52 protein-coding genes and 9 pseudogenes (2 of these 61 only partly in view) are annotated in these 56,251 nt (G+C 62.0%); 39 read left to right on the top strand and 22 right to left on the bottom strand.

The genetic code is table 11. From position 1 onward, the window contains the following. Positions 1–612 (top strand): annotated as a pseudogene (locus BB934_RS40255) (SOS response-associated peptidase); it begins 42 nt to the left of the window's first position. A 466-nt stretch (positions 613–1,078) separates the two neighbouring features. Then, entirely contained in the window at positions 1,079–1,396 is a 318-nt protein-coding gene (locus BB934_RS40250; RefSeq protein ID WP_157934626.1) for a hypothetical protein, read from the top strand. 72 nt (positions 1,397–1,468) lie between these two features. Here BB934_RS40250 and BB934_RS40245 read toward each other — a convergent pair whose 3' ends face one another. Then, positions 1,469–1,684, bottom strand: a complete 216-nt coding sequence (locus BB934_RS40245) for a hypothetical protein (RefSeq protein WP_173909564.1) — start codon at positions 1,682–1,684, stop codon at positions 1,469–1,471. Between the two features lie 1,075 nt (positions 1,685–2,759). Between BB934_RS40245 and BB934_RS40240 the strand changes: the two genes are divergently transcribed. Next, entirely contained in the window at positions 2,760–3,044 is a 285-nt protein-coding gene (locus tag BB934_RS40240; protein WP_099515230.1) for a hypothetical protein, read from the top strand. Between the two features lie 231 nt (positions 3,045–3,275). After that, positions 3,276–3,956 (top strand): annotated as a pseudogene (locus BB934_RS40235) (transposase); the annotation flags it as partial. A 469-nt stretch (positions 3,957–4,425) separates the two neighbouring features. Here BB934_RS40235 and BB934_RS40230 read toward each other — a convergent pair. Next, positions 4,426–4,563, bottom strand: a pseudogene (locus tag BB934_RS40230) (ATP-binding protein); the annotation flags it as partial. Here BB934_RS40230 and BB934_RS40225 point away from each other — a divergent pair. Beyond that, positions 4,533–5,069 carry a hypothetical protein gene (locus tag BB934_RS40225; protein WP_162299260.1) on the top strand — a complete coding sequence of 179 codons (537 nt, stop codon included), beginning with the start codon at positions 4,533–4,535 and terminating at the stop codon, positions 5,067–5,069. The pseudogene BB934_RS40230 and the gene BB934_RS40225 overlap by 31 nt on opposite strands. Beyond that, positions 5,063–7,168, top strand: a complete 2,106-nt coding sequence (locus BB934_RS40220) for a recombinase family protein (protein ID WP_099510182.1) — start codon at positions 5,063–5,065, stop codon at positions 7,166–7,168. The genes BB934_RS40225 and BB934_RS40220 overlap by 7 nt, the downstream gene beginning before the upstream one ends. Here BB934_RS40220 and istB read toward each other — a convergent pair. The 3 genes from istB to BB934_RS40205 form a co-directional block, all read right to left on the bottom strand. After that, complete coding sequence (istB, locus tag BB934_RS40215) at positions 7,163–7,813, bottom strand: IS21-like element helper ATPase IstB (protein ID WP_418294834.1); 651 nt, start codon at positions 7,811–7,813, stop codon at positions 7,163–7,165. The genes BB934_RS40220 and istB overlap by 6 nt on opposite strands. 18 nt (positions 7,814–7,831) lie before the next feature. Continuing rightward, complete coding sequence (istA, locus tag BB934_RS40210) at positions 7,832–9,370, bottom strand: IS21 family transposase (RefSeq protein WP_099509451.1); 1,539 nt, start codon at positions 9,368–9,370, stop codon at positions 7,832–7,834. A 151-nt stretch (positions 9,371–9,521) separates the two neighbouring features. Further along, on the bottom strand, positions 9,522–10,181 hold the full coding sequence (locus BB934_RS40205) for a hypothetical protein (RefSeq protein WP_157934625.1): 660 nt from the start codon (positions 10,179–10,181) through the stop codon (positions 9,522–9,524). 92 nt (positions 10,182–10,273) lie between these two features. On the opposite strand from BB934_RS40205, the gene BB934_RS40200 reads away from it, so the two are divergent. Next, positions 10,274–11,008 carry an alpha/beta fold hydrolase gene (locus tag BB934_RS40200; protein ID WP_099515228.1) on the top strand — a complete coding sequence of 245 codons (735 nt, stop codon included), beginning with the start codon at positions 10,274–10,276 and terminating at the stop codon, positions 11,006–11,008. 177 nt (positions 11,009–11,185) lie between these two features. On the opposite strand, the gene BB934_RS40195 is transcribed toward BB934_RS40200, so the two are convergent. Beyond that, positions 11,186–11,527, bottom strand: a complete 342-nt coding sequence (locus tag BB934_RS40195) for a DUF6489 family protein (protein WP_335645683.1) — start codon at positions 11,525–11,527, stop codon at positions 11,186–11,188. A gap of 283 nt (positions 11,528–11,810) precedes the next feature. Between BB934_RS40195 and BB934_RS40185 the strand changes: the two genes are divergently transcribed. The 6 genes from BB934_RS40185 to BB934_RS40160 all read left to right on the top strand — a co-directional run bounded on the left by BB934_RS40185 (position 11,811) and on the right by BB934_RS40160 (position 14,863). After that, a complete protein-coding gene (locus tag BB934_RS40185; RefSeq protein WP_157934624.1) occupies positions 11,811–12,155 on the top strand; it encodes a response regulator in 345 nt (114 codons plus the stop codon). A gap of 71 nt (positions 12,156–12,226) precedes the next feature. Beyond that, entirely contained in the window at positions 12,227–12,484 is a 258-nt protein-coding gene (locus BB934_RS40180) for a DUF6894 family protein (RefSeq protein ID WP_099515224.1), read from the top strand. A gap of 1,131 nt (positions 12,485–13,615) precedes the next feature. Then, entirely contained in the window at positions 13,616–13,882 is a 267-nt protein-coding gene (locus tag BB934_RS40170; RefSeq protein ID WP_099515222.1) for a DUF6894 family protein, read from the top strand. Positions 13,883–13,932: 50 nt separating this feature from the next. Then, positions 13,933–14,172, top strand: a complete 240-nt coding sequence (locus tag BB934_RS40165; RefSeq protein WP_099515221.1) for a hypothetical protein — start codon at positions 13,933–13,935, stop codon at positions 14,170–14,172. 146 nt (positions 14,173–14,318) lie between these two features. Beyond that, positions 14,319–14,477 (top strand): hypothetical protein, encoded by a 159-nt coding sequence (locus tag BB934_RS48000; RefSeq protein ID WP_157934623.1) that lies wholly within the window; start codon positions 14,319–14,321, stop codon positions 14,475–14,477. Positions 14,478–14,647: 170 nt separating this feature from the next. Beyond that, positions 14,648–14,863, top strand: a complete 216-nt coding sequence (locus BB934_RS40160) for a dodecin family protein (RefSeq protein ID WP_099515220.1) — start codon at positions 14,648–14,650, stop codon at positions 14,861–14,863. Between the two features lie 982 nt (positions 14,864–15,845). Here BB934_RS40160 and BB934_RS40155 read toward each other — a convergent pair. Continuing rightward, positions 15,846–16,211: a hypothetical protein gene (locus BB934_RS40155; RefSeq protein ID WP_157934622.1), complete on the bottom strand. Its 366-nt coding sequence runs from the start codon at positions 16,209–16,211 to the stop codon at positions 15,846–15,848. A gap of 474 nt (positions 16,212–16,685) precedes the next feature. Continuing rightward, the gene (locus tag BB934_RS40150) at positions 16,686–18,038 is read right to left on the bottom strand and encodes an IS701 family transposase (protein WP_099515218.1); all 1,353 of its coding nucleotides are present in this window, start codon (positions 18,036–18,038) and stop codon (positions 16,686–16,688) included. A 204-nt stretch (positions 18,039–18,242) separates the two neighbouring features. On the opposite strand from BB934_RS40150, the gene BB934_RS49870 reads away from it, so the two are divergent. Continuing rightward, positions 18,243–21,038: a DNA translocase FtsK gene (locus tag BB934_RS49870; protein WP_237050770.1), complete on the top strand. Its 2,796-nt coding sequence runs from the start codon at positions 18,243–18,245 to the stop codon at positions 21,036–21,038. A gap of 48 nt (positions 21,039–21,086) precedes the next feature. On the opposite strand, the gene BB934_RS40140 is transcribed toward BB934_RS49870, so the two are convergent. Next, complete coding sequence (locus tag BB934_RS40140; RefSeq protein ID WP_099515217.1) at positions 21,087–21,728, bottom strand: hypothetical protein; 642 nt, start codon at positions 21,726–21,728, stop codon at positions 21,087–21,089. Between the two features lie 933 nt (positions 21,729–22,661). Between BB934_RS40140 and BB934_RS40130 the strand changes: the two genes are divergently transcribed. From BB934_RS40130 to BB934_RS40110, 5 genes and pseudogenes are all read left to right on the top strand, one after another. Then, positions 22,662–23,645, top strand: coding sequence for an NUDIX hydrolase (locus BB934_RS40130; RefSeq protein ID WP_099515215.1), 984 nt, complete (start codon positions 22,662–22,664; stop codon positions 23,643–23,645). 158 nt (positions 23,646–23,803) lie between these two features. Further along, positions 23,804–24,802, top strand: coding sequence for a quinolinate synthase NadA (gene nadA, locus BB934_RS40125; protein ID WP_099515214.1), 999 nt, complete (start codon positions 23,804–23,806; stop codon positions 24,800–24,802). A gap of 9 nt (positions 24,803–24,811) precedes the next feature. Next, a pseudogene (locus BB934_RS40120) lies at positions 24,812–25,123 on the top strand (FAD-dependent oxidoreductase); the annotation flags it as partial. 199 nt (positions 25,124–25,322) lie between these two features. Beyond that, positions 25,323–26,393, top strand: coding sequence for an IS110 family RNA-guided transposase (locus tag BB934_RS40115; protein WP_099515213.1), 1,071 nt, complete (start codon positions 25,323–25,325; stop codon positions 26,391–26,393). A 208-nt stretch (positions 26,394–26,601) separates the two neighbouring features. Next, positions 26,602–27,467 (top strand): annotated as a pseudogene (locus tag BB934_RS40110) (DMT family transporter). Between the two features lie 251 nt (positions 27,468–27,718). Here the strand turns inward: BB934_RS40110 and BB934_RS40105 are convergent. Beyond that, positions 27,719–28,075, bottom strand: coding sequence for a hypothetical protein (locus BB934_RS40105; protein ID WP_157934621.1), 357 nt, complete (start codon positions 28,073–28,075; stop codon positions 27,719–27,721). A 709-nt stretch (positions 28,076–28,784) separates the two neighbouring features. On the opposite strand from BB934_RS40105, the gene BB934_RS40100 reads away from it, so the two are divergent. The 5 genes from BB934_RS40100 to BB934_RS48870 all read left to right on the top strand — a co-directional run bounded on the left by BB934_RS40100 (position 28,785) and on the right by BB934_RS48870 (position 32,665). After that, positions 28,785–29,279, top strand: a complete 495-nt coding sequence (locus BB934_RS40100) for a YybH family protein (protein ID WP_099515211.1) — start codon at positions 28,785–28,787, stop codon at positions 29,277–29,279. Between the two features lie 245 nt (positions 29,280–29,524). Then, positions 29,525–30,109 carry a GbsR/MarR family transcriptional regulator gene (locus tag BB934_RS40095; RefSeq protein ID WP_099515210.1) on the top strand — a complete coding sequence of 195 codons (585 nt, stop codon included), beginning with the start codon at positions 29,525–29,527 and terminating at the stop codon, positions 30,107–30,109. A gap of 1 nt (position 30,110) precedes the next feature. Further along, positions 30,111–31,532 (top strand): cytochrome ubiquinol oxidase subunit I, encoded by a 1,422-nt coding sequence (locus BB934_RS40090; RefSeq protein WP_099515209.1) that lies wholly within the window; start codon positions 30,111–30,113, stop codon positions 31,530–31,532. 3 nt (positions 31,533–31,535) lie between these two features. Further along, a complete protein-coding gene (gene cydB / locus BB934_RS40085) occupies positions 31,536–32,543 on the top strand; it encodes a cytochrome d ubiquinol oxidase subunit II (RefSeq protein WP_099515208.1) in 1,008 nt (335 codons plus the stop codon). Further along, on the top strand, positions 32,543–32,665 hold the full coding sequence (locus tag BB934_RS48870; RefSeq protein ID WP_210422186.1) for a DUF2474 domain-containing protein: 123 nt from the start codon (positions 32,543–32,545) through the stop codon (positions 32,663–32,665). Before cydB ends, BB934_RS48870 begins: the two co-directional genes overlap by 1 nt. A gap of 88 nt (positions 32,666–32,753) precedes the next feature. Here BB934_RS48870 and BB934_RS40080 read toward each other — a convergent pair whose 3' ends face one another. The 3 genes from BB934_RS40080 to BB934_RS40065 all read right to left on the bottom strand — a co-directional run bounded on the left by BB934_RS40080 (position 32,754) and on the right by BB934_RS40065 (position 36,210). After that, positions 32,754–33,161: a DUF2000 domain-containing protein gene (locus tag BB934_RS40080; RefSeq protein ID WP_099515207.1), complete on the bottom strand. Its 408-nt coding sequence runs from the start codon at positions 33,159–33,161 to the stop codon at positions 32,754–32,756. A gap of 31 nt (positions 33,162–33,192) precedes the next feature. Continuing rightward, entirely contained in the window at positions 33,193–34,011 is an 819-nt protein-coding gene (locus BB934_RS40075) for an AraC family transcriptional regulator (RefSeq protein WP_237050769.1), read from the bottom strand. An 807-nt stretch (positions 34,012–34,818) separates the two neighbouring features. After that, positions 34,819–36,210 (bottom strand): phospholipase D-like domain-containing protein, encoded by a 1,392-nt coding sequence (locus BB934_RS40065; RefSeq protein WP_099515204.1) that lies wholly within the window; start codon positions 36,208–36,210, stop codon positions 34,819–34,821. A 355-nt stretch (positions 36,211–36,565) separates the two neighbouring features. Here BB934_RS40065 and BB934_RS40060 point away from each other — a divergent pair, with 355 nt between their 5' ends. After that, positions 36,566–37,675 carry a DUF3616 domain-containing protein gene (locus tag BB934_RS40060; RefSeq protein WP_237050768.1) on the top strand — a complete coding sequence of 370 codons (1,110 nt, stop codon included), beginning with the start codon at positions 36,566–36,568 and terminating at the stop codon, positions 37,673–37,675. 18 nt (positions 37,676–37,693) lie between these two features. On the opposite strand, the gene BB934_RS40055 is transcribed toward BB934_RS40060, so the two are convergent. After that, positions 37,694–38,488, bottom strand: a complete 795-nt coding sequence (locus BB934_RS40055; RefSeq protein WP_237050767.1) for an MBL fold metallo-hydrolase — start codon at positions 38,486–38,488, stop codon at positions 37,694–37,696. 154 nt (positions 38,489–38,642) lie between these two features. Here BB934_RS40055 and BB934_RS40050 point away from each other — a divergent pair, with 154 nt between their 5' ends. Next, entirely contained in the window at positions 38,643–39,173 is a 531-nt protein-coding gene (locus tag BB934_RS40050) for a hypothetical protein (RefSeq protein ID WP_099515202.1), read from the top strand. A gap of 134 nt (positions 39,174–39,307) precedes the next feature. On the opposite strand, the gene BB934_RS40045 is transcribed toward BB934_RS40050, so the two are convergent. Beyond that, on the bottom strand, positions 39,308–40,252 hold the full coding sequence (locus BB934_RS40045; protein ID WP_099515201.1) for an amidoligase family protein: 945 nt from the start codon (positions 40,250–40,252) through the stop codon (positions 39,308–39,310). A gap of 834 nt (positions 40,253–41,086) precedes the next feature. Here BB934_RS40045 and BB934_RS40040 point away from each other — a divergent pair. The 4 genes from BB934_RS40040 (at position 41,087) to BB934_RS40025 (ending at position 42,191) form a co-directional block, all read left to right on the top strand. Further along, positions 41,087–41,350 (top strand): TrbG/VirB9 family P-type conjugative transfer protein, encoded by a 264-nt coding sequence (locus BB934_RS40040; RefSeq protein ID WP_237050765.1) that lies wholly within the window; start codon positions 41,087–41,089, stop codon positions 41,348–41,350. 32 nt (positions 41,351–41,382) lie between these two features. Continuing rightward, positions 41,383–41,595 (top strand): hypothetical protein, encoded by a 213-nt coding sequence (locus BB934_RS40035; RefSeq protein WP_099515199.1) that lies wholly within the window; start codon positions 41,383–41,385, stop codon positions 41,593–41,595. A gap of 129 nt (positions 41,596–41,724) precedes the next feature. Beyond that, positions 41,725–41,940: a WGR domain-containing protein gene (locus BB934_RS40030; protein WP_099515198.1), complete on the top strand. Its 216-nt coding sequence runs from the start codon at positions 41,725–41,727 to the stop codon at positions 41,938–41,940. A gap of 2 nt (positions 41,941–41,942) precedes the next feature. Continuing rightward, the gene (locus BB934_RS40025; protein ID WP_099515197.1) at positions 41,943–42,191 is read left to right on the top strand and encodes a hypothetical protein; all 249 of its coding nucleotides are present in this window, start codon (positions 41,943–41,945) and stop codon (positions 42,189–42,191) included. Positions 42,192–42,281: 90 nt separating this feature from the next. Here BB934_RS40025 and BB934_RS40020 read toward each other — a convergent pair whose 3' ends face one another. Beyond that, positions 42,282–42,467: a hypothetical protein gene (locus BB934_RS40020; protein WP_099515652.1), complete on the bottom strand. Its 186-nt coding sequence runs from the start codon at positions 42,465–42,467 to the stop codon at positions 42,282–42,284. 711 nt (positions 42,468–43,178) lie between these two features. Between BB934_RS40020 and BB934_RS40015 the strand changes: the two genes are divergently transcribed. Then, positions 43,179–43,712 (top strand): RNA polymerase sigma factor region1.1 domain-containing protein, encoded by a 534-nt coding sequence (locus tag BB934_RS40015; protein ID WP_157934620.1) that lies wholly within the window; start codon positions 43,179–43,181, stop codon positions 43,710–43,712. A 14-nt stretch (positions 43,713–43,726) separates the two neighbouring features. After that, a complete protein-coding gene (locus BB934_RS40010; RefSeq protein WP_099515195.1) occupies positions 43,727–43,984 on the top strand; it encodes a WGR domain-containing protein in 258 nt (85 codons plus the stop codon). Positions 43,985–44,927: 943 nt separating this feature from the next. Here BB934_RS40010 and BB934_RS40005 read toward each other — a convergent pair. Next, positions 44,928–45,161: pseudogene (locus tag BB934_RS40005) on the bottom strand (transposase domain-containing protein); the annotation flags it as partial. 306 nt (positions 45,162–45,467) lie between these two features. Between BB934_RS40005 and BB934_RS40000 the strand changes: the two are divergent. Beyond that, on the top strand, positions 45,468–45,647 hold the full coding sequence (locus BB934_RS40000; RefSeq protein WP_099513339.1) for a hypothetical protein: 180 nt from the start codon (positions 45,468–45,470) through the stop codon (positions 45,645–45,647). Further along, a complete protein-coding gene (locus BB934_RS39995) occupies positions 45,634–47,706 on the top strand; it encodes a recombinase family protein (protein ID WP_099513340.1) in 2,073 nt (690 codons plus the stop codon). The genes BB934_RS40000 and BB934_RS39995 overlap by 14 nt, the downstream gene beginning before the upstream one ends. Here the strand turns inward: BB934_RS39995 and BB934_RS39990 are convergent. Next, a pseudogene (locus BB934_RS39990) lies at positions 47,686–48,006 on the bottom strand (IS66 family transposase); the annotation flags it as partial. The gene BB934_RS39995 and the pseudogene BB934_RS39990 sit on opposite strands and share 21 nt — an antisense overlap. A gap of 44 nt (positions 48,007–48,050) precedes the next feature. On the opposite strand from BB934_RS39990, the gene BB934_RS51320 reads away from it, so the two are divergent. The 4 genes and pseudogenes from BB934_RS51320 to BB934_RS39970 all read left to right on the top strand — a co-directional run. Further along, positions 48,051–48,551, top strand: a complete 501-nt coding sequence (locus BB934_RS51320) for a transposase (protein ID WP_099515194.1) — start codon at positions 48,051–48,053, stop codon at positions 48,549–48,551. Next, positions 48,464–49,441, top strand: coding sequence for an IS110 family RNA-guided transposase (locus BB934_RS39980; protein WP_418294839.1), 978 nt, complete (start codon positions 48,464–48,466; stop codon positions 49,439–49,441). Before BB934_RS51320 ends, BB934_RS39980 begins: the two co-directional genes overlap by 88 nt. A gap of 295 nt (positions 49,442–49,736) precedes the next feature. Beyond that, positions 49,737–50,165 (top strand): annotated as a pseudogene (locus BB934_RS39975) (IS3 family transposase); the annotation flags it as partial. Between the two features lie 51 nt (positions 50,166–50,216). After that, positions 50,217–50,773, top strand: a pseudogene (locus tag BB934_RS39970) (transposase); the annotation flags it as partial. A 148-nt stretch (positions 50,774–50,921) separates the two neighbouring features. Here the strand turns inward: BB934_RS39970 and BB934_RS39965 are convergent. From BB934_RS39965 to BB934_RS39955, 3 genes are all read right to left on the bottom strand, one after another. After that, positions 50,922–52,163: a DUF2254 domain-containing protein gene (locus BB934_RS39965; RefSeq protein WP_099515192.1), complete on the bottom strand. Its 1,242-nt coding sequence runs from the start codon at positions 52,161–52,163 to the stop codon at positions 50,922–50,924. A gap of 743 nt (positions 52,164–52,906) precedes the next feature. Continuing rightward, the gene (locus BB934_RS47995) at positions 52,907–53,899 is read right to left on the bottom strand and encodes a phasin family protein (protein WP_157934619.1); all 993 of its coding nucleotides are present in this window, start codon (positions 53,897–53,899) and stop codon (positions 52,907–52,909) included. Positions 53,900–54,470: 571 nt separating this feature from the next. Continuing rightward, positions 54,471–55,031, bottom strand: a complete 561-nt coding sequence (locus BB934_RS39955) for a hypothetical protein (RefSeq protein WP_157934618.1) — start codon at positions 55,029–55,031, stop codon at positions 54,471–54,473. 448 nt (positions 55,032–55,479) lie between these two features. Between BB934_RS39955 and BB934_RS39950 the strand changes: the two genes are divergently transcribed. Continuing rightward, positions 55,480–55,740, top strand: a complete 261-nt coding sequence (locus tag BB934_RS39950) for a dodecin family protein (RefSeq protein ID WP_099515190.1) — start codon at positions 55,480–55,482, stop codon at positions 55,738–55,740. 29 nt (positions 55,741–55,769) lie between these two features. On the opposite strand, the gene BB934_RS39945 is transcribed toward BB934_RS39950, so the two are convergent. Next, positions 55,770–56,251, bottom strand: the 3' portion of a protein-coding gene (locus tag BB934_RS39945; RefSeq protein WP_173909563.1) for a class I SAM-dependent methyltransferase. It continues 331 nt past the right edge of the window; the window shows 482 of its 813 coding nt (coding positions 332–813); its start codon lies beyond the right edge, outside the window; it ends in the stop codon at positions 55,770–55,772.

The raw sequence follows: 56,251 nt of genomic DNA, 5'->3' as shown, positions 1-56,251 counted from the left end.
CGACAGGCCTTCGATGTTACCCGCGATGGTGCCGGCAACATTTCTCCCCTGCCGGCGATCTTTCCGGACCAGATGGCGCCGGTCATCAGGAACCGTGAGGGAGAGCGTGAACTGACCCAGATGCGCTGGGGCTTCCCACCACCGCCGAAGGTGGGCAATCATCCGGTGACGAATGTGCGCAATGTGGGCTCCCCGTTTTGGCGTGTCTAGCTCAAGCCGCAGTACCGCGCGTTGGTGCCAGTGACCTCCTTTTCAGAGCACAAGGATACTCGCCCAAGAAAGACACCCGTTTGGTTTGCCCTGAATGAAGAGCGCCCGCTTGCAGCTTTTGCTGGCATTTGGCGACCCTGGACCGGCGTACGTGGAACGAAGGCTGATCCTGTTGAAGGTGAACACCTGCACTATTCATTTCTCACATCTGAGCCGAATGGCGTGGTGGGCCCGGTTCATCCGAAGGCGATACCGGTCATCCTAATCATGCCAGAGGAATGTGATATCTGGCTCAATGCACCGACCGAAGAGGCACTGAAACTTCAGAGACCCCTCCCTGACGAAATGTTGATGATCGTTGCTGAAGGTGAACGATCCGACAAAGCCAATGCGGGGACTTGAGTGGTCGGAGGTAACGAGAGACGACCCCGGCGTTTGGCTTACCCAAGCGAGAGCGAGAACTTGACTTTGCCTCACCTTGGGCTTGAAGCAGCGATAAGTATTCTTCAACCTTTCATCAGCACAGATTCAGTTGCTATCGAACCATTTCCGGGTGTGGTGGCAAACTTGATGGCCGCTGACGCCAGCGGTCGATCTGCACATACGTTCGCATCCATGCCCAACTCTCAAGTCTAGCGCGCCGCTCGGCTTTACGTGGGCAGGGTTAGTTCTTGCTCCCGCCCGGCTTGGTGTTGGACGGGTCGTGCTGACAGGGCCATACCGAGACATCCGAAAGGCGTAATTCTCGAAACTCTATTGGGCCCAGGAATTTAGAAGGGGTAGGATTCAACCACCCCCTCTGTATCGCCTTGGATCAGCCTAATGTCTTGGGCAGAACAATACGCCATCTAAGGCTGTAGGGTGCCGCATGCGTTTGGATGAGCCTTTTCCCTTGGAAGCTGTTTCATCGCGGTTGCGACATGCGATCCTGAAGGAGTTTCAGGGGCGCTGTCCCACCATCCGAGAGGTGGCCGAGATTCCAGATCGACGGTGGCTGTCAACTCCCGATGTCGGTCCAAGATCCGTTGAGATCATCCATAACTTCACTGACGCTGCGCAAGAGCAGACAATCCGCCCACCTGACGCTCAATTGACAGATGACGAACTTTTGAAACGTCTTGAATGGCTCCAGAAAGAGGTCCAATGGCTCCTGGATTTTCTGGAGGCAAAACTATGCAAGGAGTGATCCCACACAGGCTTTGCATATATGCCTCCAACGAGTGCCATACCATCCGTGGATGTGGATCATTCGGAGAGATCAGGCTGCCGCTCTTGGGGTTCCTAAACGCACTTCTGCTGCGGCTTCTTTCATGGCGAGAAGAAGAACACCGATGTCGTCATCGAGCAGAGTGATGGCGTTGCGAGCATACTCCCGGAAGCGCTCCTTGTGGATTGTAGCCTCATCATCCCACCGGCATGCTGGTTGCTCGGCTTCATGAATCGCCTGTGCCACTAATTCGACTGTGTAGTCCATCTTTGCATCCACCCGGAGTACAACTCCGGTTCTCGTTTTAGGGAATGTTGAGGTTCGCAGCCTTCAGATGCTGGTCAGCAGAAGGCTTGCTTTGATGAAGGAACTGACGGACGCAACAAAGAGGATCGGCACACGCTGAAGGACAAGCCTTCCGTCCTCGGACAAAGCTAGATTGGCTGATTTGCAGAGGTCTGGCTGTACCCGGAACGACACAGGGGAATAGAACCTGCGCAGTGGGTTTTAATCATCGGTTAACCAATCGAGCGCAGCCTTCTCGTGTGCCTGATGGGCACGGTCGTTCTCCCTGATGGCCGCTTGGCGGCCTACCTCGAGCGCCAGGAGCAACGGGCGCTCTTTCTTTGAGCGCTCCTAACTGCGGGATACGACCATCTCTTCTTGGCTGGACATGCGCCCGTCATGAATATCCAGGGGATGAAACCCCTGAGGTCTTCCCCATGCAGCAGCAGGTTCCAGCAAGGTAAGGGGTGCGCAGGATCCTACAGCCAGCCTTGGGCCATCAGAAGCAAATAGCTGAGCATGATCGCGGTCATGGCAGCCAGCGCAGTAGCCATGGTCACGCTGACGCCTTCCAGCCAATTGTCTTGGACTGGCTCGGCTCTCAGAACGAGCTTGCGGAGCTTACTCGAAATATCATATCGCATCATGAGGTTCGCAGTGCCGCAATTATGCGTTACCTAGTCTCGCGGCTGCGAAAGAAAACCCCATCATCTGTATTCTGTCGGATTCCAGAGGGCCTGCGCGTGGACGCGCATGCGATTAGATTCTGCCTGTGGCAGATAGCTTGAGCGTTATGCTGCAGAGGCATAACACCTCTTCGAGGATTCGACTCCTCAGCAACAGGGCGCATCCCTATATGCTGCAGTGCAGCAAGGGCAATGATTGTCGGCCGCCAGGGCCGTGATCTGCTAGGGGGCCATCCATGTTCGTTATCTACATCCTGTCCAAGATCCGCACCTACAAGCACTCCATGAGACCGTGAACCAATGGCCGGAACTCTCCGACCGGCCGTGACGATTTTGCAAAGCCACGGGTCTTCCTGTTGAAAGCAACCTCGATGCCATCACCCAGGAACAAGCCATCTGCCGTCCGGACCTCGCTCCGTTTCGAGCCGCCGACCTTGGAGGAGGCCATCTATGCCGCGCAGGGGCTCACCGACAACATCGATGGCCAGGCCGAGATTGCCGCACAGCTGATGGGGTTGCCGGAGCCGGATGTCAGAGTCGCAATCCTGAAGGCGCCTCCGCGCAGGCCCGCTCGGCCATCGACCCAAGTTCGGGTCGCAGCAGGCCGACAGACTGTTCTGGTCGAGCGCAGAGCACCCCGTGCCCTGATCCGCTGAGGACTGAGGTCGATCTCAACTGATCGCGTCTCGCCACCAGATCCGTCCCTCGTTCAGTTCCTTAAGCATCCCAGACGTGTGAAGACAGCCCATCCTGACTGTCCATTGGACTGAAAGGCTACCGAGGATGCCCAGGGGCCGCTGGTGACCCAGCTTTGTTCGTAAGGTTCATGGCTACTACGGCAGGATCTGACTCCTCGGGATCGTTCATCATCGGCTTCGGCTCCCATGGCGGTGGAGGCCGAGCATCATCTCATCGTCGCACACGAGGTGACCAATGTCGGCAATGACCGCACCCAACTGCTGGCGATGGGGCAGCAAGCTCGGACCGTGATGGCGTGTGAGGATCTCACCGTGCTGGCGGATCGAGGCTATTATAACGGTGACGAGGTGCTGGCTTGCGAGGGCACCGGTGTCTTGCCCTATGTTCCCAAGACCCAGACCTCCGGCAACGCCAACCGCGGTCTCTTCACCGGGCAGGACTTCGTCTATGACGCTGAGCATGACCACTACACCTGCCCGGCGGGCCAGCATCTGACCAAGGGCAAGGTGCGCTCAGACCGACGGGATACCATCGATCATTACCGCAATCTGACGGCGTGCCCGAGTTGCGCCCTCAAGCCGCGATGCTCGCCGGACACGCACAAGCGGGTGAAGCGCTGGGAGCACGAGGATGTGCTTGACCGGATGCAGGCCCGGCTTGAGCGCATGCCGCAGGCCATGCTCATCCGCCGACAGACGGTGGAGCATCCATTCGGGACCATCAAGGCCTGGATGGGCAGTACGCATTTCCTGATGAAGACCCTGGAGAAGGTCAGAACCGAGATGAGCCTGCACGTGCTGGCCTACAACCTGAAGCGGATGATCACCATCCTGGGTGTCCGGCCCCTGCTGAGGGCTCTGGCAGTCTGAACCCTCTTGCCGACGCGGATCACGCCCAAATAGCAGCCAGCGCACATCGCTCGAAATCGCGTTTCCACACGGCCTCGGTCAAGGAGAGCCATCCAGCTTGGCCGTGCGAAGGTCCACTAGTTGCTCTTAACCTGCCCTCCCCTGCCCCGCGGCCGGAGAAGCACGGCGGCTGGCGGAAAATAGCGAAGCGATGCGTTGATCCTGACAGCCCAGGCCGCATGTGAGCTCCTCTGGGAGAGCCTGAGGTTGTGTGGGGCACTCGGGAGCGCTTCAGGGCAGCCGTCATTGATGGGCAGGTCAAGGTGTCGCGATAGCGGGCTCCTGAAACGGATTTATTCCCGGGTCGCCACAGATCCTGACACTTCCCTCATTTGCGCATCTCGCGGATCGTGAGCGCTCATTTCGTGGGATCGTGAGCAGGCATTTCACGCGATCATGAGCGGTCGCGTCGACCGATGGGGTGATGGAGTCAGGAGATTTGGTCGCCGTCAAGAGGGCGGGCTCTGGCGTTCTGCTTTCTCATGCTTTCTCCGGCGAGTTGAAGGCGGTGGGCATTGTGAACAAGACGATCCAAGATTGCGTCTCCAAGAGTGGGATTCCCGAACATTCCAGAATGCCTCGATCCTTGACCGGCTCGTGTCTCATGTGACGGTCATCGATCCCCGACACGCGCTGAGCGGACAGCAGTTCGACCTCGTGTCCATGCACTCCCCGCGCGGAGCCTCGTTTGTCGTCATTGCCCTGCCCGATGGCCGTCGGCGCTCCATTCGCCGCTCCATCACCGATCTGGCCGCGGCCAGCCACGGCGAGCATCCAGGGACGGCGGACGAGACCCTGCGGGTCAGCATTCGCACCCTGCTCCCACTGGCGCAGCATTTGGCCACCATGATCACCGCGTCCGAACCGAAGGTGATCCACGATGGCCCAACGCTGTCCCTTGAACCGGGAGCCCGCTTCTCCGACCAGGCTGCACCTGCACCGCTCTCGGCACCAACCGATCCGGCCGTGGCCGAACCTCCCGGCCGAGACGCAAACGCAGATGGCTCAGCTTCTGGCCGAGCTTGTGCGACGGATGCACCCGATGCCGCCGATCAGGGAGAAGACCGATGCTGAGCGTCACGAACCCTTCTGACGAGCGGCTGACCTCGGCCCGCCGCGCCAAGCTGGCCTATATCTACGTGCGCCAGTCCACGGTGACCCAGATCAAGCATCACCAGGAGAGCACCGAGCTGCAGTACCGCCTGGTCGATCGCGCCGAGGATCTCGGCTGGCCGCGCGAGCGGATCCAGGTCATCGACGAGGATCTGGGCAAATCCGGCGCCGGCACGACCGACCGCCAGGGCTTCCAGAAGCTGATTTCCGAGATCAGTCTCGGCCATGCCGGCCTGGTCATGAGCCTCGACGCCTCACGGCTGGCGCGCAACAACCGCGACTGGCATCAGCTGCTGGAATTGTGCTCGCTGTTCGGGGTTCTTCTTGCCGATGGCGAGCGTCTGTTCGATCCGTGTGCGTATCATGATCGCCTGCTGCTCGGCCTGTCCGGCATCATGAGTGAAGCGGAACTGCACCAGATCAGACTGCGCCTGCATCAGGGCGAACGGCAGAAGGCGGCTCGCGGCGAACTGCGCCTGCCGGTCCCGGCCGGTCTGGTCCATGACCGCTCCGGGGCCGTGACGCTCAACCCGGATGAGGAGGTCCAAGCCCGTGTGGCTCTGGTCTTCGCCAAATTCCGCGAACTGCACAGCGCCCATGCGGTCAGGCGCTATCTTCGGGCGAATGGGCTGCCGCTGCCGGTGCGTCCGCTGAGGGGGCCCTCACCGCACGACGTGGTCTGGCGCGAGGCGACCAGCGCCCGCGTCCGCAGCATTCTTCAAAATCCCGCCCTCGCCGGCGCGTATGTGTATGGTCGGCGGCGACAGGCTCCCGGTCAGGCGCGGGCAGGATCGTGCCGCCCCAGCACGATCAAGGTTCCCGTTGCCGAATGGGAGGTCTGCCTGCAGGAATCTCATCCGGGCTACATCAGCTGGGAGGAGTTCATGGCCAACCAGCGGCGTCTGGCCGATAACGTCAACCGCTACGACGCTGATCATGTCGGCGTCCCGCGCAAAGGTGCAGCGCTGCTGCAGGGCATTGCCATGTGCGGCCGCTGCGGCCGCCGCATGAGTCTGCGTTACACGGGCCCGCAGGGCGATTATCCGGTTTATTGCTGCCGGGCCGACCGGGATCAGACCGGGGCGCCTCTCTGTCAGGAGGTGCGGGCTCTGGCAGTGGATGCCCGCGTCGAGGCGATCCTGCTGGAAGCGCTGAAGCCCGACCAGATCGCCATTGCGCTGGCCGCCCTTGGGCAGTTGGACCGGGAGGCGCGGCAGCTCGAGCGGCAGTGGGGGCTGCGGCGCGAGCGCGCCCGGTATGAGGCGGAGCGAGCCCAGCGCCAGTACGATGCGGTCGAGCCCGAGAACCGGCTGGTGGCCCGTTCTCTGGAACGGGCTTGGGAGGAGAAGCTGCGTGCGGTCGAGGCGGTCGACCAGGAGCACGATCGCTGGCGGCGTGAACAGCCTCTGGTCTTGAGCGCTGATGATCGTGCAACGCTGCAGGCTCTGGGCCAGAATCTGCCGCAGGTGTGGCATGCGGTGACAACCACGGCGGCGGACCGCAAACGCATCCTGCGCTTCGTTATTCGCGAGGTGATCCTGGATCAGAAGAGGATCACAGGGCATGTCTGGCTCAAGATCCTGTGGCAGACCGGGGCAACGAGCGAGCATGCCGTGCAACGGCGGGTTCACACCTATAAGGACTATGCCGATCTCGATCGTTTGCGGCAGCAGATCACGGAGCTGAATGCGGCCGGCAAGATGGACAAGGAGATCGCGCAGATCCTGAATCAAGAGGGCTTCACCACCGCCCGTGGTTGTCGCTTCCGAGGTGAGAATGTCTGGCTGCTGCGGGACCGTTGGGGCATTGCGACCGTGAAGATCAACGGTGTTGCAGCCAATCCGATGCGCTGGTCGGACGGAAGCTATTCGGTTCAGGGAGTGGCTTCGCTGTTGGGCGTGACGCCGCAGGTCATCTTCGATTATCTGGCCCGTGGCTTCCTCGTGGGGCGGCAACTGGTCAAAGGACAGCCTTGGCAAATCGATCCGACGGACGATCAGATCCGGTATCTGCAGAATCGTTTACAACGCATCAGACGATCAAAAAAGGTGGCATCATGAGATCTTCGCGTCCCCAATCAGGTCATGCCATGCGTCCACGGGAACCTGGCTCGTGACGATGGTCGATGAGCGGCCGTGACGATCGTCGAGGATTTCCAGGAGATCGCGCCGCTCGGACCCGGTGAGCACTGACAAGCCCCAATCATCGAGGATCAGCACCTGTACGCGACCGAGGGCCTTGAGCAGGCGGCCATAGCGCCCGTCGCCGCGCGCGAGCGCCAATGCCTCGAACAGGCGCGGCACGCGGTGGTAGAGCACCGAGCGGTTATCCCGGCAGGCCTTGTGGCCGAGCGCGCAGGCGATCCAGCTCTTGCCGAGGCCGGCCGCCCCTGTAATCAGCACATTCTCATGCCGGTCGATCCAGTCGCCAACAACCAGCCGGGCAAAGACCGCGCGATCGATGCCGCGCGGGGTTCGCCAATCGACGTCCTCGACGCAGGCGTTCTGGCGCAGCGCCGCGAACTTGAGCCGCGCGGTGAGACGCTTGGTGTCGCGCTCGGCCGCTTCGCGGTCGACCAACAGCCCGATGCGCTCCTCAAAGGACAGAGCGTCGAGATCGGGCAATCGTCGCTGCTCCTCGAAGGCTTTGGCCATGCCGGTCAGGCCAAGCGCGATCAGGCGCTCATGGGTGGGATGGGTCAGCATCGGTTGGGTCTCCTGGGTTCAGTGGAAGTAACCCTGGCCGCGGATGTTGCCGTGGCGCAGGGGTTCGTGGTCGGGCGTCTCGTCAACGACGGCGCGGTCGAGGCCATTCTTGAGAATCGACCGGATCGAGGCGACGGAGCGTGCCTTGATGAGGAGGCCGCGCCGGCAGGCGGCCTCGACGCGGGTGTCGCCATAGCTCCTGGCCAGCGACAGGATGCCGAGGCAGGTGCGGAAGCCCTGCTCGGGATGTGGACGGTCGGCGATCACCGCCTCGAAGAAAGCCGCGACGGAGGGCCCAATCCGTTCACCGGCGGCGATCAGGCCTCGTGGGGTCCACTGGCCGTGGCGGCGATGGGCGCTCGGCATATGCTCGGCAACGGTGGTGTGGCCGCGCCGGTTCGGCGCCCGGGCATGGCTGGCGACCCGCTGGCCCTTGTGGAAGATCTCGACCGTCGCACCGGCAAGGCGCACGTCGACGAGTTCCCGGATCAGGCGGTAGGGCACGGAGTACCAGTGGCCGTCGACCTCGACATGGTAGTCCGGCGCGACGCGGCAGCGCTTCCAGCGGGCGAAGACGTAGGGCTCGTCTGGCAGCGCTCCCAGCCGGGGCCGGTCGATCTCGGCAAAGAGTTCGGCCCGGCTGGAGCCGAAGCCGCGCATCTGGCGGGCGTTGAGTTCGACGACCAGGCTGCGAATGGCGCGATTGAGCTCGGCGAGCGCGAAGAAGCGATGGTTGCGCAGCCGGGCCAGGATCCAGCGCTGGGCGATTTGGACCGCGACCTCAACTTTGGCCTTATCCTTCGGGCGTCTCGGCCGCGCCGCGAGAATGGCGGTGCCGTAATGGCCGGCCATCTCGGCATAGGTGCGGTTGAGGCCGGGATCGTAGCGGTCGGGATTGGTCACCGCCGCCTTGAGGTTGTCGCAGATCACGAACTTCGGAACCCCGCCCAGGAAGGCAAACAGGTTGGCGTGCACGGCAATCCAGTCCGGCAGGCTCTCGCTCGCGCAGGCCTCGGCATAGGTGTAGTTGGAGGCGCCCATGGCGGCGACGAACAGCTTCATGGGATGGGCTTGGCCGGTCAGCGGATCGAAGACGTCGATGGTGTCGCCGGCAAAATCGACAAACACCTTCTCGCCGCCCCTGTGGGTCTGGCGCATTGTTGGGCGAACGCGCCCCTTCCAGGCCTCGTAGGTGGTGCAGAACCAGGTGTAGCCGAAGCCATCGGGATGGGCGGCGCGATATTCCTCCCAGAGCAGCACGCGCGTCACGCCACGCCGGCGCAGCTCCTTCTCGACATAAACCCAGTCGGGGACCGGGCGCCGATCGGTCTGAGCCGAGGATGGTGCCGGAAACAGCAGGAGTTCGAGCGCGTCGTCATCGAGCCCGTCCGGCAGCGGCCAGCTCAGCCCTGCCAGACGGGCGCGGCGCAGGTAGCCATGAACGACGCCATTGCTGATCCCCAGCGTGCGCGCGATGACGCGCTCGGTCAGGCCTTGGACATGTCTTAAACGAAGTACTTCTCGGATCCGGCGCATCGACAATCTCTGGGTTGGCATCGGGCCTCCTCGTGGGTTGAACGAGGCACCCGTAGCCGGTTGAGTTGTCGGCCGAAGCTCCCGGCACCTCCGAAAAGGTGCTCACGATCCTCTGAAATCGTTGCTCACGGTGCCGCGAAATCGCTGCTCACGATCACGCGAAACACGCACCTCATTGCCAGAACGGCATCCTGACTTTCCGGTCAGTGGGAAACTTGGCGTTCATCAGCGGCTCTGCATACGTGAACTGCAGCCGTCTCCGGAACGCCGGAGGCGTCTCGACGATCTGGATGTCGCGCGCCAGCCCCTCATCTGGCCAGAAGGACGGCTTCTGCCCGCCCATGAAGGTCACCTCCTGGGTCCACGGTGGGACCTCAAGATCCCAGCGCTGCGCCAAGTGCTCGCCGATCGCTCCGAGCCACGCATCGTTCCTTGGATCTCCGGTCGGGATCGGTACCGGATCGAGCATGGCCTGCTGGGCCGCCTTGTCCTTCTCCAGATAGAAGGCCTGCCCGAACGCGCCCGAGGCCAGCCCAAAACAATCGCCATCCTCCCTCGCCAACGCAGCGACTTCAGCCAAGGACTTCGGCTTCGCGTTCAGCACCACGCCACAGCCGAAGCGATCAAGCGCATACTCAAACTGGGACAGCCTCCTCTCAAGGGTGCGAGCGAGGTCGCCAACCTCCTTCTCTTTCCGCTCAAGGTAAGGCGCAACGAGGCACTTCAGCCGCCTTGCGCTCGTGATGCCGGCCTGAGCCGCAATGCGGATGGCCGGTTCAAGGTCGTCGTAGCCGATGTCGTCCCTCGAGCGGAGCGAGGCAAGGAACGTCATCGGGACAAGCAAACTAGCGGGCGCGCAGAGAACACGCAGTCCGGTGCGCTCCCAAGACGGGTACATTCCTGTCGGGAACCTGGCTGGCGCGGATGGCCCGTGACCGAACACGGCCGGCAGGACATCCTCCACCCAGTCATTGGAAAGCCCGATGCTTCGGCCAGCGCCCACCACCGCTTGGCGGACGATCCCGGACTTCCCCTCGAGGGAGATGTCAGCCTCGATGCGGGTGCCGTCATCGGACCAGCTATGGCGCACAAGGATCGCGCTTCGGCCATGCCGTGCTCGACCACCTGGTTGAGGGGGGTCGGCCGGTTGTCCTGGTTGGCTGCTCGCAGGGCGGCAGCATCGCGATCGATGCCGCCCTCGCTTCGCCCGATCGCGTCGCAGGGCTCGTCCTAATCGCGCCGTCGGTCAGCGGAGCGCCCTCGGCAACACCCCACGAGGCTGTCCGCCGCCTGCTCGATGCGATTGATCGGGCCGAGAAGTCAGGCGATCTCGATCAGGTGAATCGGCTGGAAGCCGCGCTCTGGCTAGATGGACCGTTGGCGGCCCAGGGGCGCGTTAAAGAACCGGCGCGCGCACTGTTCCTGGCCATGAATGGCATTGCGCTGGCAGCCCCGGTGATCGGTCGCGTTCATCAGCCCGCCCTGGCCTGGGACCAGCTCGACCGGATTGCCGGTCCCGTGCGCGTCCTTTGCGGTGACCTCGACGTCCCCCATGTCCAGGCGCGCTGCTGCCAGCTGGCGGTGGCGCTTCCGGATGCTCGGCTTGAGATCCTGCCTGGCGTCGCCCATCTGCCGAGCCTCGGAAACCCGACCTTTTGACTGCTCACCTATCGGATCTGCTTGCCGGATGTCTGCGCGCTTGAGCGCTACCGCACCTCACCCCCGGTTTCCCGGAAGGACATCGTCCAGCGGTCTTCGGCGCCCTTCAGGAGACAGCGTCTCGTGAGTTCCTGGACAGCCGGTGAGATGTAATGACCGCGGAGACCGACCAGGTGCCTATTTCGTCCTTGCCGAGCTCATCTGGGATGCGAACATGTCCTGCCATTGTTCGAAGCCTTTGACGGCCGTTGGCAACCAGGCCCTGATCATCGCATCCGGCTCCATCGCCGTCAGGTTGGCAGACAGGCGCTCCTGCATCTCTCTCATCAAGTGCTCCTGCATGGGCTGTACATCCGGCAAGCCGAAGAAGGCGCGTGCTTCCTCCGGTGTGCAATCAACGTTCATCGTGACCTTCATCTGAAGCTTCCTTTCGGCGGTCAGCCATTTGGCCGACGTGGGTCTCCATGACAGCGGCGAGCAAAAGGGTTGGTTCCAAGTTGCCGCTACGATCTGGTTCATGCGCTTCTCGCAACCTTGCCGGGTCAATCGGGCCAGGACGCGCCTGGCCGAGCTGATGGGGCTCGACCACGAGGATGGCATTGCCGGGTCGCACGGCGCGCAGGCGTAGGATTTCCGGATCGCCGGATGCAGAAAGGCACCCGGATCCTCTCGACCCCCAGACGGAGAACCTCACGTCGGCGTAGGGTAATTTCGCGGGAGGATCCCGTGGAACTGAATTGCGTCTCAAGCGATGAGAGCTACATGCCTCCACATAGGCAGAAACCATGCAAGTGCAGACGCAATGAAGGTCTTGGTCGTCGAAGATGATCCGTTTGTCCGTGAGATGGCCGTGGCAGGCCTGGAGGATGCCGGGTTCGAGGTCAGCGAAGTAGCTAGCGGCAGCCAGGCCCTGGAGCTCCTGCACACCGGGATCGCCGTCGATGCCCTGTTGACCGACATTCGCCTGCCCGGCGCCGATGGCTGGACGGTGGCCAAGGCCTACCGCGAGCGCTTCCCCCATCTGTCCGTCCTGTACGTGACAGGCTATGCGGAGCGAATGATGCCGGTCCCCGGCGGGATCATCCTCTCGAAGCCATACAGGATGGCTCAGGTGATCGGTGTCTTGGGAACATGGGCGACTTTATAGACAGTCCCTCTTGGAACGGGAAACGAGCCCCCTAGCGTTAACGGCCATTGTTCTCAAGTGCTGGAGCGCCGATGCCTCGCTTTTTCTTTGACAGCCATGATGGCGAGGACTTCACGCCAGACCGTGAAGGGGTGGACCTGGAGGACCTCGAAGCGGCCAAGGAAGAAGCCAAGAAAGCTCTCCGCGATATTATATGGGACGAATTGCCGGTCGGGGGCCGGCGCGACTTCACCGTCGATGTAAAGGACGTGGCCGGACAGATCGTCTGGCGGGCTACGCTTTCGCTGGTCGTGGAAAGCCTATCCCAAGCCTCAACAGCAAACACCTGACAGAGAACTCAATCGGCCCATCAATGAGGGCCGCTATTAACACCACGGAAGTTGCCCCACGAATCCTCATGCTCTCCTCATTAACCTGACTGGAACCTAAGGAAGAGCTTGAGGTTGTCAGAGGCCAAGGGAGAGGCACCATCCATGACCCAGCAGACCACCGATAGCTCGGGGACGACCCGGCACCGTGCCGAGGACGACCTGTTCCATTTCGACCGCTCACGGGCCGCCAAGACGACAGAATGCGACACCGGCTTATTCGGCGCCAAAGCCTCGGCACGGCATTGGATGTCTGGCCTGCGCCCTCGGTGGCTTGAGGGCAAATCCCAGCCGCTGGTTCGCTCTCGCTCGGAGATATAACGACAGCTCCGCCAGGCAAGCCCAGAACAGGCCCGATCCTGCTGGAAGGGCCTGTCGTGGCTCGCAGCCACTCGCTTGTTGCGTTGGTCCGGGAACCCGGCTGGTTGATCCAGAATGTCGGGTGGAAGGATGCCTCCGACACTCAGGCTGGCGGCGTAGAGGCATGCTTCGGCTCAGATGGTGTCTGTATACTGGCCTCTCTCGATTCAGGACCGGGGCGGGTGCTCAGCCCGAGACATTTGAGATTGGCTGCCGGTACGAACCTGCAAAGACCATGTCATGCCGATCCGCCTTCGGGTGACGGGCATTCCAAAAGCGAGACTCAGACCCGTCACACACTCCCAAGCCCGCGCTGGGGGTTGGTTTCAGCGTGGCCGCAAAGAAAAAAGCCGGCTCACGTTCGTCATCTTATGGCTCCGCTGAAACCACCGCACCGGTTCGCGAGTTTTGGCCAACATATGTTAGTTGGGGTTTCGCAGGCAGAGCGGTGGGAGAGCCTCATGCTGCCACAGGCTACAGATGCGGCCCTGAGGAATGCGGAGCAGGCGCTGAATAGCCCGAGCGTTCAGCAACAGCCAGGCAGCTTTATCCTCGGCCAATCACTGCGGCGCCAGGACCACGATGTGCCGACAGCAACCATCCCAGGCAATCTGCAAGCTCCTTGTGGCGGAGTTGAAGTACAAGACGGGCGTTGACGTTCACCGCCGAGACGAGATGCTCCCCAAGCAGAAGCAACGATCCCAGCCGTCATCATGAGAGGAGATATGGCTCATGCCCCGGTACTACTTCGACCTCCATCAGGGGGCGCACCTCGTCTCCGAAGACGATGTCGGCTATGACTGCCCCAGTGACGAAGCCGCCCGGCAGGTCGCCCGCATGAGCCACGGGTTGGTTGCGCTCGACCCGGTGCTCTCCAGTCCTGCCGGGAACTATCATTTTGTGGTCCTGAACGAGGACAGGCAGAGCATCTTCACCATGCCCATATCGCAGGGAACCTCCTCGAGCGCTGCATCATCGGGTGTTTCGCTTCTGTCCTGAACGTGGGCAGGGGCAGGCTTGAGCGACCACATTGACCGGCGAGGTCCCCAATGACTTGTGAGGATCTGGTCGCCCAGTGCTTTTTGGACGAGCAGGCGCCGCTCGCGGTTCCTGAGCTGAACCGCGAGCGAAGTCTGAAGTACCTGCAGTGCTGCTATCAGCAGGGCATGTCATGGGAAGATGCCAAGCAGCAGATCCAAGCATTTCTCCAGCAGAGGGGTGTCCCCCATCAGGGGATTGTGCGGCAGCTGCAGCTCGCCAAGCCGCTGCTCCAGCCGTGGTTGGACTGAACCCCCTGCCACTTCATTAGCCGTATCGCTGCCATGAGGAACGGCGCCTCGAGCGTCTCCGAAATCGGAATGGGCGTTTATGGAACGGCGAACCACGGCGTCTGTTGGCCGTTGGTAGGCGAGAAACTCTATCGGAGGCATGAGTCATGGAGGCGTTTCGCCGCGACCAGGCGGCCGAGTATCGCCAGCAGGCTGAGACGATCCGCAGCCTCGCACAGCAGGTCTCACTCCTCGAGGCCAAGTTCCACCTGTTTGAGGCGGCCCAGCACCTGGAGGAGCTGGCGGCGGGCGAGGATCGCCGATAGGCCATTTTGGAACGACGTCAGCCGCGTGAACTCCGACCCGGCGTGGAGGGCCCTCGAGCCTCGAGCAAGGGCCGCACGGGAAGATCCGAGATTTAATCCGTCATGGAGCAGGGTTGCAGCGCCGCAAGACGCTTTTGGCATCTTGCACTTTCCGGACAGGGAGAAATCAGATGGCAGAGAGTGTTTACAAGGTCATCGAACTTGTAGGGACGAGCACCGAATCTTGGGAAAAAGCCGCGAGTGCAGTCGTAGAGCGCGCGGCCGAGACTTTGCGCGATCTTCGCGTCGCTGAGGTCGTCGAGCAGGACATCAGCATCAACGACGGAAAAGTGGAATTCTACCGTGTGAAGCTGAAACTGTCGTTCAAATATGAAGCCGCTGACTGAGGTCTTCTGCAGAGCGAACAAGCGATGGCCGAGGCGCGATCGGTTCGGCCACCGCCGTTACTATTTCCAGCCCGTGTGATCCTTTACTGGACAGCAGAACGCATCGGTGATGCCGGGCGAGTTGCTGGGAAAGCGTCCATGACGTGCGCCATCATGGGATCAAACGCTTGCCGTGGACCCAAACTAAAGTCGAAATGCTCGATCGTTGGCGTTTCGCTAAAAGGCCGAGACCAGCGGCGAAGGGTCAGAAAAGAAAAAAGCCGGGCTTGAGGCCCGTCGAAGTAGAGGTCCGACGAACGTCAAAACCTTTCAGAGGGAATGGCTGACACGGCTTCGCCGGGAGGAAAAAGGCGGTGCCGCGTCGAAATCAGCCAAGGGTGATATCGGCCTCACCGCCCCTCTTTGCAATGCACCATGCCTCATAAAAGGGCTGCATTGAGAACATGGCTTGGGATCTGCCTTTGATCGGCTCGGTCTAGGAAGCCCCTTCCAGGGAGCAAATTGCGATGAATACGGAAAGGACCCCAAGCAATGGGATGAGTTCGTTGAACACCGACACCATGACTGCCTCGCAACGGTAACGGCCCCAGCACAACCCCCTAAGCTGGAACACTATGCGTCAGTAACGCCCTACCCGTGGGAAAGGATTGCTCTCGAGTGCTCCCTGTGTCGGCAAGTTCCGCCTCAATTTTGAGCATTGTGCAAGGCGGATAGCGTCGCTGCTCGTCTTTGCCATTGAGACACCGTTCAATGAATTCGCTTTTTCGAACCTGAACCGGCACGGGACTGTGTGGGAATGTGTGTTGCCGCCTTGGGGGCAGGTCATGGTTGAACATAGCTCCCCGGAGCTTCCCTGTTTGGGGCGCTAAAGGACGTGACGCCTGGACGATAAATGTTCAACGGCAAAGCCGTTATAAGCGGAAAGTCGCATCAAACAGGTGATACCAGGCGCGATTTCCTGGCAGGGATCTTCTGATGACGGTTAGCCGCGTCTCAAGAACTCCAGCCCGAGTGGAAGGTCATGCCCCTGCCGAGCTGGCCTCATCGGCTTGATGCGGGACGCCGGCCTGGGCGGCGCCTCGGCGATCCAAGCGGGTTCACCCTCAAGGGTCTCGAGCGCGGCTCCAGCTTCGGCATGGAGCATTGCGTCCGTCAGCCATTGAGCGTGCTGCGCGGCAGGGAACTGTGACAGATAGCGCCGATCCCTGTCATCAAAGGCGATCTCCAGGTTCCCGTCGCCCATGTCGCTGATTTGGATCATGATGCGATCAAGCAGCCGCTCTTCGATGAGGTATCCATCCATCTGGGCGGTCGTTACAGCACCGGCTCTCGTGATCAACCTCTTCATGCCACAACCTCTCTGAACCAGCAGATGATCCATCTCGCGGAGCGCCTCACGGTGAAGCGCTGTGGTCGTTCACGCTTCCAAGGTTCGGGCCAGTGTAGGCAGCATTATTGACGGCGCGGTACGGGATTCTTAGAACATCGTTAACCGTAGGACTGAGATGGCGGGGCTCAGCGCTGAGCTTAGACAGTTCCAATGACGAGCCCGTCACTTCACACGATATTGTGCAGAACGGCTCATCAAGCTTGGTGTCATCCTTCTCGCCCTCCTCATTTATGTAGGATCGACGCGTCCTTGTGGATCTCATAGCGGGATCGCACGGTCGCCCTTCGCAATAACTGGGTATTTACCGGCCTCATCCAGAGTGTGGAGGTCCCGGACGGCCCCGCCGCATTCATGAGCGTTGTTATTATTCATGCGTAAGATCTCCACGCCGAACGATTTTCTTCCGTCTGCCGTAAGTTCGAGTTTAGCCAATCAAGCGGCGTGGCAGAGTGCGTAAACTAAGCATCGCTGAAGCGCCCGTGAGGGTTTTGGCGTTTTGTGCCGATGCCGGGATGTGAGTAAACCCGTTTCACGCCAGATCTGCTGCCGCACGGCCGCGAGAGTATCCGCAAACGTCGGATGAGACTTGCGGTACCAGCTGTCGATCGAAACAGCCGTGCGGGCGCGTTGCCCGAGTTGGCCTGCCAGCAGGGTCACGATCGAGAACAGCCCGAACAGGCAGGGCGTGGTGCGGGCGACGGCACGATCCGACCATTGCCGCTGGGTCTCCACACCCAAATGCGCCCGAGCCTCTTGGAAGGTGACCTCGACCTGCCACCGCAAGATGAACCAGCGGATAATCTGCACGGGATCCCGCGCGGGATCCGTGCACAGCAGGGCCTGCGGCGAGAAGCGCTTGAGGGGATCGCGCAGCAAGACCCAGCGGATTGGAACGACGGGTCTTCCGCCATGGCGCCACACGGCCGTGGCCGAGCAGAACTCGACCACGCGATCTCCTTCGCCATACCAGCCAGGCACCGTGACGCGGCGCCAGCGCGTGCTCGTCCGGAGCAACACATCGGAAAGGTTCGGCAACCGAGCTCCTTTGGTGCGCGGACGGCCCTTCGTCCCCGGCCGGCGCCGTGAAGCCGGCTCGTAGAGGGCGGCATCCAGGCGAAGCCGGGTAATACAGATCACGCCGCGGCGAGACAGCGCTGCCAGCAGTTCCAGGGCGGCAAAGCCCATATCGGCCACCAGCACCAATTCGCGCTCAGGCAACCACCGCCTGACCTGCAGCATCATCTGACGCGCCCAGTCGGTCAGCTTTTTGTGCCGCTGCCCCCGCTCACGGCAATACCGCTCGGAGGGTGCCAGGGCAGTGAGGAACGGCAGGGCCCAGGTGCGAGCTGCCCATGGAATGGGAGCCAGGAGCATGAGGTTGATCCACCGCAGGCCCGAGGCCTTGACGAAATGAGCATCGGAGGAGCGCACCGGATCGCGGTAGATGCCCTTGGCTTTGATGCGCTTGCCGCGGCGGCGCTCAATGGTGTCATCCAGGCCAAGGATCACCGGACCGGTTGGAATGAAGGTGTGAACCAGCAGGCCCAGCAACAGCCGGGCCGCCTCGCGTCCGTTCCAGCGAGCCCGGCTGAGCACACGATGGTAGTTGACGAAGTGGCGCTCGCGGCTGAGGCCAGTGATACGCAGAAGGCTGGTCACAGTGCGTTTGCCAGGCGCCAGGATGGCCCCAACGAGCAGCACCTCGGCATGGCGCCAAGTGCGGTGGCGAAACAGCGGCGCAAAGGCTACAATGATCGCGGCGAAGCGGGCGGGCAGATGCAGCATGGCGGCGTCTCTTGGCGGAAACTCCGCCAGCCTACCGCATCGTTCGCTTCGCCGCCCGCGCTCCCACATCACCTGCTAGAAATGGCCAAACTCGAGGTAAGGACCGAGGATGGAAGCTGCAGGAGATCGCAAGAGAGTGAGGCCCTGCCGTTCCAGAGTTTGAACGCCAGCCCCAGCACCAACTGGGAGGAGCCGTGGCTGGCCATGGGCCAAGCCCAACCCGGCTGGTGGCAGGCTTTCGCTCTTGATCACGGCGTGCGGTCCACGCGCACCCCCGACAAGTTCATCAGGAAGCCGCAGGACACGAACGTGTTCGACCTTCCAACGGGCGAACTGATGAGAGCGGATCGCTTGGCCGAGTTGGCGATGAACAAGCCCGAGGACGAGATCCACAAGCGGATCGAGAGGCTCCGCGCCGCCATCGAGGCTCCCCCGCTCAAGACATTCACCCAGAAGATCCAGAGCGCAGGTCAGCCGCCATCCGCTTCCGCGATGGAGCAGCCCAGGGCGACTGATGTGCCAAGGAAAGCCGAGCCGTCTCGAGCATCGGCATTACATGACGTTGAGATCCCCCGCTCCGAGGCCGTCGAAACGGTTTCCCAGCCCGTGCCAGAGCCCCCGATAACCTCCCTCCCGATGCCGTCAACGAAGTTCGTCCCGTCGGCCTTTCAATCGGCTCTGTACCGCATCGACGTCTCGCTGAAGCACGCCTTGCTCACGATCACTGACGCGGTCGCTGACGAACCGGAAGTCCCCGAGGCGCCCCTTGCCGCAACCATCGGTGAGGCGTGCGGCTCCGAGTCCAGGGAGGCCGATGTCATCGGTCTCGACGGGCATTCGGAGCCGGACGTGTTCGAGGGTGTCGCCGCCGACCTCGTGGAGATGCAATCCACGGACGGGGCCATGGCCGCATCACAGGAACCGGACCAGAAACCTGAGGTGGTTGATCATCGGGCCAATAGAGGCATGGATGGCGAATCCGATGTCGCTACCGTCACGCGCGATGAGGATGGGACCGGAGAAGTGATCAAGGTCGTCGAGGAGGTGAATCCCGCGAGGACAGATGGTCAGGAACAGGAAGTCGATCTTGGATACCTCGCCCTGGTCGGGGAGGACAGCGCGCCAATCCAGACCCTATTGCGGGTCAAGTCGAAAGTTGCCCCGCAGTCAGTGACGCGCGCTCCCGCGGCCGAGAAAGCCGCCGTCATGGAGAAGCGAGCCTCCATCGAGACGATCGCCTCAGCTGAGGATGAGCTTGCCCCCTCAGGTGCGCCGCGGGAGCAGATGCTGAAGGAGGAGCATCCTGGATTAGATGCGACCTCTGCTCTCGAGGTGATCGAAGCGGCGCAAGAAATCATGTATCGGGACGTCGTGCTTCCGGCCCAGGATGCGGAGATTGCTGCCCCGGGGGAGGAGACGGTCTTTGGGTCACCGATCATTATGCTGCCCCCTCCCGCAGCGCCCCAGCGCTCGAGGTTCGCCTTCTACCAGCGTCCTGATATCGAGCTGCTCGGGCGACCGTCTGAGAGCAGAGGCACGAGTCTCACCGAAAATATTCTCGAAGAGAGAGCCGGACGGGTCGAGAGGGTCATCCGTGATTTCGGCGTGAAGGGTGAGGTCATTCATGTCCATCCAGGACCGGTGGTCACGTTGTACGAGCTCGAGCCTGCCCCGGGTGTCAAATCCTCGCGTGTCATCGCTCTCTCGGAGGATATCGCCCGCTCGATGAGCGCGGTCTCGGCCCGCGTCGCCGTGGTCCAGGGCCGCAATGCCATCGGCATCGAGATGCCGAACGAGAGCCGCGAGACGGTGTACCTGCGCGAGATGCTGGAAGCCGCAGATTTCAAGGCGTCGAACCAGAAGCTTCCGATCTGCCTCGGCAAGACCATCGGCGGCGAGCCGGTGATCGCCGATCTCGCCCGCATGCCGCACCTGCTGGTGGCCGGCACCACCGGCTCGGGCAAGTCGGTGGCGATCAACACCATGATCCTCTCGCTGCTCTACCGGTTCACGCCGGAAGAATGCCGCCTGATCATGGTCGATCCGAAGATGCTCGAGCTCTCGGTCTACGATGGCATCCCGCATCTGCTCACGCCCGTGGTCACTGACCCGAAGAAGGCGATCATTGCTCTGAGGTGGGCGGTGCGCGAGATGGAAGAGCGCTATAAGAAGATGGCGAAGCTCGGCGTGCGCAACATCGACGGCTTCAACGCCCGCGTGGTCGAGGCCAAGGCTAAGGGTGAAGTCATCACGCGAACAGTCCAGACAGGCTTCGACAAGGCCACAGGTGAGCTGACGTACACGGAAGAGATCATGGATCTCGATCCGCTGCCGTACATCGTGGTGATCGTCGACGAGATGGCGGACCTGATGATGGTGGCCGGCAAGGAGATCGAGGGCGCGATCCAGCGCCTGGCCCAGATGGCCAGAGCCGCCGGCATCCACGTGATCCTGGCGACGCAGCGCCCTTCCGTGGACGTGATCACCGGCACGATCAAGGCGAACTTCCCGACCCGGATCTCGTTCCAGGTGACCTCGAAGATCGACAGCCGGACGATCCTGGGCGCGATGGGGGCGGAGCAGCTTCTGGGCCAGGGCGACATGCTGTACATGGCCGGCGGCGGGCGGATCACGCGCGTGCACGGTCCGTTCTGCTCGGACGAGGAGGTCGAGAAGGTGGTGGCGCATCTCAAGCGCCAGGGTGAACCTGTTTATCTCGATGCTGTCACGGCCGATGATGAGACGCCTGAGGATCTGGAAAAGCCCGAACTCCCCGCCGACGAGGACGATGTCGGCCTCGTATCGGCTGATGCCTATGAGCAGGCTGTCGGCATCGTCCTGCGGCACAGGAAGGCCTCGACATCCTACATCCAGCGTCGGTTGCAGATCGGCTATAACCGGGCGGCTTCGATCATGGAGCGCATGGAGAAGGAAGGCATCGTCGGACCTGCCAATCATGCCGGCAAGCGGGGGATCTTGCGCGGGGCGTTCGAGGATTAGGACAACTGAACGGTCTTGTCCCCGCACGATGCGGGCCGGAGGCGCCCTCTAGAGCCTCGACTCCTCGGAGATGGCTGAGTGCAGGCCTTGGAGCCATCCGGCGATATCGGATGAATAATGCGCTACCTCCATCACGAGCAGCGCAAGGTCCTCATCCGTCGGAACTGGGGCGCTCTTCAAACGCGAGAGGAGCTTCATGACCGCTTTATCGCGTGCGGGTTCCGGCGGGTCTGCGGCCCAGCCGACGCTGGCCTTGTTGATGGCGAGCTTGAAGCGCTCCCCGCCCTGGAAACGGGCATCAACTAACCATCCGTTCCCGCTCGGGCTCAGGTCGACGCCGGTGCACGATGGGACTTTGATCCCAATCTCGGGCTCAGACGGCCGTCCGGACACCTCCAGCACTTCCCGCAGCCCCGCTATGAACTGTTCGACGCTCATCGCGGACCGGGCCAGCGCCTCCATCCCATAGATGACCTGGTTGAGGCTGGTGAACGGATAGCCTGGTACGCTCACTCTATCGGTGCTCCACTGGAAGATGGACGACAGCCTCTCGGCGATTTCCCTGTCATCGGGAGCCACGCTGACGCTCTTGCCGCCCCTGCCGGCTGTGATCGTCACCGTCCTGTCATCAGGGAACACGATCCGGAGCATGAGGAGGTCGCCGTCGATGACCTTGGTTGTGACTGCCACCGAGTACCTCCTTTCGCCTCAAGATCCCGACCGTGACGGTCTAACAGTCAAGCGGAGCCTTGAACAACACGGGTTCATCGTGGCATTCGATGGCTTGCCCAGGATGCAAGCCGCGACAGAGCCATCCTCAGAATAGCACCTGCCTAGGCGCCGCTTTGGACAGCGTACCAATCACAGGAGCGATCCGGTGCCGTTCGATCGAGACCAAGGCTCCTCAGTCTCGATCCAATCCGCCCCACGGCCTGACGAAGTGCCAGACGAAGCACCGCCCGGGGCGTCAGTACTGTTCGGATGGAAGGCCGAATAATGCGGCTGACCGCCTCGTGGTGCGGGGCTCCGCCCGCCAAGTGGCAATCGCCTCGTCAGAGAGCCGGACGGTGAGACTTCCATACGGTGACGCGCCCTCTCTGCTTGCGCTCCGGCGAGGCCGTCTCCTAATTGAACGAGATGGCAAGCCAGAGAGCCAGGAACGCGAGCGAACTGGCGATGGCCGTCCACTCTGACACGGTCAGGGCGCCTGAAGCGGGGCTTGAAGACTTGCTTGGGACCATGGCTCTGACGAAGCCTATAAGCTTCCTGAAAAGATTCGCTTCGGTTGCAGTGGTTGTTTCGAGACTATGCTGCATTGCAGCATTAGCAAGTTTGATCTGCGGGACGCAGCTATGCGCTGCTTACATGCTCTCGGAGGCCTTCAGATCAGGTGATCAGGGAATGGCTCCAATGGCGTCCGGTTATCGCGCCCCCCTTTACCGCTTCTGTCACGAGCGGTTCAGCCGATGGCCTCATCTGCTTCAGCAGGCTGGCCCAAGCATCATCATGAAACGCAGCCAGTGTGTTATCTAGGCTCTTAGTCCTGCCCCTGTCACAAATCCCTCGACAGAAGGCACAAAGACTTCCACCATCTACTTCAGACCCTGTAGCTTTTGAGTTCCCATGCCATCTGCCACATCCTCCCGGCGCCCTAAGACCTTCAAGCAGCCTCATGTTGCCCCAACTGTGGACCTCAGTGCCGTCATCATGGCAGCCACGCCGGATGAGCCGCGGGTCCTCACAGTCCGGGCGACTCCGCAGCATCCTGACGGCCTTCCCTCAGGTCCCTTGCAGTCGCAACATCGCACGCTTGAGATGGGGCTGCGGACTTGGGTCGCCGAACAGACCCAGCTGACCTTGGGCTATGTCGAGCAGCTCTACACCTTTGGCGATCGCGACCGCGCCGAGGCCGCTGAACCGGGGGCGGGGCATGCCTTGTCGATCGCCTACCTGGCTCTTGTCCGCGAGGCTCGCCCGGCCGGACTGGCGCATGCCGCCTGGCAGAACTGGTACGGCTATCTTCCGTGGGAGGACTGGCGCGAGGACCGCCCACCGGCGCTCAGGGTCATCGAGCCGGCCTTAAAGGCCTGGGCCCGTATGGGTGGGAAACCTCTCAGGACCTTTCGTGAGGAGCGGATCGAGCTCACATTTGGCTTCGCATCCGGGACTTGGACCGACGACCGCGTGCTGGAGCGCTACGAACTGCTGTTTGAGGCTGGTCTGTTACCGGAGGCTCTGCGAGACGCACAGCCGCCCGTCTCGAAAGTGCGGTTCGCGCCCGGTCAGCCGATGGCCCTGGATCACCGGCGCATCTTGGCGACGGCCATTGGTCGCCTGCGCGGCAAGATCAAGTACCGGCCGGTGATCTTCGAGCTGATGCCTGCCTCTTTCACCCTGCTCGACCTGCAGAGGACAGTGGAGGCTCTGTCAGGGGTGCGCCTCCACAAGCAGAACTTCCGCCGCCTGGTGGAGATGCAAGGGCTGGTGGAGGAGACTGGGGAGGTCGCAACCGAAACAGGCGGGCGCCCAGCTCGTCTCGTGCGCTTTCGGCGCGAGGTGCTGGTCGAGCGACCGGCCCCGGGTGTGCGACTGCCCCGCTTAAGGTGAATCACTGTTGGAGCGGATTATAAGTTGACATGAACTTATACTCGTGTCTAGCATAAGAGATACGCCGGCTACGTAGCCGGCTTTCTTATGCTCCGTAAATGCTCTGATTGAGTATAAGTATGACTTATTAATGCTCTGGTTGAGCATAGGAGGTCACAATGCCCGCTGCTGCTTCGATGGTGTCTGCGCCCCTGCCCCTGCCCGACCTCTACGCGCGGGTCAGACATCATGTTCCAGCCTTGGAGTGGCCAGTCTTTGCCAATGACATCGAGGCGATCCTTGCGCTCAAGCGCGAACACAATGCGGTCATCCTCGCCCACAATTATCAGACGCCGGAGATCTTCCACACGGTGGCGGACATCGTCGGTGACAGCCTCGCCCTGGCCCGTGAAGCCGTGAACACTGATGCCGACGTGATTGTGCTCGCCGGTGTGCACTTCATGGCGGAGACCGCCAAACTCCTCAATCCGAACAAGACAGTCCTCATTCCGGATGCGGAAGCCGGCTGCTCCCTCGCCGAGTCGATCACAGCCGAAGACGTGCGCCAGCTGCGGTCGCGCTACCCGGGCGTGCCTGTCGTCACTTACGTGAACACGTCCGCCGCCGTAAAGGCGGAATCGGACATCTGCTGCACGTCAGGCAACGCCAAGAAGGTCATTGAGTCCCTCGGGGTTGATCGTGTGATCATGCTGCCGGACGAGTTCCTGGCACAAAACACAGCAGCTCAGGTGCCTGGAATTGAGATCATCACCTGGGCCGGCCACTGCGAGGTGCACGAGCGCTTTACCGCGGAGGACATTCGTGAAGTGCGCGAGAGCTATCCGGATGTGGTCGTGCTGGCCCATCCCGAGGCGCCGCCGGAGGTGGTGGCGGCGGCGGACTTTGCCGGATCGACCGCCGGGATGGTCGACTTCGTCGGCGAGAAACGCCCGGCCCGGGTTGCCCTCGTCACCGAATGCTCGATGAGCGACAATGTGGCGGCCCTCTATCCGGAAGTCGAGTTCGTGCGGCCCTGCAACCTGTGCCCGCACATGAAGCGCATCACTCTGCCCAAGATCCGGCGGGCGCTCGAGTTGCGTCAGCACGAGGTCACGATCGACCCGGCGGTGGCCGGTCGAGCGCGACTGGCGGTCGAGCGCATGCTCGCTGTGCGCTGAGGATCGGCCATGAGACCAGCCTATCCGTGCGACCGGGTCGTGGTCGTGGGTGGTGGCATTGCGGGGCTGGCGACCGCCCTGCACCTGGCGCCACTGCCCGTGACCCTGCTTGTAGCATCGCCTCTTGGACAGCACGCCTCCACGCCGTTGGCGCAAGGTGGGATTGCTGCCGCGCTCGGGGACGATGACCGCCCTGCCCTGCACGCGGCTGACACCCTTCTGGCGGGCGCTGGTCTCAGCGATCCAGACGTTGCGGCTCGTGTTGCAGCGGCCGCTCCCTCCTGCATTGAGTGGCTTGTTGCGCAAGGGACTTCGTTCGATTGTGAGAATGTGAGAGCCGCTCGGAAGGCCTGACCCTTCGTTCGATTGACTGCGTGTCATTGCATTGACGTGTCGGTCCTCCGGGCGGCACCTGACGGTCTGCTGTCGCGTGACTTGATAGGAGCTTGAGGGTCTCGTCCCATCACAGTCCTGTCCGCTCGCAGGATCCTGTCAGGTTCTTACCTGCGGAGGACGAGGAATGCGCAAGACTGATCCTGCTGAGATCATCATCGGCATTGACACTCACAAGGAGGCCCACGCGGCTGTCGCCATCAACGGGCTGGGAGCCCGCCTTGGGGCAATGACCCTGCTGGTGAGCAGCAGAGGCTATCACGAGATGGAGAGCTGGGCTCAATCCTTGGGTCCCGTTCGCGCCTTCGGGATCGAGGGGACAGGCTCTTATGGGGCTGGCTTGGCACGCTTCCTGCAGGAGAGAGGCCACAATGTCATCGAGGTCAACCGCCCCAATCGCCAGATCCGGCACCAGCATGGCAAGAATGACCCGCTTGACGCTGAGAACGCGGCCCGCGCCGTTCTCAGTGGCCAGGCAAGGGCGGCTCCGAAGTCGGGCACCAGCTCCGTGGAAATGATCCGCCATCTCAAGGTGGCGCGAGACACCGCCGTCAAGAGCCGCACCCAGGCGATGGTCACCCTCAAGACGATCATCGTCAATGCTCCCGCTGCCTTGCGCGAGAGCCTTGACGGCCTCACCGGCAAAATGACCCTGATCCGCCATTTAGCCGCCCTGAGACCGGGAGCGATGACTTCACCAACAGCCTCAGCCAAAGCAACATTGCGCGCTCTCGCCCGGCGCTGGCTGATGCTCGATGCTGAGATCAAAAGCCACGATGCCGATCTCGATGCTCTGACCACCGCCTGCGCGCCGACCCTGAAGGAGGCCCATGGCATGTCGACCGGTACGGCTGCCGAGATGCTGATCCTCGTCGGCGACAATCCCGAGCGCATCCGCTCGGAAGCAGCCTTCGCCAAACTGTGTGGCGCCTGTCCCATTCCGGCCTCGAGCGGCAAGACTTCACGTCACCGTCTCAACCGCGGTGGCCATCGTCAGGCTAACGCGGCTCTATATCGCGTCGTCATTATCAGGATGCGGAGCCATCCACCAACCCTTGACTATGTCCGTCGACGAACGGCAGAGGGTAAAGGCAAGATGGAGATCATTCGTTGTCTCAAGCGCTTTGTCGCACGGGAGATCTTTGGCTATCTCTGCCGAGCCAGAAGGGATCCCACGACGGCCCCTTCGACCTCTTGACCTCTATAGGAGCATCAATGCAGTTAGCGCAACAGTTTCAAGCGGGTACCAGATCGACGCGAGTATCATCTGGGTTCACGTTGCGGATCAAACCTTAAGCCGCGTCACGAAGGTTGCCGATGCGTTCGCACTAAACGTGTCATTGGGCACAGCTCTTGTTCTGAGCCCCTCCAGGACGGCTCCGTCCGGTCCGTCATCTCCCTCCGCCGTGCGTGCCGGCTCCGCCGTCGCCTTCACCGTCCTCGCCTGGGCGTCCGCCTTCCCGTTGATCCGCATTGCCCTTCGCGACCTCGCGCCACTTCCGCTCGCCGCCGCGCGCTTCGCGGTCGCGGGCCTGCTGGTGGTCGCGTGGCTCGCCTGGAAGAGACCAGCCTGGCCTTCCCGGACCGATGCGCTCCGTTTCCTGGCCTGCGGCTTGGTCGGCATCGCGCTCTACAACGCCCTCCTCAACGCGGGGCAGCGCACCGTCACGGCCGGCGCCGCGAGTTTCATCGGCAACACCGTCCCCATCATCACGGCGGTGCTTGCGACCGTGCTGCTGCGCGAGCGGTTCACCCTGTGGGGATGGATTGGGACCGCCGTCAGCCTCGCCGGCATCGCGCTCATCGCGTCCGGCCAGCCCGGGGCCGTCTCGTTCGGTGCGGGCGCAAGCCTGGTGTTCGCGGCCGCCGTCTGCCAGGCCACCTACTTCATCCTGCAACGGCCGCTGGTTCCCCGTTACGGGGCCCTGGCCTGCACCGCCTATACCCTGCTCGCTGGGGCTCTCCTGCTCGCGCCGTGGCTGCCCGAGGCGCTACATGGCCTATCCGCCGCTGCGTCACACGCCACGGCCTGGTCGGTGATCGCGCTGGGTGTACTTCCGGCGGCCCTGGGCTACGCCGCGTGGACCTACGCCCTTGGCCACTTCGGCGCCGCCCGGGCAGCTAACTTTCTCTATCTGGTTCCGCCCGTCGCGACGGGCCTCGCGTTCGTCATAGCCGGCGAGGTGCCCGGCGTGCCCACCCTACCCGGGGGGCCGCCGTGATCGTGGGGGTGGTCATCGTCAACACATGCGGGCGCGAAGGGCAAAGCTGAGGAGATTCACGAATATAATTGAGGTTTCCTGATTGGAGAGCGAAGGCTAACCCGGATCATCGATCCCTGTGCGGGCGGCGGGTGCATCCCGTATCTCCCACTCATCGCCCAGCACGGGCCTAGATGCTGGACCATCGGACCGAGAAGCGGAATGCCCTTGAGGCCGATGGCCACTGTCACGAGCGTATCACTCGGTGCAAAGGAACGAATCCGCATTACTCGGATGCAGGCCTGGGGTTCCGCATGATGCGCTAGTCGCTGGCCGATGATGTCTTCCGCGCGGAGGACCGTCCACCGCCCTTCCGGCTATTGCCATTGCCGCGATCCTTGCCTGACGAACCGCTGAGTGCGCTCGACACGACCTCCCCTGCGGCTCCGATGGCAGCCGCGGCGACCTCGAGCGGAGCTGCAACGATCTCGGCGCCGAGGCTTCCTGCGGCCGATACAGCCTCCCGGCCTTGCAGCGTTCCACTGCCCTGTCCCTGTCGGTCCTGCGGCCTATCAAGCACGTTCGCGATCGCCCTAAGGGCCTCCGCCATCACAGCGCGCGCTTGCGGAGAGGTGAGTGTTGTCTCAAGGGTCGAGAGCCAGGCCATTGGGTTCAGCATGCCGCCCGCTGAGCGGGATGCTGAGCGGGTCTGAGTCGTGGACCGTGAACGCGATGCGCCGGGGGCCGAGCGGGCCGCCGCACGCGATCCTGCGGAGGACCGGGGCTTCGTGGGAACAGCCTGGGACTTGGTTGCGGACCGGGAACCAGCCATTGCCTTGGGCTGCGCACGCTTTGAGGCGCCAGCTTCCTTATTGGCAGACCGCGAGGTGGACTTCTGCGGCGCCTTCCGGGTCTTGGTGGATTGTGAAGTATGATCTTTCTTGTTCGTAGCCATTGTCATTCCTTCGTGTGTTGAGCCGTAAGCCGGCTGGGCCGAGGAGCAATCGTCCTCACCATGACAATGACAGCGTGGCCGTAAGGTTCGCTCATACAAGGAAGCAATGGCGGGGATCCTGCCGCCAACCCACTGGACCTACTTTGTGATCAACAGCGGAAAGTCTGCATAGGGCCAAACCAGCAAATCCCTACCTTTCATAATTGTCGGGTATTCCCCGCTTGAGCAGACATTCAGCTTACTCCGAGCAGTGACAGGACCGAACTTAAAACTCTGCAATCTTCCAGAGCAGCTAGGCGGCACTAGGGAAACGGATTTGTCCTCAGGACTGCTTGATCGTCGATGTCCCCCTTCTCGGTGTGATGTTTATCACAGCCCGGATTGGACATTGCCTGCTAGACCCAACCACCGGGGCCCTGGGGAGCGCATTGTGATGCTGGAGCATCCAACAGATTCGGAACTGACCGACCTCATCCAGCGCAGTGCAGACGCAAACGCGGCACTGATGCGTGGAGACATCAAGAGGTACCGTGACCTCATCACCCTCACCGATGACTTCACGTTGATGTCTCCGTTCGGTGGCACACCCACATATGGGACCGAGTACACGCCCGAGCGAATCGAGGCGATGGGGCAGTTCTTCAAGAACGGCACCTTCCAGCAGGACCTCGTTCAGGCTTACCGTTCCACCGACATGGTGGTACTCGCGATCATCGAACGGGCGCATGTTGAAGTGGGCGGCCTTCCAGCCCAGGATTGGGCATTGCGCGTAACCCTGGTCTATCGCCGCCATGGGGCGGAATGGCACCTCGCCCACCGACACGCTGATCCTCTTGTCCACGGCGTTAGCCTGGAGCAAGCGGCCACCCTTGCACGTGGCGAAACGCCTTCGCATGATCGGGCGACACAAACCGCCGCACCGAGTTGAACGGGTGCTGGACGTTTATGGTCAAGACACCTGGAGCCAGCGGGCACCTTCGGGTCAGAATCTGAATCCCCCTGGCCTTCAAGAAGGTCGGCTCTCAGCGGGTGATCCGACCTACGCGTTGCGTCCAAGTAGCACTGTTCGTAGACATTCCAACCCACCTTTCTTCCATGTGGCCAGGCCCGCCGACTTGACTTAGATCAACGTAATCCCGATATTTCAGAAAATTCTGAAATATCGGAATCGGCATGAACTTACCCCCACTCGTCCAGACCTTCGTGCTGCATTTCGGCGAGATGGGCTCCCGATGGGGCATCAACCGCACCGTCGGCCAGATCTATGCCCTGCTCTACCTCTCGAAGGATCCTCTGAATGCCGAGGACATCGTCGAGCGGCTTGGCGTCTCCCGCTCCAACGTGAGCATGGGCCTCAAGGAGTTGCAGGCGTGGAACCTGGTCCGGCTCCAGCATAAGCCCGGTGACCGGCGCGACTACTTCGCCACGCCCGACGACATCTGGCAGATCGTCCGCACGCTGGTTGAGGAGCGCAAGAAGCGGGAGATCGATCCGACCATGACCCTCCTGCGCGAGGTGCTCATGCAGGAGCCCGCCAGCACCGAGGAGCGCCATGCCCAGGAGCGCATGCGCGAGATGCACGACCTCTTCGAGCTTCTCACGGGCTGGTACGCCGACGTGCAGCGGCTCGACACCGAGCGCCTCGTCCAACTCCTGACGCTAGGCTCGAAGGTGCAGAAGATCCTGGAGATGAAGGATCGTCTCTTCGTCGTGCCGGGCTCGAAGAAGAGCCGCCGCGACGATCCCAAGGACAAGTAGCATGTTTGATCAGTTCGACGCCCTGCTGCTGGCGCGCTTCCAGTTCGCGTTCACGGTCTCGTTCCACTTCATCTTCCCGTCGTTCTCGATCGGGCTGGCGAGCTACCTCGCCGTGCTCGAGGGGCTGTGGCTGTGGACCGGGCGCGAGGTCTACCTCAACCTGTTCAAGTACTGGCTCAAGATCTTCGCCCTCGCCTTTGCCATGGGTGTGGTCTCGGGCATCGTCATGTCGTACCAGTTCGGCACCAACTGGTCGGTGTTCTCCGACAAGGCCGGGCCGATCATTGGGCCGCTGATGGCCTACGAGGTCATGACCGCGTTCTTCCTGGAGGCGGGCTTCCTCGGCATCATGCTGTTCGGCATGGGGCGCGTCGGTCGGAAGCTGCACTTCGCCGCGACGCTCGCGGTCGCCGTCGGCACCTTCATCTCGGCCTTCTGGATCCTGTCCGCCAACTCCTGGATGCAAACGCCGGTCGGCTACGCCGTCAACGAGGCCGGGCAGTTCGTGCCACAGGATTGGTGGGCGATCATCTTCAACCCGTCTTTCCCTTATCGTCTCGTCCATACAGTGATGGCAGCGTATCTCACCACGGCCCTCGTCGTCGGCGGCGTCGGCGCCTGGCACCTCCTGCGGGAGCGCACCAACAAGGGCGCCCGGGTGATGTTCTCGATGGCCATGGGCATGATTTCGGTCGTGGCCCCGCTCCAGATCCTGGCCGGCGACATGCACGGCCTCAACACCCTTGAGCATCAGCCTGCCAAGGTCATGGCCATGGAGGGGCACTTCAAGAGCCACCCGGATGGCGCGCCCCTAATCCTGTTCGGCATTCCTGACCAGGAGGCCGGCACGGTGCGCAACGCCATCGAGATCCCGAAGGCGTCCTCGCTCATCCTCAAGCACGACCTGGACGCCCCGCTGAACGGCCTCGACACGGTTGACCGCGCCAACTGGCCCTACGTGCCGGTGGTGTTCTGGTCGTTCCGCATCATGGTGGGTTTGGGCTTCGCGATGCTGGGGCTGGGCATGCTCGGCCTGTGGGCACGCTTCCGTGGCAGACTCTACGACTGGCGCCCGCTGCACTGGCTGGCACTGGCCATGGGCCCTGCGGGATTCGTGGCGGTGATCGCCGGCTGGGTCACCACCGAGGTCGGACGGCAGCCCTTCACCGTCTATGGTCTGCTCAAGACCGCAGCGTCGGCCTCTCCCCTTGAAGCCCCGGCCGTGGCCGCGTCGCTGCTGACCTTCATCGTCGTCTACTTCATCGTGTTCGGCGCCGGCACCGGCTATATCCTCAAGCTCATGGGCAAGGCCCCGCATCCGGGTGAGACCGGGCCCGAAGCCGGGCGCGACCCGATCCGCACCGCCGGCATCACACCGGCTCCGGCCGTCAGCCCAGCGCGCACCCTCGGCGCGGAGGCCTAACCCATGACCCCTCTTCTCGATCTTCCCACCCTGTGGGCCTTCGTCATCGCCTTCGCCGTCTTCGCCTACGTGGTGATGGATGGCTTCGATCTCGGCATCGGCATCCTGTTCCCATTCTTCGAACCGGGACCGGAGCGTGACAGCGCCATGAACTCGGTCGCCCCGGTCTGGGACGGCAACGAGACCTGGCTTGTGCTGGGCGGCGGCGGCCTGATGGCGACCTTTCCGCTGGCCTACGCGATCATCCTGCCGGCCCTCTACGCGCCGATCATTGCCATGGTGCTGGCGCTGATCTTTCGTGGCGTCGCCTTCGAGTTCCGTTGGCGCGATCCCGGCCACCGGCGCTACTGGGACGTCGCGTTTACGACGGGATCGATCGTGGCGACGCTCGCGCAGGGCATCACGCTCGGTGCCCTGCTCCAGGGCATCGTGGTCGAGGGGCGTTCCTATGCCGGCGGCTGGTGGGACTGGCTCACGCCGTTCAGCCTACTCGTCGGTGTCAGCCTCGTGATCGGCTATGCCCTGCTCGGCGCGACCTGGCTCGTGATGAAGACCGAGGGCGCCGTCCAAAACCACAGCTTCCGCCTTGCAGGCAAGCTCGCTCTTGGGCTGATCGCCTGCATCGGCCTGGTCAGTGCGGCGACGCCGTTCCTGAGCGGAGCCTACTACGAGCGCTGGTTCGCCTGGCCACAGGTGCTGTTCACCGCCCAGGTGCCGCTGCTGGTCGGCCTCTGCTCCGGGGCGCTGCTGGTGAGTGTGGTGCGCCGCTGGGAGTACTGGCCCTTCCTGCTGACGCTGGGACTGTTCGCCCTCTGCCTGCTGGGGCTCGGTGTCAGCATGTTCCCGTACGTGGTGCCGAATGCCGTCACCATCCACCAGGCCGCAGCCCCGCCTGCCAGTCTCCAGTTCATGCTGGTCGGCGCGAGTGTGCTGATCCCGATCATTCTCGCCTACACCGGGTACTCGTACTGGGTGTTCCGCGGAAAGACCGGACACGAGGGATATCACTGATGACCAAAGAACCCGAACGGGGCTCCGCCGTTCGCCGCTGGCTTTGGTTCTTAGGCCTCTGGACTGCGGGCGTGGGCACGACCGGAGCCGTGAGCCTCGTCATCAGATTCTGGCTGAAATAGCATTGGCGCATCTCACAATGTGGCGCCACATCACCAGGCGAATGCCGCCCGGAGGCTCATCCGTTCTTCGCAAACGGAGAGCCGCGTCTTAGGGATGTAGGCGCGCGCCCTTCGTGGCCTTGTCGATCTCCTTCTTCGGACCGTGGAGCGCAAGGCCGACAAGATCCGGCGTGTCAGCCGGCTCGGCTCGAAAGACCGCGCGATTGACGGCATCATGCCCGGTCTCGAACATAGCGCGGACATAGGCGCTGCGCGTGAGGCTCCGCTGGAGCGATTGCTGCCAAGCCCGTCGCAGGACTTCTGTCGACGCCGCGAAGATCAGGATCGGTTGGCCGAGCAGCCGCGCATGGTGTCGTCCGGCAGCGTCTTCGTAGGGTTGGCCCATGGCCTCGGGAACCGCGCTCGCAATGCCTGTTGCAAGAAATGCAGTGACATTCAGCTTCTGCCACACCGCCAGATCTTCGTGAACGAGGACCGCTACCTTCGTGTCGAACATTGAATTCTCCCTGTGGATGCTGTCGGGAGCGTTATCCAGCGAGGCCATCCAAGTCTGGAACGTTCGTGCGTCCGAGACGGTAGGCCGCCGGGGTGAGGCCGTAGGCGCGACGAAACCAGCGGCCGAGATGGCTCTGATCGGCAAATCCACTGGCCATGGCCGCCTCCGCCGGTGGGACTGCCAACCGCAGCATCGCGCGGGCCTTAGTCAGCCGGATCTCAACAAGGCAGGCATGTGGCGAGGTGCCGAAGCGCCGGCGGAAGACGCGGGAAAGCTGAAACCGGTCGGATACGCCAGTTGCGCGGGCAAGGTCATCAAGGCTGAACGGCTCGTCGTAATGGGCTTGGATGTAGTCCATCGCCCGCTCTGCAACCGACGACCCGGCGTCGGGCGTCGGCCGTTCTCCCTTTCCGAGGTGATGGCGCAGCAGTTCCACCACCCGATCCCGAGTCGCGTCAATGGCGAGCCGTGGGGCGCCGGAGATGATGGCACGGCAAGCCGCCGCAATGGCATCGCCGAGCCGCCGGTCGTCGGCCAATGTCTTCCTGAACCCGATGTCGGCATCCCGGCCGCCCATCTCCTCGCGGAGCCAGGCTTGCGGCAGATAGAGCATGCTGTAGCGGAAGCCCTCTTCATGCACGGCTTGTCCGTCGTGCCGCTCGCCCGGCTCAATCAGGATCACGCGTCCAGCAGTGCTCTGGCGGCGCTGCCCGCGGCAGTAGAAATCCTGGACGCCGGCATGGGTCACGCCGACCAGCCACTCGTCGTGATGGTGCATGTCATAGGCGTGGCCATGGAACTGCGCCGCCACGGCTTCGATCCCGCTGTGCCAGTCGCGCACAAGATGCACGAAATCATGACGAACAGGATCCCAGGTCTGCCGCTGGCCCTGGGAACCCCGAGTTTGCGGGAAGCAAGTACCGTTGTCGTCCAATGGAAATCCGCCAGTCTCTTCAGTATGCGACGCTGATCATAATCGCTGCGGAAGGCTGTCACATAGCCTTCCGTGCTCGCGGGCGGGCGCTGCAACCCTCGTCCCAATCTGGACTGCCGCTGTGGCAGGACAATATCTTCATTCCGCTCGCGCGCTCCGCGAGCGACGCCTCCGACCACTTCTGCATCCTGGAGGATCGGGCTGTCGAGGTAGGCGCAAGGATCACCATCTGACCCGCGGTGGCATGGCGATGCCCATGCTGGTGTCCGGAGAGAGCTTCGAGCGCTCAGCTGGGTTGGCCGGAGCCAACGGTTAACCCGCTGCCCCCACGCTGGACCTGACCGTGCAGCAGCCACCGGTTCGCATCCTGTCTGGATGCGCGGCGACGTCCCTGCCGGGACGCGGGCAGGATGGTTCCGCTTGATGAGGTGCACCTGCGCATCGATGAGCAGAGTGCGTCGTCAACATTGGAACATTTGGCCTGCGAAAGCTCATCATGCGGAGGCTCATGCTGACCGCGAAGACGACCCTGCCCGGTATACGTGCACACGGCGCATCAAAAACCGACCGCGATCAGGACTGTCCGCAAGGCTCCCTCGGCTCTGATGAAGGGTCCGAGCGGATGCGCTGTTGAGAAAAAGCTTGTAAAGTGCCCGGCGATGAGACGAGCCCATCAGATCACCATCATCTGAGAATGGGCAAGTGACGCCGGGACAGCGCATGCTAGAGGGAACGCTGGCGCTCCGGATCAAGGAGTTCGTGATCCGCCAGGGCCTTCTCTGCCTCGTTGATGTCCGGCGGATCGAACGGCCGAAGGGAACGCCCAGGTCCTGAGAGCACCTCGATCGCCGCGATCAGCGACCGCCGCTCGGACACGATGGCAGAGACCTGCTTCGGCGACGTGCCAAGATGCTCGGCCAGCAGCCTCGCCCGAAAGCTCCGGATCACATGGGCGACGTGCGTGTCTTCATCCGCCTCCAGGGCGAGGTCGCACTCCGTGTCGTAGCCCATCGAGCGGTTGTTCAGGTTGGAGGACCCCACCCGCAGCAGCCGGTCGTCCACGATCATGATCTTGGCGTGAACATAGATCGGCTGCTCTCCCGCCGTTACGGGCGTATAGACCCGCAGGCGCCCGAAGCGGTCGCGGCGCCGGAGCATGGCCAGGAGACGGGCCCGGGCCGAGCCCATCGCCTCCTCCTCAAGCCAGCCTTCAGCCGATTCAGGGTTGATGATCACGAACTCGGGTCCGTCCGGCTCCTCGAGGCGCCGGGCAATGGCTTCCGCGATGGCACGCGAGGCGAAGTACTGGCTCTCCAGGTAAACGCTCCTGCGAGCGGCTGCGATCGCGGTAACGTACAGCGCTTCGATCTCGCGCACCTCGGTCTGGTTGTCGTAGGCTGGGATGGTCCGGGCGATCGCGACCGCCACGTCGGCCATGTCGACGGGCAGGCCGTCGGGCCAGGGGTCCGAGCCGGCAGGCGGTGGTGCCAGAACCTCTCCCGATGCCTGCTGCCAGCGCTCACGGGCGTGATCGCCCAGGCCTTTGGCCGCCGGTCCGCTGACGGCCGTGGTGGCATCATGCCAAGGCCCGTAGGCACGCCGCGTGAACGGGCGGCGACGGCGGGGATCGGCATCGCGGTGCTCCGACGTGTCCCAACGATCGCCTGTCATGTCGATGCCGCCGCAGAAGGCAACGGCGTCATCGATCACGACGATCTTGTGGTGGTGCGCCGCGCCAGGAGGATGGGCGCCATCCAGCTTGAAGGTAATGCGCTCATACAAAGCCCATTGGACCACCCGGAAGAGGGTTGTGCCCCGCCACAGGGCCTTCACCATGCCGAGGTCCCACTTCAGGATGTTGACGTGAAGGCCCGGCTTGGTTTCGACAAGCCACGTCAGGAACGCTCCCAGCCGACCGGGATACTCGCTCGTCCCGTCGGTCGGGTCGAGTGCGATGCGGGTATCGAAATCCCATCCAATCATGAGGATGGAATGCTGCGCCTTGAGCATGGCCGACTGCGCGGCCCGAAAGTAGTCAGCGGCATCGACGATGAGGGCAACGCGGTCGGCCTGCTCGATACGCCAGCATGTATGCCCGGGCCGTAAGACACGCACTGCTACTCCCTCTCCGTCGTCCTACACCCTGCATCTTCCGTCCGTCTGGACGAGCGTGGCGTTATCATGGGTGCCTTGGCTGTAAACTGGGTGCGATCGTCCGCGGTTCCGCCGAAAAGCGGTGAGCGCAACATAGGTCCGGATGGGTTACGGACAGCCATTCAGCTTGGCCGTGGGAAGCTCCCCTCGTCCCGCCTGACCTGCCCTCCCCTCTCCTGCTGTCGTGAATGCCGTCAGCCGACGCCATCCACCTCATCTGCCATTGTCGCACAGGTTGACCGAGACTCTGACTTGGCTATGGATCCAGCCTAAGCTTGTGCGTTATTGCCTTAGAACCAGCGCACCAGGAGCCATCGTGTCGGACGCCAGCCTCGCGGAAACCATCGCCCAAGTTCCCATCACCTTCTCCGATTGGCGACCGCGCCGGCATTTGGAGGATCCGCTCCACAAGGATCTCTCCGCCGTCACGCGGATCGGAGACTGCCTGTTTCTCGCCTGTGACGAGACCGCGAGCGTCGAACGCCTCCGGCGCCTCGACGACGGCAGCTTTGGAGACCATCAGCATTTCGCCCTGGATGCTCTGGTCGACCTGCCTGCCGGAGTGGACGGTGAAATGGACATCGAGGGGCTCTGCACGGATGACAGCTTCCTCTGGATTGTCGGATCCCACGCACGCAAGCGCTCCAAGCCCAAACGGGATGAGAACGGCCGCGCCGAGGCGCTTCAGAACATGGAGGCGATCGAACGTGAGCCTAACCGCTACTTCCTCGGCTGCATCCCTCTTGTTGAGGAGGCGGTAGGGCTCTTCACCCCTGCTCGATCGGAGGGAGAGCGACAGGCAAGCTGGCTCAAGCTGGGCACGAGGCAGAGCGCCCTTGAGCGCTGGCTTACAGCTGACCCGCACCTCGCTCCGTTTCTGAGCATCCCGTCCAAGGAGAACGGCTTCGACGTCGAAGGGTTGGCAGTTCGCGGAAGCCGGGTTTGGCTTGGATTGCGCGGGCCTGTGCTGCGCGGCCATGCCGTGGTTCTCGATTTGGAGCTGAAGCAAAAGGCGCCAGACCGGCTGAAGGCGGGTCGGATCGATGGCGAGCGGCGCTATCGCAAGCACCTGCTTGACACCCGAGGTCTGGGGGTCCGCGATATGCGGTTTGAGGGAGACGATCTTCTTCTGCTGGTGGGGCCGACCATGTCCCTGGAAGGACCAGCGTTTGTCTTGCGGTGGCGGGACGCGGCACATGATGACGGGTCCGGCGTCATCACTCCTGACCGCATCGAGACTGTTGCTGAACTGCCCTACCAGCTGCATGTGGATCACCCGGAGGGGCTTGAGCTCTGGCCCGAGGCTGGTGAAGGCGCCCTGCTGATCATTTACGACGCCCCTGCCCCGGAGCGAACCGACCCTGACACGTTCACCGTGCAGGCTGACGTGATTTGTCCACGGCGGGCAGAACGAGGACGGAGCTGAATGGAGCGTCTGGCTACCTCAATGCCCCGGCAGGACTAGGATCTTCGGGCTCTTCGGCAGTGTCGCGCGCGACAGGGTGACGGCTGCCGTGTTGCTAAACTCCACCGGAAAGTGCTCCCGGGCTGAGGCGAGAAAGCGGTTGAGCGTCGGCGGGCCGAAGAAGTGCATCGGGATCATCAGCGGTGCGTTGATCGCGCGCAGCACCTCCATCATGTCGAAGGTCTCCAGCGTGTAGCCACCATCCACCGGCACCAGCAGAATATCGATACGCCCCAGCTTCTTCAGATGCTCGGGCGTGAGCGTGTGATGCAGATGGCCCAGATGCGCGATGCACAACTGGGCGGCCTCGAACACGAAGATGGAGTTGCCGTCGTATTCCGTCGCTCCTCCAGAGCTGCGTATGTTGGTCGAGACGTTGTGGATGCGCACATCCTGTACCGTCAGGTCATGGATGGCAGGACCTCCGGCTGGGTTCCAGCCCCTGAGCACATGCTTGATGGCTGAATCAGGCCTGGAGCTGAAGTGCGTGGAATGCGCTTTGTTCATGGTGGCCACGTCGGGCGTGACAGGCGGATGAGTGCCGTCATTGTAGTCGGTGGCAATCCGCACGCCTTGTGGTGTCTCGATCAGGAAGGTGGCATGGCCGACAAACGTCAGACCAACCTCATCCTGGTGCAAGGCCGCCCTTGAGAAGAGAGTGTCGCGCGAGGCGACCAATCCCGGGCAGGCCTCCTCCTCCGCCCCGGCCGGTAGGCCCAGGCACACGCCGACGAACGCAGCGGCCATTGTAAGGCATTGTGCCAACCTTCTCATGAGCACCTCCACGTCGATATTCCGCCCTCTGATCCAGACCCGTTGTGGCATCCGCCGGCAGGCTCTGCGGCTCTATCGGCATTCCCCGCTGCACAAGATCCTGGGAACACCCACAGGAAGCTTACGTTGATGCGGCATCATGGGAAATCCTTGTATGACCACGGCCTCATCCAGTCTGAAATCCATCGCGATCCTATCCTGCGCCATCATCTCCCTGACCTGTAGCTCTGCTCAGGCTTCCGAGGCTGACTTTCTTGAGCGCTTCCGGGGCACCTGGCCCGGCTCCGGCAAAGTTCAGCGCGAAGGCGGCTCTCAGCCGCGGCAGGTAACCTGCTCCGTCACGGGAAGCCTCACGGAGAATCGGATCAGTGCGCAGGGCCAGTGCCGCGCTGTCGTGATCTTCAGCCGGCAGATCGGGGTCGATCTCGTCTACGATCCCCGGTCAGGCATCTACCGCGGCACCTACACCGGATCCCGGATTGGCCCCGCTCGGCTCACCGGTACGCGCAACGGCGATGTCGTGAACCTCAGGATTGAGTGGCCGCACCCGGTCAACGGCGACACACAAGCCACTATGGCGATCCAGAATGGCGGCCGCGGGACGCTTCGCATCACGGTGGCGGACAACCTCACTCCCGGCGGCCCTATTCAGCAGACCTCCGAGATCATCCTGGCACGTCGGTGATCGATACCCGGCGAACTGGCCGCACCCGGTGATTGCCAGGGCTCAACGTCCGGGAGAGGCCCTGCCCATCCCAATGGCCCCAGAAGGTGCGGTCCTGCCAATTGGGTCAGGATTAATCGACATGCCCCACCCGCTCAATGATAATTCTTTTGTGCGGCCCAATGATCCAGGAGTGCCTGCCCCTTCTCAGCGAGCTGGACTGGATTCATGGCCAAGTGTTCCACGAGGAGCCAGCGCTCCCAGTCCGGCATGATGCTCCAGGCCGGATCGCTCAGATGGGCCTGCGGCAGCCGGTAGTGAAACACCGGCCGGGACCCGATCTTCTCATGCGGCAGAACAGAGCGCACCCGCTCCTCATCGAAGTGAGTGAGCAGCGGCAGGAGATCGAGCGCCCGCTTCCGGGTCGGGTTCGCCGCCAGATAGTCCTCTGTCAGTTGTGTCAGGTCGGGCCAGTAGTCCGGATCGAGCACGCGTCGCTTGTAGGCCTGCGGGTAATCCGGCGGAAGGACGAGAACACGCCGAGCGCTCCCACATGCGATCTCCTGCCGGAGCTGATCGCCGACAAGGAGAAAGGCCTTAAGGAAGGCCGTCACCGTTGCCGCATCAAGACGCGGTGGATCGATGTTGAAGTGAAGCCCGAGCGAGTCCCACAACACGGCCCCGCGGCCGCGGGCTCCTGCCGCGCGCAAGCTAGCCACGACCCCGTCCATCTCCGGGAGCCGGGCGATGGGTATGGGGGCGGTGATCAGCTCCCGCGGGACGAAAGGCGAGACCGCGGTCCCGAGCCATGCGGCTACCCGGCGGTTCAGCCACAGGCCGAGCTCCGGGTGTCGGTCAGGGTGGACGTGCCGCAGGTCGGTTTCGATCAGCAGATTGCCGAGACGCGTGCCGCTGACCTTAAAGGCGTGCGGATCTTCAACCTCACAGCTTCCGCCGAGATCATCGGCAAGAGCTTGGGCGGCAGCCCGGGCATGCGGCCCCAGGAACTCGATCTCGATCCCTACTCGCCGCAACGAGCCGTCAGTGGCAATCAGAATGGTCGGGCTGGGAGCGTCAGCCTCGATGGCAATGTCGTTCATCACCTCCAGACATGGGGACGATGGCACCTGACCTCAATGAACGATCCTGGAACGCTCCACACCCTGCGAGATGCTGGTGCAGGCGGGATGAAGCCTCACTCGGATGCATCGTTTCTCACCTCGTATACCTCGGGTCGGAACAAGATTTGCTCCCAAACACACGCTAACGCAGTACGTAGCAAGAACGTGGGTCGGTAAATGGATCGAACGAGCCGCGCAGTGGTTGAATACAGCTTGGATCTTGGTGTTTGAGCTGTCATCCAGGGCTGAACCCCTGGATGGGAACGCGGACTGCTCCGCAAAAGGATCGTCTGTGAAAGAGTGCCATTGTCGGGATAGGTTCGCTGAAGCAGATTAGCGCAAGAGCTTCAAATGGGTACCAGAGCGACGTGAGTACCACCGGGCTTTAAATTGCGGGTCTGCCCTGAAGCCTCGTCGCGAAGGGTTGCCGATCCGTTCTACCTAATCGTGTCATTGAGAGCAGATCTTGTTCTGGCCCCAAGAACGCCGTCAGGGCAGCCGCTGCCATGGGTCTCCTCACCGTTCAGGAGAGGCGCCGGGATGGCCAGAAGAACCTGCCCAACGTGGTTCGGATCGTCAGCCGGGAATGGCAACTCTGGATCAAGCGGGGAGGGCAGAGGAACGGTCCTCCAGGCTCCAAGGGTATAGGGGTCAAAAATCACCCCCACGGCAAAGGATTCAAGAGAAGAGAGGAAAACGGCATTCCCCCAGCAGCCTCTGAGGCCAAATTCCAGCCCCGATCCGCCTGGGAGAACCGAAGACAGGCTATCGGCAAAGCCGGGGGCGTTTAGAGGGAAGGGCGGAGTTAGATTCGTGAACCGGGAAAGAGCCATCATGCACGACTGGTATCCGGTCCGACTGGCCCCACGCGACGGCACGCCTGTGATCATCTGGATCGAGGATGCGGAGGCGCCGCCCACCTACCCGGTGACGGTCGGGGTCTGGGAAACCGACGACATCACCACGAGGAGCCACTGGCGCGTCTTTGGAGCCCGCTTTGGCACCCACACCTACTTCGACCAGCACATTGTCGGCTGGCGCCCGCTGCCGCGCATTCGGCAAAGCCGAGGCGGGTGAGGGTAGGGCCGAGCCAGATTCCGGAGGTGTCCATGCAAGAAGAGTTTCCCGATCCAAGTGGGGCGCAGACACAGCCCGAGATTGAGCGTTACTACCGCAACGTCGGGCCCGGTGATCCGGCAGCGATCCGCGAGACCCAAGGCCATTCGCTCCGGTTCATCCTGACCACGGTCGATGCGGTTAATCCGAAGCACGGACGCGTTTACCTGAAAAAGCCCGCATCCTGGGGCGGGTCAACGTTCTAGATGAAGAGCGGCAAAAACTACGGAAGTCCGGCAGGGCAATCCCGGCTGGTCATTCCGACCTCCGAGGTTCGCGCGTTTGCGGAGGAACACCCCCGCGGCCGGATATGGTGGTCCAAAGGCTGAGTCTTCGTGCCTGACGAGCTGCGCTCCCCGATCAAACACCACCTGGTGCTGCATCGGATCGACCCGGAGCAGGGCATCCGGCGTTTCTATTCCCTCATGATCGAGCGGGACCTTTTCGGGACCGTGCGCCTGGTGCGCAACTGGGGCAGGAGTTGGTCGAGATCCACGCCAGCGAGGTCGAGGCTGGGAAGGCGATGGTTCGAGACTGAACATGAGGTGTAGCCATGAGCCTAGTTGATGATGTAAGCCGGGCGCTGAAGCCGCTGTATGACCGGGGAGTCGTGCATATGGTTCACCCAGGTTTTTTCGGTGTGAGCGAGGGCGTAGGCAACTCTCAAGGTGAGAGGAGCGTCACGGTTCTGGTCAACGGCGATGATCCTGAAGCGTACCGTGCGGAGGTCGAAAGGTTGGTGCGGGAGGCCGGGCTGAACGTCACACTCAGTGTAAAGCCCAATCCCGCCCGCGCCAGGTGATGCGGTACGAACTGGTGGAGGAGTTCACCCACGAGGTCGAGGCAGGCGAGACCTGGAAGGGCTGGCTTAGCCAGTAACCGGTGAAGGGCGTCAGGCGGGGACGATATCTTCCTCACGCACAAGGCGCAGAATAGGTCCGTTTACCGCCTTGACCCGGTACATAGGCTCGTCCTCCGGACCCGACGGAAGCAGGCGGATAATCTCGTAGATCCCGCCGTTATCGAGCAGCCTTTCCTTAAGCCGGACAAGCTGTCCGACGTGAAATGCGTGGCCCATGACTGCCGCCCTGCTGACGAGGAAGTTTTTGCGGGCCATGAGAGAGGCCAGGAACTGAGCCCTTCCCAGCCTCTCCCCGCCTGGTCCCGAATACCAATGGGATCGCCGCATCTCCAGGCAGACGAAGCATAGCCAACCTCGCGTTGTCCTACATCAGGATCGTTCCCCTGCCTCAGCGGAAGGAAATCGTAGGCTGCGGAGAACAAAAAAGCCCCTCACGGCAGGTGCATGAGGGGCGCGAAGGGATAGAGGGGACGAGCCAGCTTCGGGCCGCTCATCCTCTCCCTGCCTGACTCTGGAGGGGGCAACCTCTTCCAGCCAAGCTCGAGCATCATAACCAGCTTCGAAGCCCTGTGCTGCAGGGCAGAGCCGTACCTCGGATGGATCAGTTTATTCCTAAATTGTCCTCGAAGACCTACGGCTTTTGCCAGTCGGATTGGCGTGAGCAGGGCCGTCGCTCGCCAATGGGACCAGCCCAGGTGCTGCTGGACCGCAATCCGAGGATCGTTGAGGAGACCCGACGAGGCTAACCGTCCAAGTATCAACCAGGCACTTACGGGAGATCAGAAAGGAAAACGGCCTTGCGCCAACAGCCTTAGAGCCAAATCCTGGACTGGAAGCGGCTCTGGACCGACTGTAGCAGGGCATTCGGCAGAGCCTGGGCGGATGAGGGAAGATCGCAACCAACGAGATGGGCCACAGGAGGGTTCAATGGGAGGCTGGAAGCCCATCGCCACCGCGCCACGCGAACCGGGCAGACCACTGTTGCTCTACCCTCGCCCGCAGCTCCCGGAAGGACGGAAGGCGAGAGTATTCGACCGGAACCAAGATGCGGGAGCATTCAACTGGGGCCAAGACGACAGGCCTCGGCTGGATCTGACCGATGTTGCCGTCCGGCAGATGATCAGGCTCGCCAAGAAGCGGGGCTCTATCACCTATGACGAGCTGGATCGGATCTTGCCTCCCGACGAGTTCTCCCCGGAGCAGATCGAGGACGTCCTCAACCAGCTTGCCGAGATGGGCATCGACTTGGTGGAGGACGATGAGCCGGAGGAAAGCCAACCTGTGCCATCCATGGACAGGGGGAGAGCGGAGGACGCCCAGGCTGGGCCTCCAGCCATCTATGCCAGCATTTTTGAAGGCCATTGGGATGGAAGCCGCTGGCGAACCTCAACTGGACTACCTTGCGAGCCAACGCACTGGATGCCCATGCCCTCGCCACCCCTGACCCTCGTCCACCAGTAGCGAACAGAGACCCAATGCCCGACGAGCTCCGCTCCCCGATCAAGCACCACCTGGTCCTGCACCGGATCGACCCGGAGCAGGGCATCCGGCGTTTCTATTCCCTCATGATCGAGCGGGACCTTTTCGGGACCGTGCGCCTGGTGCGCAACTGGGGCAGGATCGGCACCAAGGGGCAGGAGCTGGTGGAGATCCATGATGACGAGATCGCGGCGGGGCAGGCGCTGGAGGCTGTCTCCCGGGTGAAGCAGCGGCGGGGATATCGGGATCTGTGAAGTAGCAGTTCGCCTCGTAGCCGATGCTGGCTCTCTGCTCTCCGGTGTAGGTGTTGGTCCAAGCTGCCCTGGCGCGCCAATCCCCAGATCAGATGCTGGCGGGTTGGCCAGTGAGCTGCGAGATGGCGGTGGCATCGCGGGAGTAGGTGCTCATGTGCTGCGGTTCGTTGATTTTAGGGAGGTCAATAAACCCGCTAGATACCTCTTAGCGGCCCATCTGAAAGCTGCAAAAATGGCAGGGAGGAGTACGGCTCCGACCAACGCGCATATCGCAATCTCGCCTTTCCCATTCAGATAGGGACTACCTTCGACAGGCTCCGAACCAAAGAGATGCTGAAGGTACAGCAGGAACCCAATTAATGTGCCAATAACGGCCCCGGCTGCTGCGTTGGTTGCGACCCTGAGGCGTTTTTTCGATTTAGTGCTTTCGAATGAATACTTCATATCGGCTGCATCTTAGGTGGTTTCGCGAGAGTAGGTCATGCCGAGAGTATGGCATGAAGGGGTGAAGAGAGGGTTGAGGGGCCTGGGATTAGGGCAGAAAAGGTGGACAGGGAGCTTACGCAGCAGTCCCTGCATGAGGACTTGCTCATTAGCTGAGACGGCTAACCTGCGACAACACTATCCTGCACGTTTCCGCATGGCTGGCCTGCCTACCTAGCATTAGAATAATTTCATCTTTGTAGGTATGAAGCCGCCCCGGATTATTGCCCCAATTCAATCTGGCAACTTCAGAGCGCCCCAGCCCTGCTGCGGGCGCTCCTTTTCTTTCATGCAGTCCGTCCTCTATCGGCTGTTCAGCAGCGGATACGCGACAGTGAGCAGTGATAACAGGGACGTGGCCGTCATCACCCACAAGGGCCGTGCAGTGGTAGCCGCACAAGGCCCTGTTTAGAAGGCTCGATCCATCCGCGGTAACTGTCCTGTAACGTAAGCGCTGTTCTCAGGCCACGGCCTTGAGGTCCGGCGCGGTGGCATAGGCCCACGGCGGTAGATCATCGATCTGGGTGTTGAGATGGCCGGTGACGATGCGGCTCAGCACGTCGGCGAGATAAGCCTGCGGATCCACCCCGCACAATTTGCAGGTCTCGACCAATGAGGCGATGATCGCCCAGTGTTCGCCACCGCGATCCGAGCCGGCAAACAGTGCATTCTTGCGCGTCAATACCATCGCCCGTTCATTCTGCCCATGTCGGCGAAGAGCGTGAGGTTCATTATCGTTGGCATCCCTACTTTGGCCGAAAGGTCAGCGTGCGGCGGGTCGAGGAGCGGGCGACTGGCCGGTTTCTCCAGGTGGAAGGCCCATCTGGCATTGTCGTCTCGATTCCGGGCTGGATGTTAGATCCCATCGCTTGCGCCAAGATGAGAATTGGCCCGCCACAGATTGATCTCGCAGCGTTGTCCGATCTGAAGAGACTGGTCATGCCGACCGCTGCTTCCCCAAACTCCCCGAGCGCAATCAGATTCGCATGGGAGGAAGTCGATGAAACAGAACAACGTGTCAGCTCCGATCGCGGGCAGGCAGATGAGCCTGATATTCGAACCCCGCAGATTGGACGGGATGCGCGACGCGGAGCGGGCGAAGACAGTACTGCTTCTTGCCCAAATCCTGATGCAGGCCGCCGGCCTCGTCGTCGAGGAGTTGGGCGATGACGAAGTCTGATCTGATCCCGACGGTGCTGCTGAGGCGCAAGGCCGTCGTCTATGTGCGCCAGTCGACGCAATCCCAGGTCATGACCAATCTGGAGAGCCAGCGGCGCCAATATGATCTCGTCGATCTTGCACGCCAGCACGGCTTCGCCGACATTGAGGTCATCGACGATGATCTGGGCCGATCGGCGAGCGGGACGGTGGCGCGCCCGGGCTTCGATCGCCTGGTTGCATGGTTGTGCGCGGGCAAGGTCGGCGCTGTGTTGTGCCTGGATGCATCGCGGCTCGCGCGCAATGGCCGTGACTGGCATCATCTGCTGGAGTTGTGCGGACTTGTCGAAGCCCGCGTCATCGACCATGACGGCGTGTACAACCCCTGCCAGCCCAACGATCGCCTGGTTTTGGGTATGAAAGGCAGCATCAGCGAGTTTGAGCTCGGCGTGCTCAGGACACGGATGCTCGAGGCCGCCAAGTCGAAAGCGCGTCGGGGCGAGCTGCGCTTGTCAGTACCGTTCGGTTACATCTGGCACCGCGAAGCAGGTCTGGGGCTCGACCCTGATCTGCGCTTGCAGGAGGTGATCCGGCTCATCTTCGCCCGCTTCCGCGAACTCGGCAGCGCGCGACAGGTGTTATTGTCGATGACGGCTGATCAGATCCACTTCCCACGGCCTTCGGATGAGGGCCGCATGACCAGCTTTACCTGGTTGCCGATCCGCTATCGCAACGTGATCGGCGTGCTCAAGAACCCCTTTTACGCGGGCGTGTACGTTTACGGGAAAAGCGAAAAGCGGACCTCTATTGTCGATGGGAGGGCCCGCCGGAGCTACGGCCACGGCAAGCCGGTCGGGACCTGGGAAGTGTTCATCAAGGATCATCACGAAGGGTACGTCAGCTGGGAGGAATACGAGCGAAACCAGAAGCAGTTGGCGCTCAACAACTATGGTCGCGCCGACGGGGTAAAATCCGGCCGTGGCGGCAAGGCACTGCTGTCAGGCGTTATGACGTGTGGACGGTGCGGGCGGCGACTGAGCGTGGCCTATACCGGTAATCCGCAAAGTCGACCTGTCTATCGCTGCGACAAGCCCAACCTGATGATGGGCTTGCCCCGGTGCATGACCTTCGGTGGCCCCAGGGTGGACGCGGCTGTTGCGCGTGAACTGTTGCGCGCGGTAGAACCCTTGGCGATTGAGGCCGCGTTCGAGGCGGAGCGAATGCACCGGGAACGACAAGATGATCAACGCCAGATCCTCGATCTGGAGCTTAAGCAGGCCCGCTACGAGGCCGGTCTTGCTGAGCGCCGCTATGCTGCCTGTGATCCCGACAATCGTTTGATCGCTGCGCAGTTGGAGAGAAACTGGGAAATTGCCTTACGCCGCGTGCAAGATCTGGAGGCGCGCCAGCCCGCCGGAACCCCATCGACCATTGAGGTTGATCAAGGCGCTTTCGCCAACATGGCGGAAAACCTGTCAGCGGCCTGGAACACTCCTGATGTGACGATGCGTGCCCGTCAGCAACTGCTCCGGACGTTGATCGCAGACATCATTGTCGATGTCGACGATACGGTTCGTGATGTCGTGCTCACGATCCATTGGCGGGGCGGCCAGCACTCAGAACTGCGTGTTCGCAAGCCGCGAACCGGCGAACACGGCTGCGCGACAGCGGAAGATGCGCTGGCAGTCATGCGCAGCATGGCCGGCCGCTGGTCTGACGAGCATATTGCCGCGTCGCTCAATCGGATGGGCTTGCCTACCGGCCAAGGTAAAACCTGGACGGCGCACCGCGTCTCTTCCGTTCGGCGCGTTCGCGGAATCCACGCCTATCGATCCGCGGAGAAAGACGGCGAATGGCTGACCATGACCGAGGCGGCAATGGCGTTAGGCGTTACAAACCACGCGATACGTCGCCTCATCAAAACGGGCGTGCTTCCGGCTGTTCAGGTTGTCCCCGGTGCACCGTATCAAATCCGAGCCGACGATCTGGCGTCAGAGCCGATCAAAGCTGCGATGGCCCGGAAGGGCCGCCCGTGTCGCGCTGCTGATGCGGGTACGCTTCCAATGTTTACAGACACTTGAATATGGAGTGCACAATGAAACCTGCTTCGCCAAGGGCCGGATCGCCCGTTCGACTACATTGCTGTCGATCTCAATCCGCCCGTCGTCGACAAACCGCGTTAGCCCGTCCCAGCGCGAGAGCGCGTAGCGGATCGCCTCGGCCAGCTTGCTCTTCTGGCTGATCAGACCGAGCTTGGCGCGCAACCACGGCTCGAGAGCTTCCAGCACTGGACGGCTCTTGGCCTGACGAATCCGGGCCCGCTCCGCAGCACTCATGCCACGGATGTCGCTCTCAATCCGATACAGCTCCGCGATGGTCTTGCTTCGAAAAAATGGAGAGCTTCTGATGAAGCAGGAGGATCGCCATGCCGAAGACCCGTTTTACGAGAGAGTTTCAGGATGAGGCCGTCCGCCTCGTTTTGACGAGTGGGCGCTCGCAACGCGCGATCGCTGACGATCTTGGGGTGAACCGTTCGACGCTCGCGCGCTGGATGGCGGAGCACCAGGATATGCGGCCTTCGTCGGCCGCGCCGCCCAATGAGGACATCGTGGACGAGCTCAAGCGCCTCCGCCGCGAGAACGAGGTGCTGCGCCAAGAGCGCGACATCCTCAAGAAGGCCACCGCTAATGGCATGGACCGGCCGTGCTCCCGGAGGGAGCATGGGAGGGCGGGATTGTCGCGCAGGCAAGGAGCTATGCCATGTCACACCAAACCACGACCGAGGCCATCACCACGATCGGCATCGACCTGGGCAAGAATACTTTCCACCTCATTGGTATGGATGCCCGCGGCAGGATCCTGCTGCGCCGCAAGATCGCGCGCGGGCAGCTGCAATCCTGCCTGGCTAACGTGCCGGTCTGTCTGATCGGAATGGAGGCCTGCGCGGGCGCCCATCATGTTGGGCGTCAGCTCGCAGCTCTTGGCCATGACGTGCGCCTGCTGCCGGCCCAGTACGTCAAACCGTTTCTCAAGGGTCACAAGAATGACTACCGCGATGCCGAGGCCATTGCCGAGGCGGTCCAGCGCCCGACCATGCGGCCGGTGCCGCTGAAGTCGGCCGAACAACTTGATCTCCAAGCGCTTCATCGGGTGCGCCGCCGCCGGATCAGCCAGCGCACGGCGGTGATCAACCAGATCCGCGCCTTCCTGCTCGAATGCGGCCTTCCGGTGCGTCAGGGGCTTGCGGGCTTGCGCGAGGCCCTGCCCACGCTGCTGTCTCAACGCACGGACGTGCTCTCGCCGCGGATGATCCACCTGATCGAGGATCTATCAGACGATTGGCGGCAGTTGGACGAACGCATCGAGACGCTGACCCGGGACATCACGGCCCTGGCGCGAGAGGACGCGGGCTGCCGGCGGTTGATGGATGTCCCGGGGGTCGGGGTGATCACCGCCAGCGCCATGGTGGCGGCGATTGGAACCGGAGCCGCCTTCGCCAAGGGCCGCGACTTCGCCGCTTGGCTCGGGCTGGTGCCCAAGCAGATCTCGACCGGCAATCGCACCATCCTGGGCGGCCTCTCCAAGCGTGGAAACCGCTACTTGCGCACCCTGTTCGTGGGCGGCGCGCAGGCTATTCTGCAGCACCCACGCAACTGGCCGAGATATCGCTTCGGCCGCTGGCTGATGACAGCGGCCCCTCGGCTGCGTCGGAATGTGCTGGCTGCCGCGTTGGCCAACAAGCTGGCGCGCATCGCCTGGAGCGTGTTGTACCGCGAAAGAGGCTATGACGCGGGGATTGCCGCCCAGGTGCCGTAAGACCGCTTGAGCAGCAGGCGTTTCGGCGATCGAGTTCCCACCGAGGTTTGCGGGAAGGATGTGACAGGATGGACGAACGGTTGCCCGGCGCACGGGAAGCCTGAGCGAAAAAATGGCCGGTTGAGGTCTCACTGCTAAAAAGGCCCAGTGCGCGCGGATTTCCATGATGGCCCGGAGCAGGTGCTCCACCCAGAGGCCGGATAGATTGATGCAAACCGTCTCTCATCCAATCTGAAGCAGCCCTCTTGCAACGCACGGCCGGTCCATAGATTGCAACGCACGGCCGGTCCATAGATTTTTTCGCCAAGGAGGGAAGTCGATGAGGTTCACGTTCATCGATGCGGCGAAAGCGGAATTCCCCATCCTGCGCCTGTGCCAGGTTCTTGAGGTGAGCCAGAGCGGCTACTTTGCCTGGCGAAGTCGTCCGGCCTGCCAGCGTCAGCGCGACGATCTGGTGCTGCTCGCCCATGTCCGATCCGCCTTTAGAGCATCGAATGGCACCTATGGCAGCCCGCGGATGACGCGCGAACTCCAGGATCAGGGCCTGCCAATCGGGCGCCGTCGGACGGCCCGACTGATGCGCGAGAATGGGCTCAAGGCCCGGCAGAAACGTCGCTTCAAGCGCACCACCGACAGCCACCACGCCTTTCCGATTGCTCCCAACCTGCTTGAGCAGGACTTCTCGGCCGAGCGCCCGAACCAGAAATGGGCCGCGGATATCTCCTAGATACTGTCGGCGAATTCCCTGTTGGCTATTCAGCAGGAGGAGGAATCCATGAGCCTTCATCCCGAGCCGATTGGTGAGATCCCGGCCGAGACCGTGCGAGTTGCCCGGGCAGCTTTCCTAAGGGCAACACTGTAACCCGGCTCTGGGACGAGTTCAGCATCCTCTACCAGGATGAGGACTTCCGACGGTTCTACCCGAGCCGGGGTCAACCTGCCCTTGCGCCGTGGCGGCTGGCTTTGATCACGATCTTCCAGTTCCTCGAGCACCTCAGCGATCGACAAGCCGCTGACGCTGTCCGGGCCCGGATCGACTGGAAGTACGCCCTGGGGCTCGAGCTGACTGATCCCGGGTTCCACTTCAGCGTGCTCACCGAATTTCGGGCCCGCCTTGTCGCCGGCCAGGCCGAGCACCTGCTGCTGGACACCATGCTCGAGCGGTTCAAGGCCCGCGGTCTGATCAAAGCGCGAGGCAAGCAACGCACCGACAGCACGCATGTGTTGGGTGCTGTGCATGACCTGCACCTTCTGGAACTTGTTGCCGAAACGCTCCGTGCCACTCTCGATGATCTGGCTGCGGTCGTGCCGGACTGGATCCGCACCATCGCGCAGGGCACTGTCAACTTAACTGTGTAAAGGCCGTCTTACGGTGTTTTCAGCGATCTCCAAGCGGGGCTAAGCTATTGAAAATGCGTGACCCGCTCTGGACCTAAACACCTGCAAGAGCAAGTAAAAGCGTTAAGTTGACAGTGCCATATCAGCCGAGTCCGCTAGGATCGCTTCGTGAAGAGTTGATGCGGTCACTAACCTCGCTCATCCGGCTTCCAATACCCGACTGCAGTAGATCAAGCTGCTCTTGCAGCGAGCACTTGCGTTCGAGCGGAGCTATAGTCAGCAAGTCCTCGAGCGCCGCGCGCAGACGACGTGCAACTTGCGGCGACCCCGCACCGGCCATTCGGATCTCATCGAACGCAAGGTGGACATAGTCCTCCCAAGCCATCGACGGCGTTATCAAGCGCACCTCGCCTCTCTTGTCCCGGTAGCGACCGTCGGGAAAGGGGCGCGGTGCGAGTTGACGGAGGCAATCATGCAGCCGGTCAATTGCCTGTACCGCCGTCGTCGGATCGAGGAACGGTCCGTCGGACAGCGACCGCTCGGCAATGTCGACGAGCAGTCGCAGACCGTAGGCCATATCTTGATCAAGGGTCCGCTCAAGGCCGAGTTCGATGGAGCGTATTGCGGCGCTCACGTTGAGTCGCTCGGGCGCACCTGTAATCTCGAGGAGTGTTGCACCTGCCGGCACAAACTCGCCCAATGCTGGCCGGAGCGTCAGGACGCAGTCGCCCGCCTCGGCAGTCAGTATTAGCGCTTCGTGGTCTATCTGAGTGATCACACCGGAGTGGCGCGCGCAGATCGCCGGTCCCTGCAACTTTGATGTCGCCCCAACATCTGCATAGAGCTTATCGAGCAGCTTGCGTGTATCGTTGCCAACAAGCTCAATCAGTGCCGACACCCTTAGTGCGCGTCCGATATGATTTACATACCAGACCAGCACTATGATGCTGATGACGATCAGCACGAACGCGACGACAACCGCGACTCCCGGAACTACGCCTTGGCCTTCAGTTTGCACCTCACGGAGCGCCAGCATAGCGTGCGCGAAAGTACCGACGAAGATTCCAATTGCGAACTGGCTAGGCTTGTCCTGCAGGATGCGTTGGACAATCCGTGGGGAGAATTGACCCATAGCGAGCTGCACGACGACCATGGTGATCGTCAGTACAAGTGCTGCGAGACTGACCATTGACGCCGCTATAGTGCCCAAGATCTCGATGGCAGCGTCCGGCCCGCCACTGATCGATTGCGGCACGAGCCCAAACTCGTATGCCTGGTCAATCGCGATCGTGCCAAAAGAGAGGGCAACCCCAGCCAGCACACACATAAGTGGAATAAACCAGAGGCCCTTATGTAAGCGAAGAAACGGTCTGACGAGGCTCAAGGTGCGCTCCTTCGTGACATCGTGCCGGCTCTTCTTCGCGATGTGGAGTGGCCACGATGATCGCCGACTTGCGATCTCGTCCCGCACGATGAAAATCCGGTCTGCCTGTGTTCGAGACCAGTGTCCAGAACGGCCTGGTCCTCGTTCTCAAAGGGTGCCCGCTCCTGCGTTTGCACCGTCATTCTTGATGACCCGGCTCACCGGATTTCCACGAGTGGGTTGCCGGCAGTTCCGGTGCCCTCATTCCGCAGCGGCCCGTCAGGCGAACTAGAACAAACCAAGAACATAATGGCGAATGAACCTGAGTCAAGCATGGGAATAGTAGATCCGAACCCTCACAGGATGGACCGGCACGACCACGGGAGAAAATAAATGGAAACCTCAGGCCTGGGTTTGGTCGGATGCCCTAGAGCACGGGGCGAAGCGAGACTGCAGCCCTTACGGCCTACGCGCCATGGTCATGGCTAAATCGTGGGGGGCGTTATCAGGCTGTGACCGCTGAGGCCATCAAGGTGAGAGATGAAAGACCCCACCCTCGCCGGTTGATCGCCATTGAATAAGACGCCGCCACGTACCTGATCCGGACTTTCGGACTGGACCTTCAACCTGGATCGGCATGGCACGCGATTGGGCTTCCGGCCGCACACATTGCTGATCGTGGTCAGCCCGGCGCGATGCAAATGCCCCGAGGTTTCAAGCCCGGGGCATGGTCTCATGGAAACAAAACGTCAGAGTGTGTCCGATCAAGCGGCCCGACTGACACGCTGAAGCGAGTCCTCCGCTTGAACCGTCACGGTCCGGCTTGCCTCATCGGCGAGCTGTTGCGTGAGTTCCGCCATGCGCCGGCTGTTGTCGAGGGTCTGTTCCAGGTTGTCGCGGATGAGCGAGGTCTGGACCGCCATAAAGTCCGGAACCGACCGGCACTGTGCCAGACTGCTCAAGCCGTCAAGGTTCTTCAGAAGACGCTTCTGGCTCAACTCAAACCATTCGCGGGAAACATCCTGGACACCGCGGGCCAGAACCGTTCCGGATTGCGTAAGGGCTTGCAGGTTCCGCGAGGTCTCGTCGCCAAGGCTGCGGGCGTCCCCTTTACGGGTATTGAAGAGCTGCATCGCCTGGTCTGTGGAGAGGCGGGCGAGCTCCGATGCCGTGCTGAGACTGGTCTGCACCGCTTCCTGCATGGTCCGCGCCATCACTTGGGCTCCTTCCGCTCCAGCCTGCACCGTGCTGGTCACATCGTCCCCGACCTGCTGGACGATTTCGATCTGCTCGCGGGCCCGCTTGGCCTCGGCCCGTTTGGCCTCTTCGACACTCGCCATCTCATCCTGCACTTGCTCGGCCACCGCTTCAGCCTCCTCGTCGCTCAAGACCTTGAGCACCGCCGGAAGCAGCTCCTTCTTGTCGTCGCGAATATGCTGCTGGAACACTTTCCTCAACTCGGTCACCTTCTTGAGGAACTCACCATTATTTTTCGGCGTGCGGTCCAATTCCGCCAGGAGCGCAGTCGTTTCCTGGTTGTCCTGGATGGCCTCTTGAACCAGGTCCTGCATCCCGTGCTTGTTCAAGACGGGAAAGAGGTGCTGTTCCTGGAGATTAGCCAGGAGGTCGAGCTCCTCTGTCAGGTCAGAAAGCAGCCGCTCACGGGTTTTGGCTGCGTTATCGGAGGTGGCGAGGAGCTTCTCGAACAGTTCGTTTGCCTTATCCGGCGGCGTTTGGCTGAAGGTTCTGGTGGTCATTTTTTGCCTCATAGGATGATAAACATAGGATAGAGAAAGATGTGGCTCGACGCTTTGAAGCGTAAACCACGCGCTGTGACGAAAATATGTCGAGCTGAATAAATAATATATAGTATTTTCATCTCATTGTTCAAGGATGAGATCCAATTTTATTATGGCATTGTCCATCAGACCCTCTCAGCACGGCGGGTGTGCCATGTGACAGAACACTAGGATGAGTCATTACTGCTACCCAATTGCAGAAATTGGCTCTCTGACCTTTGTCGTGCTGATCATTGCCGGTCTTTGTGGGGGGTAAAAGTAAACCCCGCTTATGAGATCTGCCACGATTGTACATTGCGTGGAGTTAGAGCGTAGGCAGATTTGAACGCTCGGCCCAGCATGCGCTTTGGGAGAGCATGAGGTTTTGTGGGGCAGGCTGGTAACGGTTCGGCCGTACAAGGTTTCCGGCCAGACGAAACAAGGCTGCGGGACACCTTACATTTGCCAAAGCGCACCCTATCCAAACCCGAGCCGCCTGATCCTTCTCCAGCTCCGGAGATTCTGCGGTTCAAGACTTGACTGCTCGGCATCAGCCCCCATGATCCCGGGGCGGGCCGGCATCCACTACCATCAGCTCGGGCGTCCGGCCAAGCCGCTCCTCGATCTGCGCCACAGCCGGGACAAGATATTCGTCATCAGAAGCAGCTTGCCCGACATGCAAGCCGATGGCGATGCCATGAGCGGCATCGGTGGAGATCTGGACATTGTAGCTCAAGCCATAATGCCCATCCCGATGGCGCCTGATCCGCGCCTGCGGATCCGTCGTGCTCACGCCGATCTGTCGCGTGCTCGCGCGAGCATAGCCGGGGCGTTTGGCGACACTGATCTGCTGAACGTTGACGAGGGCTTGTTCGAGCCGCTCCACGCGCTCGCGTCGCGCCCGCTCGCGAGCTGCGGCTTGCCGCGGGGTCTGGTTCTCACTGCGGGGATCTCCCATAGCCGTAACATGCTCGCGAGCCGCAGTCAGATGCTTGCTGATCTGCTCTTCCTGCTTGAACGAGCCCGGACCCGCCTGGGCGGTGATCTTTGTGCCGTCATGCATGACGGTCTGCAGGGTGATGAGCCCCTCCGCACTCAAGATCCTACGCACCTGCGTGAAGACCTCGTCCAACGCGTCATGGTGGACCAGGCGAAAGTCGGACAGGGTGTGATGATTGACGGTGAGCAGCCCTGTCAGCCAGCGGAAGCCGGGATCGTGCTCGCATCCAGCATGGTCCAGCAGAGTTGGCGGCGATCGACCTGCACCAGCCGAACGCGCTTCAGCCGCGATAGGTCTGAGCAGGATGCTTGAACCGTCTCACTTGAGACCTGCGGATCGACAGGGTCCATTACCTGATCTCCCTACGAAGGCTCCGGCTATTGTAGTACGTCGGAGCTCCCAGAGGATTTTCTCACAGGACGAAGATCGTGGAGGGATCGACCTCGACAATGCGTTCCTGCAGCATCTCGGCGAGATCGCGATAGCTGAGGAACGGCAGCCCTCTCGCAGGACTTTTCCTCTCAGCGCCTATTCCGGCGCCGGAGCAAAGGAGGGAAGAATGTCGATCGTGAAAATGGTCGAGCTATCATCCCAGTCGTCCGACAGTTGGGAGGATGCCACCCGTCAGGCGGTCGAGCGAGCCTCGCGCACGGTGCGGAACATACGCTCCGTCTGGGTCAAGGAGCTCGAGGCCGTCGTGGAGAACGATCAGGTCACCCAGTTCAGGGTCATCCTGAAGATTGCGTTCCAGCTCGATGAGGGCGCCAACGCCCGAAGCACAAGGAGCATGGGAAGCGAGGAGATCTTGGGGCTGGAATAACGTTCCTCGGTCAGCTTGGCTCCGTCACGTCAGATCCTCACTCCTTCGGCCCAAGCGACGCCGTGCCAGAGCGCAGCGTCCGGTCGCCTGTGCCATGTGGCAAGGGTATCCAGCAGAGCCTGTACGGTCTCGCGCGGGGTGCCGGTCTCGACAATCTCGTCGATGGCTTCCTCGATGATCTTGATCAGGTTGTTGACATAACCCTCGAAGTCCGACTGCCCGGAGCAGCCGCCAAAGAACACCCAGGTGTTCCGCCGGGGCTGCGCGCCAGCCTCATGCAGAAGCTGCACGAGGCGGCGGCCGACAATAGGATCGTTGCCGTGGCGGTCGTACGTGCGCTGGTAAGCGTGCCACACCGGGGCCAGCCCCGGCGGCTCCGGCCAGAGCTGCATCACGTCGTAGTCATCATCCGCCAGGATGATCCGTCCGCCCGGGCGCACAGCGCGAACCATGGTTCGCACGATGAACAGCGGATTGGAGACGTGCTCGAGTAGAAACCGGGCATGCGCCA

It is taken from the genome of Microvirga ossetica (assembly GCF_002741015.1).
Taxonomy (GTDB): domain Bacteria; phylum Pseudomonadota; class Alphaproteobacteria; order Rhizobiales; family Beijerinckiaceae; genus Microvirga; species Microvirga ossetica.
This window is presented reverse-complemented; position numbering and strand designations above follow the sequence as displayed.

What these genes read in the sequence shown, in the direction of transcription:
- BB934_RS40250 (WP_157934626.1), top strand. Translation starts at nt 1,079, where the DNA reads ATGCGTTTGGATGAGCCTTTTCCCTTGGAAGCTGTTTCATCGCGGTTG.
- BB934_RS40245 (WP_173909564.1), bottom strand. Translation starts at nt 1,684, where the DNA reads ATGGACTACACAGTCGAATTAGTGGCACAGGCGATTCATGAAGCCGAG.
- BB934_RS40240 (WP_099515230.1), top strand. Translation starts at nt 2,760, where the DNA reads ATGCCATCACCCAGGAACAAGCCATCTGCCGTCCGGACCTCGCTCCGT.
- BB934_RS40220 (WP_099510182.1), top strand. Translation starts at nt 5,063, where the DNA reads ATGCTGAGCGTCACGAACCCTTCTGACGAGCGGCTGACCTCGGCCCGC.
- istB (WP_418294834.1), bottom strand. Translation starts at nt 7,813, where the DNA reads ATGCTGACCCATCCCACCCATGAGCGCCTGATCGCGCTTGGCCTGACC.
- istA (WP_099509451.1), bottom strand. Translation starts at nt 9,370, where the DNA reads ATGCCAACCCAGAGATTGTCGATGCGCCGGATCCGAGAAGTACTTCGT.
- BB934_RS40205 (WP_157934625.1), bottom strand. Translation starts at nt 10,181, where the DNA reads ATGACGTTCCTTGCCTCGCTCCGCTCGAGGGACGACATCGGCTACGAC.
- BB934_RS40200 (WP_099515228.1), top strand. Translation starts at nt 10,274, where the DNA reads ATGGCCCGTGACCGAACACGGCCGGCAGGACATCCTCCACCCAGTCAT.
- BB934_RS40195 (WP_335645683.1), bottom strand. Translation starts at nt 11,527, where the DNA reads ATGAACCAGATCGTAGCGGCAACTTGGAACCAACCCTTTTGCTCGCCG.
- BB934_RS40185 (WP_157934624.1), top strand. Translation starts at nt 11,811, where the DNA reads ATGAAGGTCTTGGTCGTCGAAGATGATCCGTTTGTCCGTGAGATGGCC.
- BB934_RS40180 (WP_099515224.1), top strand. Translation starts at nt 12,227, where the DNA reads ATGCCTCGCTTTTTCTTTGACAGCCATGATGGCGAGGACTTCACGCCA.
- BB934_RS40170 (WP_099515222.1), top strand. Translation starts at nt 13,616, where the DNA reads ATGCCCCGGTACTACTTCGACCTCCATCAGGGGGCGCACCTCGTCTCC.
- BB934_RS40165 (WP_099515221.1), top strand. Translation starts at nt 13,933, where the DNA reads ATGACTTGTGAGGATCTGGTCGCCCAGTGCTTTTTGGACGAGCAGGCG.
- BB934_RS48000 (WP_157934623.1), top strand. Translation starts at nt 14,319, where the DNA reads ATGGAGGCGTTTCGCCGCGACCAGGCGGCCGAGTATCGCCAGCAGGCT.
- BB934_RS40160 (WP_099515220.1), top strand. Translation starts at nt 14,648, where the DNA reads ATGGCAGAGAGTGTTTACAAGGTCATCGAACTTGTAGGGACGAGCACC.
- BB934_RS40155 (WP_157934622.1), bottom strand. Translation starts at nt 16,211, where the DNA reads ATGAAGAGGTTGATCACGAGAGCCGGTGCTGTAACGACCGCCCAGATG.
- BB934_RS40150 (WP_099515218.1), bottom strand. Translation starts at nt 18,038, where the DNA reads ATGCTGCATCTGCCCGCCCGCTTCGCCGCGATCATTGTAGCCTTTGCG.
- BB934_RS49870 (WP_237050770.1), top strand. Translation starts at nt 18,243, where the DNA reads ATGGGCCAAGCCCAACCCGGCTGGTGGCAGGCTTTCGCTCTTGATCAC.
- BB934_RS40130 (WP_099515215.1), top strand. Translation starts at nt 22,662, where the DNA reads ATGCCATCTGCCACATCCTCCCGGCGCCCTAAGACCTTCAAGCAGCCT.
- nadA (WP_099515214.1), top strand. Translation starts at nt 23,804, where the DNA reads ATGCCCGCTGCTGCTTCGATGGTGTCTGCGCCCCTGCCCCTGCCCGAC.
- BB934_RS40115 (WP_099515213.1), top strand. Translation starts at nt 25,323, where the DNA reads ATGCGCAAGACTGATCCTGCTGAGATCATCATCGGCATTGACACTCAC.
- BB934_RS40105 (WP_157934621.1), bottom strand. Translation starts at nt 28,075, where the DNA reads ATGCTGAACCCAATGGCCTGGCTCTCGACCCTTGAGACAACACTCACC.
- BB934_RS40100 (WP_099515211.1), top strand. Translation starts at nt 28,785, where the DNA reads ATGCTGGAGCATCCAACAGATTCGGAACTGACCGACCTCATCCAGCGC.
- BB934_RS40095 (WP_099515210.1), top strand. Translation starts at nt 29,525, where the DNA reads ATGAACTTACCCCCACTCGTCCAGACCTTCGTGCTGCATTTCGGCGAG.
- BB934_RS40090 (WP_099515209.1), top strand. Translation starts at nt 30,111, where the DNA reads ATGTTTGATCAGTTCGACGCCCTGCTGCTGGCGCGCTTCCAGTTCGCG.
- cydB (WP_099515208.1), top strand. Translation starts at nt 31,536, where the DNA reads ATGACCCCTCTTCTCGATCTTCCCACCCTGTGGGCCTTCGTCATCGCC.
- BB934_RS48870 (WP_210422186.1), top strand. Translation starts at nt 32,543, where the DNA reads ATGACCAAAGAACCCGAACGGGGCTCCGCCGTTCGCCGCTGGCTTTGG.
- BB934_RS40080 (WP_099515207.1), bottom strand. Translation starts at nt 33,161, where the DNA reads ATGTTCGACACGAAGGTAGCGGTCCTCGTTCACGAAGATCTGGCGGTG.
- BB934_RS40055 (WP_237050767.1), bottom strand. Translation starts at nt 38,488, where the DNA reads ATGAGAAGGTTGGCACAATGCCTTACAATGGCCGCTGCGTTCGTCGGC.
- BB934_RS40050 (WP_099515202.1), top strand. Translation starts at nt 38,643, where the DNA reads ATGACCACGGCCTCATCCAGTCTGAAATCCATCGCGATCCTATCCTGC.
- BB934_RS40045 (WP_099515201.1), bottom strand. Translation starts at nt 40,252, where the DNA reads ATGAACGACATTGCCATCGAGGCTGACGCTCCCAGCCCGACCATTCTG.
- BB934_RS40035 (WP_099515199.1), top strand. Translation starts at nt 41,383, where the DNA reads ATGCAAGAAGAGTTTCCCGATCCAAGTGGGGCGCAGACACAGCCCGAG.
- BB934_RS40025 (WP_099515197.1), top strand. Translation starts at nt 41,943, where the DNA reads ATGAGCCTAGTTGATGATGTAAGCCGGGCGCTGAAGCCGCTGTATGAC.
- BB934_RS40020 (WP_099515652.1), bottom strand. Translation starts at nt 42,467, where the DNA reads ATGGGCCACGCATTTCACGTCGGACAGCTTGTCCGGCTTAAGGAAAGG.
- BB934_RS40015 (WP_157934620.1), top strand. Translation starts at nt 43,179, where the DNA reads ATGGGAGGCTGGAAGCCCATCGCCACCGCGCCACGCGAACCGGGCAGA.
- BB934_RS40010 (WP_099515195.1), top strand. Translation starts at nt 43,727, where the DNA reads ATGCCCGACGAGCTCCGCTCCCCGATCAAGCACCACCTGGTCCTGCAC.
- BB934_RS40000 (WP_099513339.1), top strand. Translation starts at nt 45,468, where the DNA reads ATGAAACAGAACAACGTGTCAGCTCCGATCGCGGGCAGGCAGATGAGC.
- BB934_RS39995 (WP_099513340.1), top strand. Translation starts at nt 45,634, where the DNA reads ATGACGAAGTCTGATCTGATCCCGACGGTGCTGCTGAGGCGCAAGGCC.
- BB934_RS51320 (WP_099515194.1), top strand. Translation starts at nt 48,051, where the DNA reads ATGCCGAAGACCCGTTTTACGAGAGAGTTTCAGGATGAGGCCGTCCGC.
- BB934_RS39980 (WP_418294839.1), top strand. Translation starts at nt 48,464, where the DNA reads ATGGATGCCCGCGGCAGGATCCTGCTGCGCCGCAAGATCGCGCGCGGG.
- BB934_RS47995 (WP_157934619.1), bottom strand. Translation starts at nt 53,899, where the DNA reads ATGACCACCAGAACCTTCAGCCAAACGCCGCCGGATAAGGCAAACGAA.
- BB934_RS39950 (WP_099515190.1), top strand. Translation starts at nt 55,480, where the DNA reads ATGTCGATCGTGAAAATGGTCGAGCTATCATCCCAGTCGTCCGACAGT.